This is a genomic window from Desulforhopalus singaporensis (assembly GCF_900104445.1).
GTDB lineage: Bacteria > Desulfobacterota > Desulfobulbia > Desulfobulbales > Desulfocapsaceae > Desulforhopalus_A > Desulforhopalus_A singaporensis.
This window is the reverse complement of the sequence record NZ_FNJI01000009.1, coordinates 57,672-115,342: the sequence shown is the minus strand read 5'-3', so window position 1 is coordinate 115,342 and position 57,671 is coordinate 57,672. Positions and strand designations below refer to the sequence as shown.

The following is a 57,671-nucleotide window of genomic DNA, read 5'->3' as shown; positions in this document are numbered from 1 at the left end:
AATCCTTCCTCGTAGATCCTGCTGATAATTTTCCCGGCATTACCGTCGGCAAGCGCGTTGGGTTTGATGATTGCAAATGTTCTTTCCATACGTCTTCTCCCTGTAACTGTTTATTAATAAGGTTATAGCCTGCAGTATCAATATTTTGCAAAACAGTCATCCCCACTGTCCGAAGGCAAGTCCGCATCCGATTATTATCATGACAAATATTGCGGAGCCACCGACAACAAGCCGGTTGGCGGTTTTGATATCCTCCGGGGTCAAGGTCCTGGTTTTTTCGCCGATAAACGGTTTCTCTACGATTTTATCGAAATATACGTTGGCTCCCCCGAGCCGTACGCCGAGGGCGCCGGCGACAGCTGCTTCAGGGTGTGCGGCGTTGGGGCTTGCGTGATTGAGCCTGTCGCGGAAAAAGATCCTGGCCGAATCGCGATAGTTGAGACGCAGCATAAAAGAAGCTGCTATGAGGCATAATCCGCTGAGTCTAGCCGGTATGAAATTGACGATATCATCGATTTTTGCAGCATATCTGCCGAACTCGAGGTACCGTTCGTTTTTATACCCAATCATCGAATCCATGGTGTTGATACTCTTGTAGAAATAAGCGCCAACTGCCCCGCAGGCGATGGGAGAAAGGGACAGTACAGGGGAGAAAAAAGAAAAAACCACGGCGAAGAAAAGAGGTGCGGTTATACCATCCACCATATTTTCGGCAACGGTTTCCACGCACGCACGCGCCACATCTTCTTCAGACAGCGCGCTTGTATCTCTTCCCACTATCTTGGCTACTTCTTTTCTTGCTTGTTCAAGGGAATTTTCCCGTATTACCCGATAGACCGAGAGACTGTGGCGGATAAGGTCGCGACAGGCGATTGCCGTGTAGACAATAAAAATTGCTGCAATCGCCTCGACAACCGGGCCCACCAGTGAAGCAATCGACAGCACCCCCAAAATAACAGCCAGGGTGAGCGCTACGACAAAAAAAACGGTACACCCGCCGCCAACACGTCCGGTAAGTCCTAAGAAACGGCAGATTGTTTCAAGTCGCCCGATCAGCCACCCTACCCCTCTTACCGGGTGAGGATACCAGCTGGGATCACCGATGAGCAGATCGAGAGAAATAGCGATTGCCAGAAAATAAACAAAAGTCATGACGTTACAGTTTTAACAGGCGGTAAACAGCGTTCATGTCAATATTGGCACGAACGGTATCGGCAAGACGTTCAAAAGCCGCCTCCAGGTTATAGGGCGCTACGATTTTACCGAGCGGTGCCAGGTTCTTGCGTGTTCTCAATTCATCGATAAACCAGCGTCTGAATTCATCGCTGTCAAAGACACCGTGAAGATAGCTGCCCCATACTCCCCCATCTTCAGTACCACTGCCGCAGCTGGAGCCGTCGTCAAAACTCAACAGCGGCACCCGGTTTTTCGACGATATGCCATGGTGGATCTCATAGCCGAAGACAATCTTGCCGGACTCGTTGTGAACCCCGGCCTTGCGCACAAGATTTTTTTCCTTCTCGATAACGGTTTCCATGTTGATCAGGCCAAGCCCCGATATCTGTCCCAGGCCGGATTCGATCTGGTACGGATCAGCAATGGAGTTTCCCAGCATCTGGTATCCGCCGCATATGCCGACAAGCTTGGTCCCGGAGCTCTGACATCGTCTGAGGACATCAACCAGTCCGCTAGATTGCAGAAAACTCAGGTCGTTGATGACGTTCTTGGTGCCCGGCAGGATGATCGCGTCGGGATTTCCCACATCTTCTTTTTTGTCGACAACACGAAGGGTTACATCCGGTTCGTCGAGAAATGGTTCGACATCGGTAAAGTTGGAGATGTGCGGAAGATTGATCACCACAAGTTCCACCGCATCATTTTCGCGAATGGTATTGAAGATCCCTTTCTTGAATGATACCGAGTCTTCTTCCGGCAGACCGAGATTTTTCAGGTGGGGAATCACCCCCATCACCGGTTTTTTGGTATGACCAAAGACATACCCATGGGCACTATCAAGAAGCGAAGCCTGTCCGCGAAATTTGTTGACCAAAAATCCCGCCACCAGGTTCCTTTCCCACTCCGCCAACACTTCCATAATGCCGACAAAAGAAGCGTACACTCCACCGCGGTCGATATCGCCAACCAGAATTACCGGCGACTCGGCGTAGTCGGCCATCTTCATGTTGACGATATCGTCTCTTTTTAGGTTCACCTCCCCGGGTGACCCGGCACCCTCGAGGACCATGACATCATGTTCGCCTGCAAGTGAGTCATAGCTCCTGCAGACTGCGTCCCAGATAGTCGGTTTATAGAGGTTGTATTGGTTAACCGACATATTACCCACCGGCTTGCCGTTGAGGATGACTTGACTCCCGGTATCAGAGTTCGGCTTCAACAGGATCGGGTTCATCCTGCAGTCGGGATCCAGGCGAGCAGCCTGGGCCTGTACCACCTGGGCACGCCCCATCTCGTCGCCGTTTAAGGTCACGAATGAGTTCAGGGACATATTCTGCGCCTTAAACGGCGCAACCTTCAATCCGTCCTGAAGCAGAATCCGGCACATTGCCGCGGTGAGAATGGATTTACCCGCATCCGAACATGTTCCCTGAAACATGATCGCCGGTTTTTTATCTCTTTTTCTCGCCTTTTTTGACGGATGGAAATAGTCGGTAAAGGTGTCGACCAGCTGCCCGTTCTCCTTTTCCGTACGCACCGCCACCCTGAAGAACAGCTGGCTCTGTTCAAGTCCCCGATAATTGTCGCATCTCCTGATAAGAATTCCGCGCTTTCTGCAGAAATCGGCAAGTTCACCGCTTGTCCCACGGTCAAGTCTGCCAAAGAGGTAGTTGGCGGTACCAGGATAGATGCAGATACCGTCTATCCGGCCCAGAGCTGCCGTCAATTGCTCGCGAAGCTTCTGGCAATAACTCCTTGATTCCTGGTGGTATTGTTGATCTTCAAGAGCCTTTACCGCAAACCTTTCGGCAAATGTGTTAACACTCCACGGGGGCAGGTTTTCCCGTATCGACCCGGCAAGGGATGGGGTCATGGTGGCATATCCGACACGCAACCCAGGAACCCCAAAAAATTTGGTCATGGAGTTGAGTGTTACAATATTATCCCTTGTTCCGGCAAGAGATAGCGCCGGATCGATAAAATCGATAAACGCCTCGTCGATTAAAAACAGGGTCTTCGGGTGCTGCTCGGCAAGAAAGAGCAGATCCTCACGTTTCACCATCCTGCCGGTAGGATTGTTCGGGGTGGCGATTACCGCGAGGTCGCCCGCTTTCAGTTCCTGAGACAGCCTGTTAAGATCGAGATCGAAATCGTCCTGCTCTCCCATGAAGAAGGTCTCAACATTTTTCCCGCCGATTTCTGCCGCTCTCACGTAATCCACGTAGGAGGGAACCGGAATAACAACCCGGCTGCAATCGACAACCCTCATGAACGTATAGAGAATTTCGGTGGTTCCGTTACCGGTTACCACCATCTCTTTTTCCACCCCGTTATATTCAGATACCGCCTGCAAGAACTCGGTGTTTTCCGGATCCGGATAATGGATGAGGTTTTCGATCTCACTCGACAGCAGCGACCTGGTCCATTCAGGAGGTCCCAAAGGGTTTATATTGGCACTGAAATCAATAATCTGAAAATGTTCACTGCCAGTTTCCCGCAACGCCTTGTGTATGTTTCCACCGTGCTCAAAAGTTTTCATAGATCAAACCAAAATACCACAAATAGAGTAATTAAAAGTAAAAGCAGCTGACCGATACCGCCATCATCAGTTCACCAATTTCACAATTTGCCCCAAGCGTGTCGCCAGTTGCTCCACCCAGTTTGGCCTTGCAGGCGCCGTTGAAAATCACACAGCAGCCTATAACCAGAACTGTTGCCGGAATTGCTTTTGCCGGAAGGACAGTGAGGATGACGAGGTAGAACAACAACAGCGCGATCAATGCTGTTTTTCTGCTCGAATCAGAATAAAAAAGTTTACCAAGCCCCCCTTCGGCCCGGCCATAGGGCAGAAACGCCATGGTGAAAAGAATAACGGTTCTGCCGGCCAGGGGCATAAGGAGAAGGGCTGTAGGCAGCAGCTCGGCTGAAATACTTGACAGCGCTGCATATTTACCGAGTAGCACAACGCCCACAGCGATAACCCCCATGGCTCCCACCCGGCTGTCTTTCATGATTTCAAGACTTGCTTCCCTGGGTCTTGCGCTGAAAAGTCCGTCAGCACTGTCGGCCAGTCCGTCAAGGTGCAGGCATCCCGAAATGAACGCCAGAAAAACAATGGATAAAAGAGCGACTACCGAAATGGGAAAAAGCTGGAGCAGCAGAGTGGAGATTGCGGCGGCAACGCCGCCGATGAGCAGGCCGACAACCGGAAAAAACACGAGGCTTTTGGTGAAATTTTCAGGATCTTCCCGAACCTTGTAGGAAAGAGGCACCAGGGTGAGAAACCTCAGCGCAGTGCAGAATCTTGCTGCTGTTTTCATAAAAGAAAATCTCGTCTTCTCCATACCTTTCCCCAGTCTCTCGAACCCGCTCTGTCATTTCATTGCTGTTACTTGTCGGCTTCCGCCACCGCAGCCTCTTCAAACGTCGCCACTTCCGTCAGGATAGCCACCGCGCCTTCTACCAGGTTCATGGCCACGGCGGCGCCAGTTCCTTCGCCGAGCCTGAAGTTGAGGTCAAGAAGCGGCTTTTCACACCCGAGTTTCAACTGCATCGCCTTGTGGCCCGGCTCAACCGACTTGTGCGAGAAGATAAGATAATCCCTGACAAACGGTTCTATGGTGTAGGCGATAAGAGCAGCCGCAGTGGAGATGAACCCGTCAACCACAATCGGTTTGCGGTTTGCCGCAGCCCCCAGGATCAACCCGGCGAGTCCGCCGATTTCAAAACCGCCGACCTTGGCCAGGATATCGACCCCGTCTTTAGGATCGGGCTTGTTGATCTCAAGTGCCTGCTTAATGACATTTGTCTTGTGGACCAGTTGGTCATCGTTTAATCCGGTTCCTCTGCCGGTAAGGGCTTCAAGCGGCTCGCCGGTGCAAACCGCTGCAATGGCAGTGGACGGGGTTGTGTTGCCGATCCCCATGTCGCCGGTTCCGAAAATATCATATTCAGCGGAAAGCTCGTTGGCAATATCAATACCGGACTCAAGGGCCCTTACCGCCATGGTCCTGCTCATTGCCGGCCCTTTTGCTATATTTCCGGTACCGAGCCCGACTTTCTTGTTGATGATTTTTCCAGCATCGGCAAGATCCTTGAGATCAGCGGCAACCCCCATGTCGACCACGAATATATTGGCCCCGGCTTGCTTGGAAAGAGCATTTATCCCGGCACCGCCGGCGACGAAGTTATACACCATCTGGGGTGTTACTTCGCTGGGGTACTTCGATACATTTTCGGCAACCACCCCATGGTCTCCGGCCATGGTGAGGATCGCCTTTTTTTTCACGGACGGTTTCACCGTACCGGTCATTCCTGCAATATCAAGGGCCAAATCCATCAAATCGCCCAGTGCCCAGTGGGGTATTGCCAGATTGTCCAGTCTGGTCTTTGCCTTTTCTCTTGAAGAAGCATCCTGGGGATATATTTCTTTTACGGTTTTCTCTAGTAAGCTCATCGGATTATTTTATTATAGCAACTGAGGGTTATGACAGGGCTGGCCTGTCTTTTATGTGAACAGGAATACCGCAACTGACAAGAGTCACCTGGTCTGCGGCCCTGCCAATGACCTGATTGACCGTTCCCACCAGATCCCGATATCTACGCCCGAGGGCGTTGTCGGGGACAATACCGAGACCAACTTCGTTGGTTACGCATATCACGGTGCCAAGGGTGTCGGGAACAGCCTTGATCCAGTTCTGGCAGCATTCTCTGACGGCACCATCGGTTAGAATTTCACCCCGCTGTTCACTGACATAGAGAAGATTATTGACCCACAGGGTAATGCAGTCGAGCAGGACCACGTCATAGCCGCCAACCGCGGTACGAAAAGCTTGTTCAAGCTCGGTTTCGCACTCAAGAGTCTGCCATCCCCTGCCTTGGCGTTCCTGTTTATGTCGCATCACCCGATCTTCCATTTCCGGGTCCAACTTTGGGCACGTGGCAATAAACAGTCGCTGCTCAGACAGTGACTCGGCAAGCTCCAGGGCATAACTGCTTTTACCGCTGCGTGCGCCCCCGGTAATCAGTACAAGTCTGGTCATATCCTTTCCTAAAAATTCAACCCGGTCAAGACACCACCTTGATCGTGGAGCCGTATGGCGGTAACCTGTCCCGGCTGTACGTCAAAAAGAAGATAATTTTTTTCCGGTATCCCAAGAAACATGCACAGCAGGTGCCGTATTACTCCGCCATGGGTAATAACCAGCACATTTTCGGCATCGATACCTTTTATTTCGGTATAAAAATCATGGATTCTGCGGGTAAACAGGTGGTAAGATTCGCCTTCCGGGAAGACAAAGTTCTCTGGTTCCATGACCCAGCTGTCCACCAGTTCCGCATCATCTTTTACAATTTCGGCAAAACTTTTCTTTTCCCACCTGCCAAAATCTATCTCCGTCAACAGTGTCGAAAAAGCGACATTTTCCTTTCTGTCCAACAGTTCAAGGGTCTGCCTGCACCTGAGCATCGGGCTACAGAAGATAGCGTCGAACGCAATAGAGCGCAATCTCTGCTTTGTTGCGAGCACAACACTTCTGCCGTCTTTTGTAATCGGCACATCGGAGGTTCCGATATATCTTCCCGAGAATCCGGTATTGCCGTGACGGACAAAATAAATTTGTTTTACATCCATAAGCAGCTCCCGTTCAAACAGACACCGAATTCAGTTTCCCCGGCTCAGACGTAACAGAGATGAATACCCTAATTTTGATTCAGATTCAAAACAAATATTGTAATTAATTCTTCTGTAAATCTTGTAAAAAGAAGCCAGAACGGTCAGCCGGAAAACAGAGCACCGCAACTCTGTTTTCATCCAAGAGTTGCGGTGCCAGCAGGAGACAAGCTATTTTTTGACGATTTTCGCAAGCAGATTGGTTGCAAAATCAAGACTCGGATCGAGGGTGAGGGCTACTGTCAGATATTCTGTTGCTGCCTCGTTGTTGCCGATCCTGTGGTAATTCACCCCAAGATTTGCATAATCAATTCCCGAGGCAGGATTAAGCTCCACGGCTCTTTGAAAATGGACTATCGCCTTATGGAAATTTTCAAGCTTAAAAAAGCATACCCCGAGACTGTTGTGCAGGTCGGGTCGCTGTTCGTCTTCACTCAGCCCTTTAGTGAGCACCTCTATCGCCTCTTCAAACCGCCCGAGATCCTTCAGACTGCTTCCCATATAGGAGTAGATATACGGTAAATCCTCTGCTTGCGGATTGAGTTCGAGAGCCTTGCGGAAGTGGTCCAGGCCGTTTTCATAAAGCCCCATGTTGACGAAGTTGCGGCCCCGGTAAAACTCGAGGTAATAGGCGGATGGCAGCAACTGTTCCATCTGGTGCAGCTTGGCCTCGAGCAGGTCGGGGTCGTCAACCAGCTCAACCAGGAGCTTGGCCGCAAAGAGACCGACATCCTTGATCATCGACCTCTCACGGAAATGGGCTCCGGGGATGATGGTATAAAGAGCGGGTATTCCCAACTGTTCGTGGGTAACGTCTATCATGAGGACATCCATGCGATTGGCACGGATGGCCTCCACGCAGCGCTCAATTTCTATGCGGATATTGTTGTCGGCAAGATTTGCCATCCGGTCGACTGCCACGCTGGTTGTGGCTGAGGTTAAATACTCGACCTCTTCCATCGTTGCAGGTTTGGGCAGTCCGGAGGCTACATAGTTGGAGCCGGAGTTGAAATCTCCGGCCAGCTGGGCGATTTCGGTGACCGCCCGGATAAGTGCCTTCTGGGGATCGGGGGTGGTCCCGGCAGTATAGACGATTTCGCTGGTTTCAGGAAATGTCGATCTGTCCACGGCCAGGGCTCCGACGGAGCAGATTCCGGTATCAAGGCTGAAATCGTTGAGGTAGAGTTCGATGTTGTTTGCCGCAAATTTTTCCAGCAGCTCTGTTGCCACCGGGTCAGTTACCGTTTGCGGATCAATTTTCGGGGTAACTATTTTCTGGTTGTTGATCAGCGAACAAACGTGGCGCTCAACTATTTCGCAGATTCCCTGGAGAGCCGCTTCCTCTCTGGTGTTGCCGGCTGAAGGTCCGTTAAATTCATTGATCGCGAAAAACCAGGAAAAAGGAATAAGGACGTTTTTGCCTGTGGTTATGTTTGTTCCCCATGCCCACTGCATCGGGATATTTTCCAGAAGCCGGCCAAAGACTTCGCTCTCTGTAGTGTCGTCGTGTACGGATTGCAGCAGGTAGTCGAGTTCGAGGACCGGATATCCCTCATCTCTCATTTGCTGGTAATCCCCGGTGACGAAATTGTTGGGATCGTTTTTATAAGAGAAAAAAGAAAACCTTTCGGCAAGCTCCATACAGGCTGAAGCTTCTGCCTGTATCGGCGAAGCTCCTTTTCCCATCTGTTTCTTGGTCCCGGTCATGGCTCGGGCGTCGTCACCGCAGACGCTGAAATAAACCGGAATATCCAGTCTCCCGTTGTCTATTCTCTTTACCTCGCTGAGAATTTCTAGATTGAGTGATTTAACCTTCGTGTAGAAATTCTCAAGAGTCTCCTCCGGCGTTATCGCCTTGTCCTGATCGACGGTGAACGTTTTGAGGCAGTCTTTAAATTGAATTGTTTTTTTCTTCATGCAAGGTGGATTAAAATCTCTGGTGTTGATTTTTTCGTGATAAGGTTGCCGAATATCTCTATAGTTACGGGTGGGTCAGCCCAGATTACTGCCGGTGTAAATTTTAGAATTTTTCCGGGGCAAATTGAGAAAACTCACATAATCAGATATCAGTGGTCATGGTAACGAAATTTTCCCGTATTGCCAGGATAAACTTATTGTCCGGGTCGCCTGCGGCGCCACGCACTGTTCGCGAAAGGTCCTCTTCAAGGGTGAGTTCGAGGATGAGCCTGTTTTCTGGCAGGAGTTCCGCAGCTCTTGCCGACCATTCTATCACCGTCAGTCCCTGGCCGTAGATATATTCCAAAAAACCCAGATCTTCTACTTCAAGGCTGTCTTCGAGGCGATAAAAATCCATATGATACATCACCATTTTCCCCGGATATTCATGGAGAATGGCAAATGAAGGGCTGGTAACGTAACAGGATTTGTCGACCCCGACCCCTCTGGCTATCGCCTGGGTCAAGGCGGTCTTGCCCGCTCCCAGGTCCCCGTCAAGGCATATGACATCCCCGGGAACTGCCAGCCTGCCAAGCAGATTACCTAGTTTTTCGGTATCATCCAGCCGTTTTAATACAAATTCTATCTTTTGCAAGACCTTAACTCCCACAATGTAGCACCGCAAGGGGTATTATTAAAAGAACTACGGTAAATGCTCAACGCAAATTTTTCCACAAAAAACAAAACCCCGTTTCAGGCAGTCACTTTTGCCCGAAACAGGGTTGGTAAAGAAGGTGCTTTACCTCATTTTACCTTGCACACATTTTCCGCCTGCAGCCCCTTGTCGGTCTCAGCGATTGAGAACTCGACCATTTCACCTTCCTCCAGACTCCTGAATCCCTCTCCTTCAATCGCGCTGTAATGAACAAAAACGTCAGATTCTCCGTCAGGTCTTTCTAAAAAACCATACCCTTTACTCGCGTTGAACCATTTAACTTTTCCTTGCACACGATCAGACATCCCAAAAGCCTCCCGTAATAGACAGGTCGGACCAGGCATGACCGGAATGAATAGTCCTCCCTGCATTAATAATTATGCCCTGAATTATATAGGGCATACTCGATTGGTAGCAAAAAGGAGCGGTGAAAGTCAAGCAAAAACAAGGCGTACGCTTGCAGCGTTAAACGATGCAGCCCAAATGATGGAGGGCTATTTTTCCCACCAAGTCATGAGCAGTTGAAAGGGAGAATAGTAGAGGGGCAGTTTCTCAGGTTGCGAAAAACTGTTGGCATAACTCAGCCTGTGCACCGGCAGATACCAGTTAGGCACCAGATAGTATCCGTACCACAACACGCGGTCAAGCGCCCTGCAGGCAGCGATGAGATGTTTCTGGTCGTCGGCGTAGATGATCTTTTCAACGAGCAAATCTACCACCTCTGATTTTATTCCTGCATAGTTCCGCGATCCGATCTTGTCAGCGGAACTGGAATGCCAATAGGAACGCTGCTCGTTTCCCGGAGACTGGGATTGCCCGTATGTGGCTACAATCATGTCGAAATCAAATTTTTTCACACGATCGACATAGAGCGTGGCGTCAATGGTTCGATAGCTCGCCTGTATGCCAAGCTTTGCCAGATTCCTGACATAAGACGCCATTACCCTCTCAAACGTCGGGGAAACCAGCAGTATTTCAAAGGTGAAGGGGTGTCCGGCATGGTCGACAAGAATGCCGTTTTGCACTTTCCAGCCAGCCTCCTCCAGTAATTTTTTGGCTTCCAGCAGGTTTTTCCGCAACCCGAGCTTACCGACAACCTGGGGGGCTGCAAGAGGTGTGGTGAACACCTCTTGGGGGAGAGTGCTGCGAAACCGGTCAAGGTACGTCAATTCGATTTTGTCCGGCAATCCCCGTGCCGCAAGGTAGGAATTGCTGAAAAAAGAGTCGTTTCTTCGGTATTGATTGTGAAACAGCGACTCGTTGGCCCATTCAAAATCAAAAGCGAGTCCCATTGCCTTTCGTACCAGGATGTCGCTGAAGATTTTTTTCCTGGTATTCATTACAAAACCCTGGATTCCAGCATTGTTTGCGTGGAGGAAAGTCTTTTTTATCAGTTTTTTCGACGCAAATTTGGGACCGACAAGATCTCTTGCCCACTGTTTGGCAATGTTTACCGCCATGAAATCGAACTCTCCGGCCTTAAATGCTTCTAAGGCAACGATCTGATCCTTGAAATATTTCACCTCTATCTCGTCGAAATTAAACATATATCGGCGAGTTGGGTGATTGACTCCCCAATAGTCGGGATTTCTCTTGTATAATATGGTCTTGCCAAGATCCATCCGGGCGACGACATATGGGCCTGAACCGATGGGCACGCTCAACAGATCGTCACTCGTCCCATTTCCCCAGAAACCTGTCTTGTCAATACTTCTGGGGAAAATCCTCATCTGGGCGGTAATCAGGTGAAGCTCACGGTTGGGTTTTTTGAAAAAAATTCGGATCCTGCGGGAGTCGACAATCTCGTAGCCGGCGATGTCTTCGTAATAGTAGTTATAGGCTGGATGAGCCTTGTCGCTTTTCAGGATATCGACCGTGTAGCCAACGTCCTCTGGCGTCACCGGACTTCCGTCGGAAAAACGGGCGTCACCGGAGAGGGTGAAAAGAACTGATTTTTTATCGTCGGCAAGCTCGATGTCTTCAGCCAGCAAACCGTAGAGGGAGAACGGCTCGTCGAGGCTGGAGACCGCCAACGGCTCGAAAACCAGCTGCTCTATGCCAAGCGGTGCTTCCCCTTTAAGACTGAAAGGATTCGTTTTATCAAAACTTCCGATATCGTGCAGGGTGAGCCGGCCGCCTTTTTGGGCCTTGGACGACACATATTCAAAGGAGGTGAACCCTTCGGGATATTTCAATTCTCCGTCGATCGACACTCCGTGGGCCCCATTTACGTCAGATGGCCGGCACAACAGCATAAAGAAAACGAGCAATAGCCTCCATATGTTCGCTTCGCCACAGCCGGTCACCGCACTCATCACAACCCGCACATTTGCAGTTGTTCAATAACTTTTTTTTGCTCCTCACTCAGGTTTTTCGGCACTTTTACGCCTATTCTCACATAAAGGTCGCCACGCTCGCCCATGGGGCCGGAGGGCAGCCCGTATCCCTTGATCCTGAGTTTTGCGTCGTGGGTGGTACCGGGCGCGACTTTCACCATGAATTTCTTGCCCTCAAGAGACTCCACTTCGACCTTGGCACCAAGACACGCCTCGCTGTAGCTGATCAGTCTGTTGACAATCAGGTCATCCCCGTCCCTTGAGAACTTGCCGTCTGAGACGATATCTATCTTCAGGTAAAGATCGCCTGGCGGCCCGCCGTTTCGTGAAGCGCCGCCTTTACCTTGAAGCCGAAGCTTTTTGCCGGCCTCTATTCCCTTGGGAATTTTCACCGAAACGTTCTGCGGCGTACCGTTTTTGCGAAAGGAGATGGTTCGCTCAGCGCCATTGAGCACTTCCTCCAGCGTGACCTTGATCTGATAAGTCATATCCTGCCCTTTTTCCGGTGCGCTCTGGCACCCCCCTCCTCCGCAGCCGGTGGGCCCGCTCTGCCGGAAAAAGGAACCGAAGGGATTAGATCCGTAGCTGCCGCCCATGCCGGACTGGAATCCGGAGGCCGCCTGAGCCCGCTGGCCGAAACCGAACTGTCTCAAGATATCGTTGAGATCGAAACCGCGGAATATGTCTTCCTGTGAGTAGCGCTGATGAAAGTTCGCTGATCCGTAAGTGTCGTATTGCCGTCTTTTTTCCACATCGGAAAGAACAGCATAGGCCTCACTGACCTCCTTGAACTTCTTCTCCAGTTCCTTGTCGCCTTTGGTCTTGTCAGGATGATACTTCAAAGCCAGCTTTCTGTAGGCTTTTTTGATCTCCCTCTCCGAGGCATCTTTGGTTATTCCAAGCGTCTTATAATAATCCATATCTGTTGTTTTTATTGAACAAGATTAACAACAAAGCTTTCTTCTTTCGTGACTGAACAATATGAACTGTTGGCGGCCCAGTCAACTTCTTTTACGACTGAAAATAGAGCTATCTATTATTACCTGTCGCTTTAAAAAGATAATTTTAAAGCACTGGAGCCACGACATTCGCCCGCCATATTGCCTGTCCGACCGATAGAGTTATGCCGCTATCTCCGAGCACCGCTGTGAAAAGTGGTTTTTATAGCAGTTTTCATTGTTGCATACAAACTATTTCACATGCAAAGCCATCGCACCGATACGTCATTACTTCCGGCAAGTTGTGTCATGCCAACGAAAAAGAGGCAATATCAATCACAATGATATTGCCTCAACTCTGCCTCCAGGGGGGGGGGCGATAGCCGGTGGGGACAGCCGCTCAGAAAGGAACGTCTTCCCCGGTACCCCCGTCACCAAATCCACCTGAACCTGTAAAAGAAGATTCGGGAGGCAGCGGCGGTTGATCGTATCCTCCAGATCCGTCACCTCCGCGGGGACTCAGGTTCTGGACGGTATTGGCTATAATTTCCGTTGTGTAACGATCATTGCCGTTTTGATCCTGCCATTTGCGGGTCTGCAATCTTCCCTCAACGTATATTTTGGATCCTCGGGAAAGATAATTGCCGCAATACTCAGCACTCTGTGCCCAGACCACCACACGATGCCATTCTGTTTCATCTTGAGTGTTGCCGTCCCTGTCCTTCCAGCGACGGTTGGTTGCCAGGCTCAGTGTTGCAACCGCTGTTCCGCTTGGCGTGTAACGGATTTCAGGATCAGCCCCCAGATTGCCAATGAGAATAACCTTGTTTACCATATTGTAATCCTTTACTTTTTATGATTGAACTTGAATTTTTTATTATTGCACACCTACTATACGACACTGACTGCAAAGAACAAGCGCAAATTTGCTTTGGCGGCACGCAGCAAAACAAAGGTCGGGATTCCCAAAATTTATTGAGCCCCTTTTACCGCATCATTGAGCATTTGTGGCAGCCCGCCTTTTTCTTCCGTCCTGAACCCGGTAACTTCCTTCCATATTTCGTCGCTTTCCATACAGAAATAGATGCATGTGTTTGATGCGGCCTTTTTTTTCAATGTCTCATACAGGAGCGAATACATCTGCACCCTGCGCGGGCGGAAATATCTCTGCTTGTTGTCAAGCCCGACAACGAACTCGTTAAAATAGATCCTGGAAGCGGGAAACCGCTTAACTCCCGTTTCTTTGAGGCTGGGCAGATAACGCAGACACCCCAGGGATATCCACACGATACTCTCCGGCGGTACCGAGTCGTAAAGTTGGGTTATGGTGTCGACATATCCTTTTTGCCACCCGGGATAATCAATTATCGGATCAAAGTGAAATGCAAGTTTATACCCCCACCCCGCGCATAGAGCCGCCGCCTCAAGCCGTTGGCTCAGCGTCGCCGATCGCAGTTCATGACTGCGCATGATTTCCGGGCTGTTCAGGGACCAGGCGATGATGGTCTTGCCGTTATGGTCAAGGTCCTTGAGATTCTCGATGACAGCGCTCTTGGTCTTGAGCTCCAAAACGGCATTATCGTACCCCGCAATCCTCTCAACCAGTAACCTGCTGAGACCGGTCAGCCGGTCTATTGCCAGGGAATCGGTAAATTCGCCGGTGCCGATCCGGTGCATGATCTGCTGGTTGGTCCCAAGGGCTGTGTCCAGTTCGTTAAACAAAACGTCGAGGTTGACGTAATGGGTCAGCCACGGTGTATTCAGGTACGCCTGAAGTATGCAGTATACGCAATCGATCGGACAGTTTGAACCGGTGTTGAGGATCTGGTAGTCGCAGCACCGATATTCTTTGGTACCGGGACATGGCTTGAAAAACTGGCCCCTGTTCTTGGTAAGAAAAAGCTGTCTCTTGCCACGGGTAAGATTTGCAGCGAAATCGAGGGCGAGATCGTTCGGCTGCTCTCTTTCAGGCACAACCGTAAAAGGCAGTTTTGTCCTATCGAGAATTTCCCTGGTATAGGCAAAATCCATACAGGATTCATCAACATAAACCTTATTGATATAAGAGGAGGGATCCTTCCAGTTTGTCTCTTTCACTTGACCTGCCTGTATTGCTGTTATTGTAATCCGGCTTTGCGGATATATTGATTTTTTATCTCCATATACAATCTGCCTTTTGTTTCCAGTCCATGCTTTATACACCCCCCGGCAAATATGTCTATTTTTCTTTCCAGCTCATCACAGGCGGCAGCATAATAGTCAGGGGACAATACATTGCTGTCAAGAATTTTCCTGATGCTTTTAATGCGCCACTCGTCCATGCCGATTCTGTACTGGAATGAAACCTGATCCTGCCTCCCTCCCTCTTTGACGGTAAGCGGCGAGTCGATCAACAGAAACGGGTATCGCGCACTCGCCCTCAGCCACAGGTCGTAATCCTCGCAGCACCTCATTGTTTCGTCAAACATCCCGATCCTGGCAAAAATCTCCTTTGTAGCCATCACGGTTGACATCCCGACTCCACACAACATCAGGCAGTGGTCAAAGATATGCCCATGCCGTGGAATATGCTTTTTTTTCTGATTCAGGTGTTCTCCCCGACGCAGCCACTTCTCCCTGGTATGGCTTATCAGGTATTTACCGCTGTCTTTAAAAACCGGATATTGACGCTCAAGCTTTTTTCTGTGCCAGTGGTCGTCTGAATCGAGAAAAGCGACGATATCGTTGGTCGCCGCTTCTATCCCACGATTTCTCGCAGCCGCGGGCCCACGGTTGGAGGTGGTGATGATTCGCATGGGAATCCCAGAATGTTTCTGGAGCTTGACCAGAAGTTCGGGGGAACCATCTGTTGAACCATCGTCGACGACGATGAGTTCGTTGCAGGGCAGCGTCTGGCGAAAGACCGAATCGATCGCCCGGCCAACCATGGTTACACGGTTAAAGGTCGGAATAATAACGGATATTGGACATCCACTCATGTTCGATACACCGGTTTTATGAAATTAAAAAAAATATTAAATATGGCAATTTAATGTTGCTATAATGTATACTACAAAATTCATAAAAAAATACACTTTCCCTCCGGAAAGTTTACATTTTGTACTATATACGGTTTTTTAGGATGACCACTGAAATATTAATTAACGCAACAAGCTATGAGGTGCGACTTGCGCTTGTAGAAGATGGAAATCTCAGTGAATATCACATGCAGAGGCCCACTGAGAAGGGGCTCATGGGCAACATATACAAGGGACGGGTCGTACGTGTTCTGCCCGGCATGCAGGCGGCTTTCGTCGACATAGGTCTTGAACGGACAGGTTTTTTGTATGTCGACGATGTCTGTGTTCCATCCAACTCGCCCAACTTCGATCCCTGTATAACTGATTGTGCCAATACCCATGTACGTTCCCAGGGACTGCATATTGAGGATCTTATAAGCGAAGGCCAGGAACTCCTGGTCCAGGTCAGCAAGGACCCTATCGGCACCAAGGGAGCCCGCCTGACCTGCCACATCACCCTGCCTTGCAGGAATCTGGTATTCATTCCGCAGACCGATCACATCGGGATTTCCCGCAAAATTGAAGATGAAGAGCTGCGCAACAACCTCAAGCAGGTCATTGAAGAGATTCGACCGAAAAACTCGGGGTTTATAGTCCGCACGGTGGCCAAGGATTCCTCCATCGAGGAGCTTGAGGCTGATATGGAGTTTCTCATGCTGCTTTGGGAAAGCATCATCGACAAAGCGGAAAACATGGAGACCCCATCTCTTATCCACGAGGATCTCGATATTACCCTGAGGTCCATACGTGATTTTTTCACCACGGATGTCGACAGCCTGGTGATTGACGACCCGGTGGCGCACCGGAAACTGCTCGACCACGTAAAAACATTTGCTCCGCAACTACTCGATAAGATAACACTTTACCAGGATTCCACCCCCCTCTTTGACGCCCACAATATAGAAGTTGAAATATCAAGGGCTATTGAAAAGAAAGTCTGGCTCCGCTCCGGGGGATATATCATCATCGAATCCACCGAAGCACTGTCGGTAATAGACGTGAACACCGGAAGGTACGTTGGAAAAAATGATCTTGGTGCCACAATTTTCAAGACCAACATGGAAGCAGCCGTAGAGATCGCATACCAGCTGCGACTGCGAAATATCGGCGGCATTATAATTATCGATTTCATCGATATGGAGGACGACACTCACCGTGAACAGCTTTTCGAGACGTTCAGAGAAGCGGTGAAGAAAGACAAGAGCCGGATAAACATCCTCAAACTTTCCGAGTTCGGCCTGGTGCAGATGACCCGGAAGAGAAACAGCGAGAACCTGCATCAGCTGATGTGTGAGCCCTGCCACTACTGCTCCGGAGAGGGAATGATCAAATCAAGAAGAACCATCTGCTATGAAATCTTCAGGATGATCAGCCGAAATAGCCAAAAACACCGGGGCCACACTATCACTCTCAGGGTCCATCCGAGAATCGCCGATCTCCTGCAAAACGAGGAGGAAAAAACCATGGCGACCATTGAAAAAGGTGTCAACAAGCGTATCGTGGTCGCGCCTTCACGAGATCTGCATATTGAGAAATATGAAATTATCTGGCAGAGTTAAATACATACAACCCGTTATTATAATAGAGAATTGATTCATGGTATTTGGCAAAAGACGAAGAAGGTTACAGGGCAATAGCAAAAATAAGATCTGGTTCATCCTGGTGGTACTCGTTGGTATTGCGGCGGGAATTGCAGGCGTTCTGTTTTTCGAAGGTGAAAAGCCCACCGCATCCCTTGAAGGCACCGGACATTTCCTTGGCAAGGACGGAGCTGTAACGTACACTGTTTCAGATGACAAAAGCGGAATAAGAGGAATTTATTTATGGGCGACCCAGGGAACTACCAAAAAATTGCTTGATTCCAAGGTCTTTCCGCAAAGCTCCTATAAAAACCCGGTCGGCCCGCTCAGCGAATCCGGAACTGTCAGCTTTGCCCCGCTAGCCGAGGGTTTTAAGGACGGAGCGGTTACCATTACCCTTGAAGTATACGATTTTTCCATGAGAGGCTGGTTCAAGGGCAACAAGAAAGTGGTAACTCAGGAAGCAACCATCGACACCAATCCTCCCCGCATCCAGATACTGCACGGTGAAAAATATATATCGCCAGGCGGTACCGGGATTGCCATCTACCGGGTATCCGATGCGGATTCCGTCAGCGGAGTCTTGATTAATGGCAGGTTTTACCGGGGCTATCTTGTGGGTGACGGAAGAGATGATACCTACATCTGCTATTTTGCCCTGCCCTACGATGCGGCCAAGATTGAAGAGCTGTCGATACGCGCAACCGACAACGCCGGCAACAGTACGCTTGCCCCATTTGCCACCGTCTACAAGAAAGCTGACCAGAAGAATGACAACATCACCATAAGCGATGGTTTTCTCAACCTCAAGATACCGGAGTTTCAGCTGCATTACCCGGAGATGACGGGTGAGCTTATCGATCAGTACGTCTATATCAATAACAAAGTCCGGCAACAAAACAATGCTCAGATCCAAACCATATGCAATTTGTCTGAACCTGATCGCATGTGGCGCAACAGGTTTGAACGCATGGCCGGAAGCTCAAGAGCCGGTTTTGCCGACCACAGGGATTATCTCTACAACGGCCGGTCAATAGACCGGCAGGTGCACCTCGGCATGGATATCGCCTCTATCAGGAGGGCTGAGGTCAAGGCTGCAAACAGAGGGAAGATAATTTTCGGCGACTATCTCGGGATCTACGGCAACATGGTCATCATGGATCACGGCCAGGGAGTTTTCAGTCTCTACTCGCACCTGAGCCAGATCAACGTATCCCCTGGCGACACGGTGGACCAGGGAACGGTAATCGGCCTTACCGGCACCACAGGAATGGCAGGTGGGGATCACCTTCACTTCTCCATGCTCGTCCAGGGAACGTTTGTAACCCCTAAAGAGTGGTGGGATCAAAACTGGATCGAGGCAACCATTGAAGAACCGCTGACCGATTCAAGATTTTAATTCCTTTAAATTACCGAGAATCGAACCCGCCCGGTACAGATTTTACGCCGAAAGACCTGGTAACGGCTCACTTAGCCGATTCAACGCAGCGCCATGAAAAAAGTTTCCAAAATGCCGCTTTTGCTCTACAGCTACCTTGCAACGGAAATGCTGGAGCCTTTTTTTGCGAGCTTTCTGATCATGAACTGCGTTTTTTTTCTCGTCAGACTTATCCCCTTCCTCAATTTCGTCCTCGACCTCAACATCGGGCTGGCCGATTTTACACGGCTCATCTCGTATATGTTTCCGAACATATTTCTCTACACCATACCCATGGCGGCCATGATGGGGGTCACAATCGGCTTCGCCAGGTTATCGAGTGATTCGGAAATTCTGGCGTTTAAGGCGAGCGGGATCAGTATGTACAAGATAATTCCTCCGGTGGTGATCGTCACCGCCCTCATAGCGCTGTTTACCAGCTATTGTTCAACAAGGCTTATCCCGCTCAGTGAAGCCGCCATGAAGCAGCTCACCTATCAACTGCTCAAGGAAAAAATCAACAATGGTATTAAGCCCCATGTCTTCACTGAAGCTCTGGGCGACGTGGTGGTCTATGTAGAAGACGTGGATAAAAAAACCGGGAGATGGTCTAAGGTTTGGGTATCCGATATGAGGGACGGGGCAAACCCGACCATCACCATGGCCAGTACCGGCAAAATGATAAGCTCGGTAAATAACATGAACGTATCGATAATTCTCGACAACGGCAGCCTGCACCGTCCCGACATCGCGAACGCCCAGGTGGTCGAATTCGACCGCTACCAGATCAACATTCCCCTTCAGCCGCCCGATTCGAAGGCTACCAGAGTCAAGCAGAAAAACGTCCTTTCCCAGAAAGAGCTTTTACTGGAGGCGCAAAGTATAGAAGGAGATACCACCCACAAGAGAAAACTTCTCATTGAATTCCACAAACGGCTGGTTCTGCCGGCGGGCTGTCTGCTGATGAGTCTTCTCGGGTTGCCCCTCGGCCTGCAGGCAAGGCCCGGCAAAAAGGCGATCGGCATCCAGGCGGGTCTTGGCATCTTTATCTTCTATTATATCCTTTTCACCTTCGGCAAGCAGATGGCGGAGGACGGTGTTCTTCCGGTAATGGTGGCGATGTGGATTCCCAACCTGCTGTTCTTTTTACTGGCTGTTTTCTGGGTATACCGAATAGCCAACGAACAGCCCCTGCTGCCAGCCACGGTCTCAGAGAAAGGAAAATATTATTTCACCCTGCTGCAAAATGGAATAAAAGAAGGTTTCCAGCTTTTTCGTACCAAGACCGAGGAGCAGCAGCAGTGGGTACCGGACGACCGCCAGCCCAAGGGGCTTCTCATCAGCGGAAACCCTAAAAAGCGCCAATTTCATCTGCCAGGGTGTAAAGACTACAGGTGTAAAAGTTGCACCCTGGTGTTCAAAGACGTCAAAATCGCCTTGGACTCCGGGTTTTCACCATGTCCGCAATGTCAACAGAGGTTAACCAGAACCGCAACAACCCAGCACAGCCAGGAGTAAGGCACATGAAACTTCCATCCGCCAGCCAAATGCAGCAACTGGACCGGAGAGCCAGCGAGCAGTATGGCATCCCGACTATCGTTCTCATGGAAAATGCCGGGGTGGGAACCGTGCGGATGGCCCTTGACGAACTCGGTCCGTGCAACAACACTTTCGCGCCCATCTTTGTCGGTCCCGGTAACAACGGCGGTGACGGACTGGTCATAGGCAGGCACCTGCACCAGCGTGGTTGCGAGGTTATGTTCTTCTTCCTCGTCAATCCCGAAAAACTCTCCGGAGACCCGGCCACTAATTTCAAAATTGTAAAACAGCTCAAACTCCCCTATCACGTTGTCGACACCGTTGAGCGAATTGGAATGATTCCTATGCTTATTGCACAAAAGGAATCAAAGGGTCTTTGCTGTTACGCTGTTTTCGATGCAATCTTCGGCATCGGTTTGTGCCGCGAACTCTCCGGTCATTTCAAAAAAGCAGTCGAACTCATCAACTCAGCAGCTTTCAAGACCAAGGGTCCGGTGATAGCTATCGACATCCCCTCGGGCCTTGACTCAGACAGCGGTAAAACCCTGGGATGTTGCGTTACGGCCGACTATACCGCTACTTACGGCTGCGCCAAACCGGCTCACTTTTTACACGGATCCGGTTCCCCCGCCGGCAAGGTCGCCGTTATCGATATCGGCATTCCTCCCGCGGTTGTTAACAGCGGCGGAATCGATACAACCCTGGCCACCGACGCGCTGGTAAAACAAAGGAGTACTTCTCTGCACCGTGCTATCACCTCCCACAAGGGGGATAATGGCCACCTGTTTATCCTGGCCGGTTCCGCCGGGAAAAGCGGTGCGGCGATTCTTGCGGCAAAAGGCGCACTGCGCGCGGGAGCAGGACTGGTCACCCTCGGCTGCCCGATCCAGTTGAAGGATATATTCGGTTCTGCCCTGCCCGAAGCGATGACCTTTTTGCTCTCTGGCAGCGACACCTGTTTTTCCATCGACGACCTGGCGGTCATAGAAAGGGAGCTTGCAACAAAAGATGTACTCGTGGTAGGCCCGGGGATTGGTCAGGACCAAAGGACCGCCGAGCTGATTCTGACGCTGTACGAAAGAGCCAAATGCCCCATGGTGATCGATGCCGACGGGCTTAATATCCTCGCCTTGGCAGCTGAGTCGCTCCCACAGCCCGGCGGCCCCAGAATATACACCCCCCATCCGGGCGAATTGAGTCGCCTGATCGACATGGACAGTGGTGCCATCAATCAGGATCGCCTCGAAGCGGTAAAACTGGCCGTCACTAAATTTGCAGGCAGCAAGGATTCTGTTGTCGTGCTCAAGGGAGCGGGTACCCTTGTCGCTGACGGCAGCGGGCAACGATATATCAACACCACCGGTAATCCGGGGATGGCGGCTGCAGGGATGGGGGATGTGTTGAGTGGGATCATAGGGGCGCTGCTTTGCCAGGGGTTGGCGCCGACCGATGCGGCCCTGTGCGGAGTGTACCTGCACGGCAGTGCCGCAGATATGCTTTTTGCTGCACAGGGTCCCGGTTTTTTTGCCGGCGACGTGGCCGACAGGATCCCCTGTGCGCGCAGAAAACTCCTCGTCGTATAGCTTACCAGGATATCGGCTGCATACCGTGAGCTTTTAAATATTCGTTGCACTTCACGAAAACATCAGAGCCGAGAAAACCGCGGTGCGCGGACAGCGGCGACGGATGGCTTGTTGTCAGGATGAGATGTTTATTACCATCAATCAACGGTGCTTTCTTCTGGGCAAAGGCTCCCCACAACATAAATACCACGTTTTTCTTGACCTGGTTTACGGTCTCGATGATGTTGTCGGTAAGCACATGCCACCCAAGCTTCACATGCGAATTCGGTCGTTTCTTCTCCACCGTGAGGCTTGCATTGAGCAACAAAACCCCCTGAAGTGCCCACCTGGTAAGGTCGGTATCGACGCTGACCTGTTTTCCGCCATATATACTGTTGTTCACCTCCAGCAGGATATTTCTCAGTGAAGGCGGGACAGGGCACCCTGTCCTGACGGAAAAACAGAGACCGTGGGCTTCGGGGCCGACACCCGGATGTTCGTTGAAATAAGGATCCTGGCCGAGGATGACAACCTTGGTGCTGCTGATGCTTGTCTGGCGCATGGAGGCAAAGACGTTTTGTCGTTCCGGGAATACCTTGCCCCCCCCGTGGACGGTATCATAGGCTTTTCTTACCAGTTCCCTGTGGAAACCTTCTTTCATGAGAGGCACGATTTCCTCCCAGAGCGGTCCTTCTTTACCGTTGTTTACTGCACGTTCAGCCATTTTTTTCACGTTGCGGTATATACAGCCCTTTTTTCCTGATATATGCCATCACTTCAGGGTCGAGTTCAGAGGTTATTGTCAAGGATTTCGAAGCAGCCCTTATTTCCGACGAACTGAAGCCTTTTGGAATTTTTTTCAATATCCGTACCGTCTTGAACCTGGCTCCTTGCCATACCTCCCGGTGCCTTGTATACCCGAGACTGGTCAGCAGCTTTTTCAGCATAAGCTCGCTGACCCCCACCCTTTTTGACAGCAGGATATGAACATACGACAGAATTTCCCTGTAGCTTTTCCAGGATTGAATTTCAAGAAACGCGTCGGCGCCGATGACAAAGTAATAGCTGTGGCCCAGACGATCATCGCCGATCATCTCCTTCAAGGTGTCTATAGTGTAAGAAGGTTTTGCAAGCCGCTCTTCTATGGTACAGCATGAGAATTCGTTGCGACTGCTGCAGGCTATTTCCAACATCCTTACCCGATGGGCAAATCCCGCGATGTCTCCGCTTTTGTGCGGCGGATCGGCAGACGGAATAAACAGTACCCGGTCCAGGCCGGCTTCGGCAAGTGCTGTTTCGGCCACCTCCATGTGGCCCCGATGAACGGGGTTGAAGGTACCGCCAAAAAGACCGATTTTCAGCCCCGGAGCTCCCATCATTTCCTGGTCTGTCCCTCACCGTACACCACAAATTTCCTGGTAGTCAACTCCGTAAGCCCCATCGGTCCATAGGCGTGCAGCTTGGTGGTACTGATACCGATTTCAGCGCCCAGGCCCAGCTGGCCTCCGTCGTTGAACCTCGTGGATGCATTGACCATCACCGCCGAGGCATCCGTCTGGGCGATAAAGCGCCGAGCCGTTGTATAGTTTTCGGTGACTATCGATTCGGTATGCTGAGACCCGTATTTCCTTATGTACTCCGCCGCCTCTTCAAAGCCAGAGACGACCTTGATGCAAACCCTCAGGTCGAGGAATTCGGTTCCCCAGTCGCTCTCGTCGGCCACCTTGATTCTGCCGTCTATTGCCACACTTTTGGGACATCCCCTGAACTCTACGCCAAGTTCCTGCATAGCCGAGACGACTTCAGGAATGAACCGGTCGGAGACATCGCGGTGAATGAGTATGCCTTCCATGGCGTTGCAAACTCCGGGCCGATGGGTTTTGGCATTTATCAGGATCGGAACCGCTTTAGTAAGATCCGCGTCCTTGTCGACGTATACGTGGCATACTCCCTTGTAGTGTTTCAACACCGGAATTTTTGACTTGCTCACCACCAGCCGTATCAATCCTTCCCCGCCTCTTGGTATGACCAGGTCTATGGTATCCTCAAGCTCCAGCAGGTAACTTACCGCCTCCCTGTCCGCTACGGGAACCACCTGCACCGCGTCGGGGCTGATCCCGTGTTCTTCCAGTGCTTTTTTCAGCACCGCCCCCAGTGCCAGGTTGGAATGGATGGCCTCGGAGCCTCCCCTGAGAATAATACCGTTACCCGCCTTCAGACACAGAGCCGCACCGTCAATGGTCACGTTGGGTCTTGATTCGTATATCATGGCGATGACCCCGAGAGGGACGCGCATTCTTCCCACCTGTAACCCGTTTGGTCTGGTGGTAAAATCCTCGATTGTTCCAACCGGATCTGGCAGTGCGATGAGCTCCCCGAGTCCCTGCACCATCGAGTCGATTACCGCATCGGTAAGGGCAAGCCGGTCCAGCATCGCCTCGCTCAACCCTTTTTCTTTTCCGTTGCTCAGGTCTTTGGCGTTTTGTTGCTGGATATACTCCTTTTCCCTGATAAGAAGATCGGCTACGGTCTTCAGTACCGCGTTCTTTTTTTCGGTAGATAGAATTGACAATGTTGCCGATGCGGCTTTTGTTCTTGCCGCCATCTCTGTAATGGTCTGCTGAAGTGTCATATTATCCTCACGGTTGGCACGGCTGTTCAAGGAGCAGGTTTTCTTGACGGTTTTTATTTTTAATCATTGGCCGTCCTGCATTTTCTCCAAAGTATCTACAATAAGCTGTTTGAGTTCTGAGAGGCCATCACCGGTCTGTCCGGAAACCGGCAGCACCTTGTCACAGAATTTTGCAAAGACAGTGTACAGCTCTTTGAGACGATTTTCATCAATCAGATCGATCTTGTTGAGCACCAGAATCTGAATACGGCCAGCCAGCTCCTCTTTGTAGCGAAGCAGTTCGTCGGAAATTATCCGGTAGTTGTTCTCCACCTCCTCTTCCGCTGCGTCGACAACGTGTACCAGGATACTGGTACGCTCTACATGTCTGAGGAAATTGTGTCCCAGACCGACACCCTGGTGCGCGCCCTCAACGAGACCGGGGATATCCGCGATAATACACGGTTCAAAATAACTATACTGCAATACCCCCAGCTGAGGCTCAAGAGTGGTGAAAGGATAAGCACCAATTTTGGGGTTTGCCGCGGACAGTCTGGACAGCAACGTTGACTTTCCGGCGTTTGGCAGTCCCACAAGACCCACATCGGCAATGAGTTTGAGCTCAATAACGAGCCAGAATTCCTCCCCACCCTTACCCTTGGTGGCGATGCGGGGGGTCCTGTTGGTGCCACTGGCAAAGTGGGTATTGCCCAGGCCGCCATCTCCACCTTTGGCAACGATGAACACATCCCCGTCCATGGTCAGGTCGGCCAGGCATTCGCCTGTCTCGGCGTCTTTGATAACAGACCCGACAGGAACATCTACGGTGCACGATTTCCCGCCGCGACCGTGCATATCCTTGCCCTTGCCGTGTTCGCCTCTTTCCGCCTTGAAGTGGGATCGATACTTGAAATCGATCAGCGAGGTCAAAGCGGAAGAAGCCCTGATAATGACATCTCCACCCCTGCCCCCGTCTCCACCGTTTGGTCCGCCCTTGGGGACGTACTTTTCACGACGAAAACTGACACATCCATTGCCGCCGTCACCGGCCTTCACATAAAACTTAGCATAATCGACGAAAGCCATGTATTTCCCCCGCCCTTGTTTTTAAAGCAAAAAAAAGCTCGACCTTCAATCAGAATTGAGGTCGAGCTCCATCATCTCCTGCCAAGCTGCCTGGTTGCAACTTCAGGAACAGTATAATACTACGTAATTAATCAAGCAGCAGGATATACACTGACACGCTTTTTGTTTTTGCCGAAATCTTCGTACTTGACGACACCGTCAACCTTGGCGAAAAGCGTGTAATCACGACCACAACCTACATTTGTTCCGGGATGGATTTTGGTTCCCAGCTGCCGAACGAGGATGTTACCGGCCTTAACCACCTGGCCTCCGAATCTCTTAACTCCCCGACGCTGACCCGCACTGTCACGTCCGTTCCTCGAACTACCACCTGCTTTCTTATGAGCCATCTTCTACTCCTTTTGTCAGCCGTTCACCAGGCTGGATTCAACTCTATGTTAATATCTGTAACGCATTTACGCTGATATTTCTTCTATCTTCAAAGCGGTATAAGCCTGTCTGTGGCCTCTTTTCAAGCGATATCCCTTACGGCGCTTCTTCTTGAAGACGATTACCTTTTTGCCTTTACCCTGCTCTGCGATCTTGGCAGTGACCTTTGCATTATCGAGCACAGGCTGTCCTATTTTCACCTCGTCTCCGTCGACGACCATCAATACATCATCCAGATCTACACTGTCGCCAACATTTCCTTCGAGTTTTTCCACCCGAACCTGGTCTCCGCAGGCAACCTGATATTGTTTGCCGCCCGTACGTATAATCGCATACATATATATACCTCTCTGAAAAGTACTACTCAGTTTTTAGTAAAAAACTACGTTATGAAATATTGCAAGAACCCCGTATTTAACAGTTTCTCCAGGCCACTGTCAACATAATTCAACACTTAACAGCTTTTTAATCCTTCTTTCAGAAAAACAAAAAACCCCTTTAGCGTCATAGTCTGTCCGCTATAGGGGTTTGAAACGCCCTCTTGTCTCCGAAGGAATCTATCCGCCGTAAGACAGCCGTGCTTTTTCCTTCTCCGCTCGAATGGCACAGGCTCTTGCAAATGCGGCTTTTTTGCCGTGCTTGGCAATAGACACGGAGGTCTTGCCCTGTTTCCCTTGGTGGGTGACCCAGCTCACTTCGTAGCGATTGAGTTTCTCATTGAGTCTCACCCCTACCACTCCGGTTCCGGAGTTGGAGACGGTGACCATGTGTTTGTTGGTCCGCACCTTTCCCAGCTTTTTTTCGGTCTTATCTCGCCAGCTGATTGCGGAAAGAAGGCTGGAATATCTCCCGCCGCACTTCCTGTCGGAAAAGAACTTCGAGTGGGTTTTACCAAGAAAGCGAACCCGGACATACCAGCCGTGCGTTCTCTTCGACTCCTGGTCGATCCTAGCTATATCCTTGTGTTTTTCCAAAAGTATTTTCTGTTTCTTGTCTTCTTCCATCATAACCCTCGACAATGCTTGGTTAATTTGTCGACATTCAAGTCGCCGAAACACTCTCGGCGCCAGCCGATATTTTATCCTGGATTTATGTATAAAGTGCCATGTAATTGACACCGAGCTGTAATGCTGTACTGTAGGGGAGGGGGTACACCAAAGCCTGACAACAGCTTCTACTACAAGAAATATCTGCAACGGAGCGCCTTGTCAACCTTTTTTACTACAACGTGGCAAAAAAAACGTGTTATAAATTCGATGCCTTTACAAAAAACAACCCTCGTCAGTAAACTCAACCCACCTAACAATTTATACTAGAAATGACCCAAACAAACCAAAACTTACAATCTCTTCTCGAAACTATCAGGATCCTCAGAGGTGAACACGGATGTCCGTGGGACAAAAAACAGACAGCCCTCTCAATGGTGAAATATCTCAAGTCGGAGTGCCAGGAACTGACCGAAGCACTCGAGCAGAACCAGCGCGTCGGGATACGCGAGGAGCTTGGTGACCTGCTCTATATAATCCTGATGTTGTCAGAGATTCACGCTGGTGAAAATTTATTTACTCTTGACGAGGTAATCAATGATATAAATGAAAAATTAATCCGTCGTCACCCCCACGTGTTTGCAGGCACTACCTACAGCGACGAAGCCGAACTGACCGCCCAGTGGAATGCAATCAAGGCAGAGGAAAAGAAAAAAAAATACATTTGACACAATTATTTGCTCCCGGTATTATATCCAGTTTTTACTGTCAGGGCTGAACTTTTACAATGAACAGTCCGCTAAGTATACACAACGACAGGGGTTGTTGTGTCCCTTCTCGCTCTCTGCCATAAGCAAAGCGCGAGGGCCGAAAACTATGGAAAGAATCTTTCCAGAAAACCATGAGTCCACGAGGAGGAAATCATGAGAAGGTACGAAACGATCTTTATTCTAAGACCCAATGTCGGGGAAGAAGAGATCAACAGAATTATCGGTTATACAACTGACATCATCACCGATGAGAAAGGTTCCATTATTGAAATCAACAAGTGGGGCCTCAAAAAACTTGCGTATCTCATTAAAAAAGAGAGTCTCGGATTTTACGTCTACTGCGATTACGCCGGCACCCCGGCTGCTGTTGCGGAGATAGAACGTAAATTCAGGATCGACGATTCCGTCATGAAATACATGACTGTCAAGACTGCGGAAACGATAGATGCTGAAGAAATCGAGCAGGCTCTCGCAGCCTTGTCGGAGAAACAGGCTCTCGCCGCAGAGGCTGCAGCTGATGAGGAAGGTGAAGAGGTTGAGACGGCGGATGAGTCCGAGTTGGAATGATAACCAGATAATTTTTTGATCATATATAACCCAAGAGGAGGGTAAACCATGGCAGCAAGACCTCAGAAAAAACTTTTTTCCCGTAGAAAAACCTGCAGATTCTGCTCTGACAAAGAGCTGGTCATCGATTATAAAGATGTTAAGACACTACGGAATTTTGTCAGCGAACGCGGCAAAATCATTCCCCGCCGCATAGTTGGAACCTGTGCAACCCACCAGCGGCAGCTTTGTGAGGCGATTAAGCGGGCCCGGCAAATTGCATTTTTGCCGTACTCCGGTTCGTCCCAGGGGTAACCTGAAACAATTGCCAGGAACATATTGTGGTGAACCAGGAACAGACCGGACCGGAACTGACCCAAATCCTTCAGACGCTAGCGATATCGTGTCTGGTCATTATTCTGCCGGGTATATATTGGTCAATGTTCGGGTGGACGCATATGCTGCTGCCCCTGCTTTCGTTCTATATCCTCAGCAGGTTCGGAGAACATACCGGCAAGAGGTTCCTTGTCACCGCTGGTATTCTTTCAGGGGTAGTCCTTCTGTTGCTGAACCATTTCGACCTGATTATTTTTTCAGCAATACTTATGCTTGGCGGAGGCGTTCTTTTCAGCGCTGCAAAAAAAAAGAACTCTCCGGCACTCAGCGGTCTGAAGGCCTGCGCGACCCTCGGTCTGAGCTGGATTGTTGTTATCGCGGCCTACTCCATCATATCAGGAGGGTCACCCTACGCCGACCTGCTGGCCAGTATTGACAGCACTATAAACGAGACCATTCAGTATTACCGGCAAAGCGATGAAGTTTCAGCAGAAAGCCTGGTGATGGTTGAGCAGTTACTGCTCCAGGTACAGGCTGTTGTTCCGCTTGTGATGCCCTCTATTCTCGGCGGGGTGATCATTACCCTCACCTGGTTTACCATGGTGGTCGGCAACAACCTGCTGCTGAGGCATCACGACAAGGCTCCGTGGTTGCCCTATGCCATGTGGCAACTGCCTGAACGGCTCATCTGGATGGGGATTATTTTTGGTGCATGTGTAATAATCCCCATCCATCTGCCAAGGGCAGTCGGTATAAACGGACTTTTCCTGCTAAGTATCGTATATTGCTTTCAGGGTCTGGCCGTAGTGGTGTTCTACCTGAACAAATGGAAGGTTCCCGTTCTTTTGAAAGCATTCTTTTATGTGATGCTGGTGCTGCAATCGTTTGGCACCGTGATTCTGCTCTTTTTGGGAGTAACCGACATATGGTTTGACTACAGAAGAATAAAGCGCAACAAGGCGATCACCCCCTAACATACAACTAAAAAATATAAGCTGCTGAAAATACGCTTATCGATTCATATAGCCAAAGGAGTTTAAAAAAATGGAACTCATCTTAAAAGAAACAATCAGTTCTCTCGGATTTGAAGGAGACGTGGTAACTGTTAAAGACGGTTACGGCAGGAACTATCTTCTTCCTCAGGGCAAGGCGGTAGCCGCCACAGCGGAAAATCTTAAAATACTTGAAGAAAACAAGGCTGCCATCGAGGCGCGGCGCGCAGCGGACCAGAAAAATGCCGAGGCCATCGCCAAGAAGATATCCGGCATCGAGGTTGTGATCGAACAGCTGGCCGGCGATGACGAAAGACTGTTCGGTTCGGTCTCCAACACCGACATCTGTGCCAAGCTTGCCGAACTTGACGTCAAACTGGACAAGCGCCAGATCCTTCTGGCCGATCCGATCAAAACTCTTGGGGATACCAGTGTCACTGTCAAAGTCGGCTTTAACGTTTCCGCAGAGATTTCAGTAAAGGTTGTCCCACTGAAAGCCAAATAACAGCAGTCAGTGTAACCTGACTAAAAAAAATCTGTCACGCTTGGAGTTTTATCAAAGAAGCGACAGAGGCTTGCTGAAAACACACCAAGAGGGTTGACCTTCCTGGTGTGTTTTTGTTTAATGACCCCTTGGTATAAACCCCACAACACAACTTATATATATTGGCCCCAAAGAGCCAGCCCATGACCAGAGACGCCATCACCACCGGATCGACACCGTCTGCTATGCCTGCAAAACTGCCTCCGCAAAACGTTGAGGCCGAACAGGCCGTGCTGGGATCCATCCTGCTCAAGGACAATCTACTCGGCACCGTACTTGAAATAATCAAGCCGGAAGACTTCTATAAAGATGGCCATAAACTCATTTATGAAGCGATAGTTGATCTTTTCGAGAAAAATGAACCGCAGGACCTGCTTACCGTTTCCAACCTGTTGAGCAACACCAACAGACTGGAAAAAGCCGGCGGCGCAGCCTATCTGGCAATGCTCACTTCAATGGTGCCGGTCACTTCGAATATCCTCAGCTATGCCAAGATCATAAGGGAAAAATCGATCCTCAGAAGATTAATTCTGGTCAACAGCGATATCGCCCAGAGGTGTTATGAGGAGCAGAACGATATCGGTCTGCTGGTCGATGAAGCGGAGCAGGCTATCTTCGATATAGCTGGCAGCAAGGGAGAGCAGCACTTCACCCATATCAAATCTATTGTCCCCAAAGCTTTTGCCACGGTGGAACAGCTGTACAAACGCAAGGAACTGATCACCGGAGTACCTACCGGGTATTTTGAAATCGACAAAATGACCGCCGGACTCCAGCCTTCCGACCTGATCATTCTCGCAGCCCGACCTTCAATGGGGAAGACCTCATTTGCCATGAATATAGCGCAGCATGCAGCGCTCATCGAGAAGACAGGGGTTGCAGTCTTCAGCCTTGAAATGTCCAAGGAACAGCTGGTAATGAGGCTTCTCAGCTCCGTCGGTCGTATCGATTCGCAGCGCATACGTACCGGTAAGCTCCGCAGCGAGGATTGGCCAAAGCTCACCCGTGCCGTGGGCATGCTGAGCGAAGCCCCGGTATTTATCGACGACACCCCGGCCATAACCGTTCTCGAGATGCGCGCCAAGGTGAGACGACTCGCATCCCAGAACGATATCGGCCTTATCATCGTCGACTACCTGCAGCTCATGCGGGGACGCACCACCGAAAACAGGACCCAGGAGATCAGTGAAATTTCCAGATCCCTCAAGGCCCTCGCCAAGGAACACAATGTACCGGTGATAGCCCTTTCCCAGCTCAACAGGGGTCTTGAGAGCAGAACCGACAAAAGGCCCATGATGTCTGATCTTCGCGAGTCCGGTGCCATTGAGCAAGATGCCGATGTGATCTGCTTTATCTACCGCGACGAAGTGTATAACAAGGCAGAAGACAACCCGGAAAGAGGAACGGCGGAGATAATTATCGGTAAACAGAGAAACGGGCCGACCGGTGTCTCCAGGCTTGCGTTCATCAAGGAGTACACCATGTTTGAAAATATGAGTACCTTTGACGAACCTGGAGATTACGAACAGTAAAATGGTTGCAGCAACACCGAAACAGCATCAATAACAGAGTACACAATACAGCATAAAGTTACGACAGAGGCGAAAAACCATGACCAGAGAGAGCGATGCTCCCAGTAAGTACGATTTTAAATCCATTGAGCAGAAGTGGCAGAATCAGTGGGAACGAGAAGAAACCTACAAGGTGTTTGAGGACGACGACAAGGAAAAATACTATGTCCTGGAAATGTTCCCCTATCCTTCCGGCAGAATCCATATGGGGCACGTTCGCAATTATTCAATCGGCGATGTAGTGGCACGCTACAAGAGAATGCGCGGCTACAATGTGCTTCATCCCATGGGCTGGGACGCTTTCGGCCTTCCTGCCGAGAATGCGGCGCAGAAAAACAACAGTCACCCTGCGGACTGGACCTACTCCAACATCGACTACATGCGCAACCAGCTCAAACAGCTGGGGCTTTCCTACGACTGGTCCAGGGAAATTGCCACCTGTAACCCCAAGTACTATGAGTGGGAACAGCGGCTGTTTATCGAGATGTATCAAAAAGGACTGGTTTACCAAAAGGTGACCACCGTCAACTGGTGCGAATCATGCCAGACTGTGCTGGCCAACGAACAGGTCATCGACGGGGTATGCTGGCGGTGCGACGAGCCGGTTACACCGCGAAAAATGAACGGCTGGTTCTTCAAGATCACCGACTATGCCGAAGAACTGTTACAGGATCTGGACACCCTCACCGGCTGGCCGGAAAAAGTTGTGACCATGCAGCGCAACTGGATCGGGAAATCGACCGGTCTCAATTGCGAATTCAAGGTTGATCAGTCCGACACCAAAATTGCCATCTTCACTACCAGGCCCGACACCATATTCGGCGTCACCTTCATGTCGATTGCCCCGGAACACCCCCTTGTGGAAGAATTGATCAAGGAAGTACCGAACAGGAAGGAAATCAGCTCGTTTATAACCGACATCATCACCGAGAAGCAGCGGCAGAGAATAGACGAAGAACCAGAAAAGAAAGGGATTTTTACCGGACGTTACTGTATCAACCCCTTCAGCGGCAAAAAAGTGCCGATTTATATCGCAAATTTCGTGCTGATGGAGTACGGCACCGGGGCGGTCATGGCCGTGCCCGCCCATGACCAGAGAGACTTCGAATTTGCCAGGAAATACGGGCTCGATATCGAACCGGTGGTTGTCCCGGAAGGAACTGTCCTTGACCCGCACAGCATGGAGGAAGCGTCTACCGTCCCCGGGCTGCTGACCAACTCCGGCACGTTTGACGGCATGGATTCGCTCAAGGCGCAGCAGGCAATAATCGATTTTGCCACGGAAAACAGCTTCGGCTCCGCCCATGTAACGTACCGGTTGCGCGACTGGGGAATCTCCAGGCAGCGGTACTGGGGGGCGCCGATCCCAATGATCCACTGCGACAAATGCGGAGTTCAGCCGGTGGCAGATGATGAATTGCCGGTCCTGCTTCCCGAAGACCGCGACACCAACACCACCTGTGTTCCCCTGCATCAGCGGCCGTCCTTTATCGCCGCCAAGTGCCCCGCATGCGGCGGGGATGCCAGACGGGAGACCGACACCATGGACACCTTTATGGAGTCTTCGTGGTATTTCGCCCGGTTTGCCTCTCCCCGGGACACCAACAGTCTTGTGGATAAGGACAAGGCATCCTACTGGCTCCCCGTCGATCAATACATCGGCGGCGTGGAGCACGCCATTTTGCACCTGCTCTACTCACGTTTTTTCGTGAAAGTTCTCAGAGACCTGGGATATCTTGACTTTGACGAACCGTTCTCTAACTTGCTGACCCAGGGAATGGTTATCAAAGACGGTTCCAAGATGTCGAAATCAAAAGGCAATGTGGTTGATCCAAATGACCTTATCATGGAGTACGGGGCCGATACGGTACGGCTTTTCAGTCTGTTCGCCGCCCCGCCGGAAAGGGACCTGGAATGGAGCTCCCAGGGGGTTGAAGGCGCGTCCCGATTTCTTAACCGGGTACACCGGTTCATCCTTGCAAATGTCGATCTTGTCGACAACCAATTCACCGAGATTCCTGAGAATTTAAGCGAAGCCGGCAAAGCTCTGCACCGCAAGACCCATCAGACGATAAAGAGAGTGACCGACTCCATTGAGCAGAATTTTCATTTCAATACCGCCATTAGCGCGATGATGGAGCTGTTCAACACCTTGAGTTCGAGTGTCGGCGACAACAACCGGGACAACCTCGAGCCGGAGGTAGCAGCGGAAGCGGTTTCGGTACTGCTGCTGCTCATGTCGCCCATGGTTCCACACTTTGCCTCGGAAATGTGGCAAAAGAGCGGCAAGACCAGCTCAATCGAGGATCATATCTGGCCCCAGTTCGACCAAGTGGCCGCCAAGGAGGATCTTTTGACTATCGTCGTTCAGGTAAACGGCAAGGTCAGATCCCGGTTGGAAGTAGAAGCCGATATCAGCGACGAAGCCCTCAAGGAACTCGCGCTGGCCGATGCAAAAACAATTAAATTCATTGACGAAAAACCGATTAAAAAGGTGATTGCAGTCAAGAAGAAACTTGTTAATATTGTCGTTTGATACTACTATTGGTTGCCGGTAACGCATTATAACCGGCAACCGTTTTCTTATTTTTCATCCCCATGAGTAGAGGAGATCAAACGTGAAATTTATTCTGCGAATGCTTCCGCTTGTGCTGGTGCTCCTTTTGGTCAGCCAGTGCGGTTACAAGAACCCCAATATATACAACGGCCCTCACAAGACAATCTACGTCGCCCAGTGGAAAAACCGGACCAGCGAACTGGAACTGGACCAGAAAATATACCGCTCACTTACCGAATGGTTTGAAAAATCGGGATCGATCTCAACTGTGAGACAGAAAGGAGGCTCCGACCTGATCCTTGCAGGAGAAGTCATATCGATTGAACTGCCGAGCCTTTCATACTACAACAGCAGCAATGCATCGGAAGTTAAGGTCAGGCTGAGGGTACGGTATATCCTGAAGGAAATTGCAACTAACAGAATTCTTGTCGAGGTCCCTGACGAAACGTGGACCGAGGAATATTTTGTGTCTTCCAGCTCAAGCACCAATATGGACAACGAAGAAGACGCGCTGGATATCATTGTTGAAGATCTTTCTAAAAAAATCTATCAACGAACGGTCTCCCTGCTCCCCACCCTGTAACCTTACCCAGGGATTATCCCAGTACCCGGCCTTTTAACGAGCGGCGACCGTTGCTGCCGCCAAAAGGGTCGGGGCCTGCGCACAACAGTTGCCAAAGATGTTTTCGATAGCTCATCACCGTTTTGAATCGCCCTTTATACTCGCCCCCCTTGCCGGATACACCGATCTCCCCTTCCGCCTGCTGTGCCGCCGGTACGGGGCGTCGTTTTGTGTTTCTGAGATGATCAGCTGCCACGGGCTGGTGTACAACCAGTCCAACACCTTGCGGATGCTGGAGTCGGTGCCCCAGGAAAAACCGGTTTCCTTTCAACTTTTTGGTGCTGAACCTGAAGCTATGGGGGAAGCGGCGGCTATCCTTTCCGACAGGAAACCGGAAATGATAGATATCAACATGGGCTGTCCGGTCAGAAAGGTAACCAGAAAGGGTGGCGGTGCCGCGCTTATGACCACTCCGCAAATCGCGCGCCGAATCATTCTGGAAGTGGTGAAAAACGCGTCGGTTCCGGTGACGGTAAAAATGAGGTCCGGCAAAGATCAAGCAACGATAAACTGCGTCGAATTTGCCAGGATGGCAGAGGAGTGCGGCGCATCGGCGGTCACCATTCACGCAAGAACCTGGTCCCAGGGTTTTTCCGGAACCATTAATCCCGACCATATCCTCATGGTCAAGTCGGCACTGTCGATTCCTGTCATCGGAAACGGTGATATCGGCTCGAGACGGGAAGGGCTTGAGATGATGAAACGCACAGGGTGTGATGCGGTGATGATCGGCAGGGGTGCCCTTGGCAACCCGTGGATTTTCAGTGATCAAGGACGACCGGCAACCCTTGCGGCAATATCGGCGGGGGCAAGGGAGCATCTTTCGCTGATAGAGGCCTACCTGCCTGCTGAAAGGATTCTTGGGTACGTCAAAAACCAGATATGTCGCTACTTCCGGTCTCTGCCGGACTGTTCCGCGCTGAGAAAAAACATCTTTGGTGCCGGAGACCTCCCCGCGCTGAAAAAACTCCTTGAAATACCACCAGATCCTGGGCAACAGTAATTCTATTCCTGCAGCTTCCTGATTCTGGCAAGAAGAATCTCCGCCTGTTTTTTCATGTTCTCCGGCAGACTTTTGTCCTGCAGCGCATTTTTCAGACTGAAGGTTGCAAGGTCAAACTTGCCCTCGAGCATATGGAATTTCCCAAGGTAGTAGTTGGCCGTCCCGGCTTTTTTCTGGGTCGAAGCAAGTTGTCCCAGCTCATAGTACACACTTGCGTACTCGGGCAGTTCATAGGACACTGTTTTAAACAGCTGGCCGGCCTCATCAAGCCTGTTGCTTACGGCCAGAAGCTTGGCCAGGGTGTAGACGGCGTACATCAACTCGCCGTCTTTTGCGATGACTTGCCGCAAAAGCTGCTCGGCACCGGCGAGATCCCCGGACTCAAAAAGCATTACCGCCTTATCGCAGTAAAGGATGTTTTCTTCTGGAAACTGTTCGATAACCGTGTCGATAAGCTCAAGGCTTCGCCCATAATCCTTTTCACCGGCGTAAAGTTGCGCAAGGCCGTATATGGCCATTGTTTTTTCCGTTGCGCTCGAGTTTTTTGCCGTTTTTATACTGGCATAGTACCCTTTTAAGGTCTGGCTGTTTTCCGTTCGTAAAAGAATTCTGTATTTGAACCGCAAAAATTCGAACTGATTGCTCGGATTTACATGGGTCTCGTCCCGAACATTTTCAGAATCCATCAACGACTCTATGGCATCAAGCCTCGCCTCGGGGTTAGGGTGGGTCAACAGGTACTGGGGCAGCTTGTCGCTCCGGTACCTTGCTATGCGCCTCATTGTCTCCAGCATCTGTACCTGTCCGCCGGTATCCATGTGCAGCTTTTTCATCCAGTCGTAGGCAAGCAGGTCCGCTTCGGCCTCATGTTCCCTGCTGAAATGAAGATTCATGCTCTGGCCCGTTGCCAGGGCTCCTGAGAACAGTACCGGGGTGACGGCTCCACCAAACGCGACAGCCGCCAGCGCAAGGCCGAGAGATGTCATCGAACTGTAGGTGCCTTTTTCCATCCTTGAAGCGAGGTGCCTTTTTACTATATGTCCGATTTCATGGGCTAAGACAGAGACGAGCTCTTCCTCGCTCTGCATCGCTTTTATCAGTCCGGAATGGAAAAAGATCAGTCCGGAAGGAGCAGCAAATGCATTAAACTCCTTGTTTTCGATAACAAAAAAGTGGTAGTCGAAATACTGGATCCCGGCCACATCTAGAACATCCTTGCCGAGCTTGGTTATATACTGGGTAATATCCGGGTCATCAATGAGATCAAAGCTGGACCGAACGGAGTAGAGAAGGCGTTCTCCCACCTCACGCTCTTCCGCTATGTTGAATCCATAGCCGGGAGAGACGGCTGTGGACAGGATAAAAAACAGGGTCATTGCCCATGTAACTGTCTTTCTGTATAAAGATTTCATCGCTTCATCAACCAGTTGACTGTTGTTTGCAACCCCTGCTCGGTACTGACCGCGGGGGTATATCCCAGCAGTCGTTGCGCGTTGCCTATGGAAAAGTAGTGAGACCTGGCAAGCTGCTCGGCAAGGAACCGGGTCATGCGCGGTTCCGAGTCAGATCCCATCAGTAAGTACAGCTTCTCCATTATCCAGCCAATACTATAGGCAGTCTTGTAGGAAACCGCTTGTTCCACCTTTGGTATGTCAAGCCGTGAAAACAGATCGTTTATCCAATCCCAGAGATTCACCGGTTCCCCCTGACTGATAAAAAAAGCCTGTCCGCTGGCACTGCCTGAATCTGCAAGATTTTGTGCTGCGAGAATGTGCGCTTCGGCCACATTGTCGATATAGGAAATATCGACTAAATTGTCACCGCTACCCACCCGTTTCAGTTTTTTCTCTGTTCCTGCGGCAATAAGTCTTGGCAGCAGGTGAGGGTCGCCGGGCCCCCAGATCAGGTGCGGCCTGAGCGCGCAGCATCTCAGGTTGTCACCGGCCGATGCCAGGACCTCTTTTTCGGCCATGATCTTGCTTTTGGCGTAATGACATAAATGGGTGGATCCGTACGGTAACGACTCGTCATCGCCTTCTATACTTTCACAGTTAAAGACCACCGACGGCGACGAGGTGTGTACCAGTATCGGCACGTTGTTTTTCCGGCAACCGTCTATGACGGTGCTGGTACCGACAACGTTGGTTGTGTAATAGTCGGACCATTTTCCCCATATACCGGCGAGAGCTGCGGTATGAAAAACCATATCGACATCTTTTGCAGCCGTTGCTACCACGTCCGGGTCCGCCACACTGCCCCTGATGCATTCAACCCCCAGAGCTTCAAGCGCCGGGTAACGGTTGCGACCGACAACCCTGGTGTTGACCCCTTTTGCCAGCAGTCGATTGACGATGGCCCTGCCGACAAACCCGCCGCCACCGGTCACCAGCGCTTTTTTACCTTCGATATCTACAACTTCTTCTGTGCCCATATCGCTAATTTTTCCCGAAAAATTTTTGCATTATGCCGGATGTCCACCGGAAAGGAAGGGTGTACAAAAAAATGTTCGACTCTTTCGGTAAGCGTGTTTTGCTTGGCAAGCGCCTCCACCTCCCGGAGAAGAGTGGTGTTGTCGATCGCTTTGTCTTTAACCGGTTCAACAATCAGAGCGGGGAAAGTATCGCCGCCCGGAGAAGTCAATCCGACCAGTGCCGAACGATAAACCTCGGGATGTTCGTTTATCAACGCCTCACAACATACAGAATAGTAGATTCCATCTCCGGTTTCAACCCGGTGGGCTTTACGTCCGCAGAACCACAATCGTTGGCTGCCGTCGAGATAGCCGACATCACCCATCCTGTGCCAGAAACCATCGACATCGGCTATCTTGGCAAGCCTTGTCTCCTCATCGTTGTTCATGTACGCCCTGGTAACGACTTTTCCCTTCACGACAATCTCACCGATCTCAAAAGCACCAAGTTCCTTGGCATCATCAATCCGACCGATCTCCCCCGGGCATGGTTCGATTATCTTTAGCCGGATTCCAGGAAGGGGGCGGCCGACGCAGGTGCCCTTTCCTTTCCTGCTGGCCAGGGCGGTCTCAGTTATTATCTCCCTGCTTTCAATCGACACTGTGGGCAAACTCTCGGTAGCGCCATAGGGGGTGTACACCTGGGCATGGTCCGGCAGAATACTCAGTACCCGCTGCAACAGTTCGTATGGAACCGGAGCGCCAGCCATCAGCACCTTGGTGACGTTTTCAAGGACAATCCTGCGAGCGATGCAGTAGTTTGAAACTACGTTCCATATTGCCGGCGAACCAAATGAATAGGTTACCGAGTGTTGCAATATCGAGGCGACGAATTTTTCCGGATCGACCTGCGCCGGCCTGGTCGGATCCATGTCGGGAATCACCGACCTTGCCCCGAGTGCAGCAGAGAAAAGGGCGAAAAGAGGAAAACCGGGCTGATCGGTATCCTGATCGCCGAGTTTATAATATTGTCGTATCAACTCCAGCTGGGCGCTGAAGATTTTGTGTTCGTACCGTACGCCTTTTGGCGGACCGGTGGAACCGGTGGTGAAAATTATGGCGGCCAGGTCATCGGGCCCGGGATGATACACCGGATAGGGAGCGGCCGTTCCATCTATCTTGGCGGTGATGTCCGGTCCCAGTAAGCCAAATGAATTTCCGACACAAAATTTTTTCTTTACCGACTTGAAAGAACTACCAAACAGTCTAGCAAAAAGCAGAGCTTTCGGTACGCCGATCAGATAGTCGGGAGAAACTTTTTCGATACATCTTAATAGGTTTCTGTATCCCATGCCGGGATCAATCATAACGATCGGCGTACCCAGTTTGAAAAGAGCCAGGGTTATCGATATGAAGTCAATCGACGGCAGGACCATCAGCATTACAATTTTTCCTGGAACCAGCCCGTTGTTGCTCAGGTATGCCGCAAAACCGTCTGCTCTTGCATTTAACTCGGCAAAAGTGACCGACCGATTGGTGGAGGCTTCTGTGACGGCGGTTTTCCCTGCGTTTCTCAGTGAAGTTTCAACAAAGGTTTCAGCGATATTGACAGTCATTGTTTCAGGGACTCACCCTCTGCGTAAAAAATGATAAAACCAGCGGCTCCACCTCGTCTTTTTTATCCTCCAGAACATAATGGCCGCCGTCTTGAAAATAGTGGTGTTGTGCACTGGGAAAACGCTGTTTCCATTCCTGGTAAAAATAATCGTTAAAGCAAAAATCCCTGCCGCCCCAGACGATCATCATCTCTGTTTGAGCCTGCTCAAGACTTTTAAGTCCAAGCTCGATTTCAGTAAGCGTCTTATAGCTGGGATGGTCCGGTGCAAGAGGTATGTCGGCCACGAAACGGTGTATGGCAATCCTGTTGGCCCAGTTGTCATACGGAGAAATATATGCTTTTGCCACCGCTGGTAACATTTTTTTATTCACCGCCATGAAGGTGGCAGGCCACGCAAAACCATTGAATAACCTGACGAGAATTTCACCAATGACGGGAAGTTTGCACACCCTTATCCGCAGCGGTATTCTTGTTGAGCGAAATGCGGCAGTGTTGAGCACTACTATCTTGTCAATATCCGCCACCCTGCCAACGGCGACCCCCATGCCGATGGCCCCTCCCCAGTCATGGACCATCAGGGAAAATTTCTCGATTCCCAGATGGTCAAGCAGACAATTGAGGTTTTTTATATGCTGGGACAGGGTGTAATTATAATCCTGCGGCTTATCGGACAATCCGCAGCCGATGTGATCAGGAACTATGACCCGATGGGTAGCTTTCAGGGCCTGTACAAGATGCCGATAGTAGAAAGACCAGGTCGGATTGCCGTGTACCATGACCACCACAGGCCCCGATCCTTCATCGAGATAATGCATTCTGTGGCCGTCAAGGGTTATATGGTTCGACGAAAATAAATAATCGGGGTACAAAAGACCATCCCTTAAAAAGAAATTAACAGTGATGGGTGTCAACACCGCGGACAAGACCGGAAACCACTTTTATGGCCTGGTTTTCGGTACTGCGACCCTGCCCTCCGGTTGCCGGCGAAAAAACATAACACGTAGATACAGCAATAAAATATCAAATGTGCACGGATTTCGATCTTAAACTCCACGGGAAGCTGCTGTCAACTATTAAAGGGTTTTCCGGGGACGAACCGTCTACTGTCATTTTGTCGAGTGACGCCAAAGTACCACATTGTGGTTACCGAAAGCCCGTTATCAGAATTTTTTTTTGTTTTCTGCACGATCTAACAATTAAAAGTATAAACATCTTGCTTTTATCAAAGCGATATGCTAAACGAACCATGTTGTGTAATATAACAGCTTAATTAACAAGTGATTTTAATATGCACAGCGAATTCAGCCGGTGCATTTAAGAGACATTATGCAACACAACGGATGTCTGGCCAGTGAGTGGCCGGAACTTTATTAACGGTTCCGCAGAGAACCGAGTACAAAAGGAGTAGTTCAATGGCAGAAGGTACAGTGAAGTGGTTTAATGACGCAAAAGGTTTTGGATTTATCGAACAAGATGGTGGGCAAGATGTTTTTGTACATTATTCCGCTATCCAATCTGAGGGATTCAAGTCCCTGGAAGAAGGTTCACGGGTCACATTTGAGATCGTTGATGGCCCCAAAGGCCCTGCCGCTGACAAAGTACAAAAGCTGTAATCAGGTAGTGTAGTATAAACATTGCAAAAGCCCCGATGAACGGTCTTCGTTCATCGGGGCTTTTTTTATTGGTAAAATTCTCCTATCACCCGCGGTCACAATCACATCGGAACCAGCGACAGGTATTCCGGTTTCCAGCGGATCTTATCAATGAGTCTGGCCATTCTGGCCTGGTCGTCACCGGGTTGAAAATCTGAATAGACACAAGGTCTGTTAATACCTTTTTCCACTGCACACATAGCCACGGCAAGCGCAATTTTCTTGGCCACGGCCCGGATGTCTCGCAGTGGCGGCATCAGGTTTCCTTCCTCCAGCTGTTCCGGTGAAAGCAGCGCCGATGCCTGCTCCGCAGCAACGGTAAAGAACTCTGGCAGCACCTCGTTTGCCCCGGAGGCCAGAATCCCCAGTACGACTCCGGGGAAGATGAGCGCGTTGTTGCATTGGCTTATGCCGTAAGCGCTCTCGAGCATCTCGCTTGTGGAACAGGGATTTCCCGTGGCGATAAGTATCCCTTTCTCACTCCACTTGCCTATATTCTGGCAGAACAGTTCAGGCGCCAGGACATGATGAAACAGAGGCAGGATGACCGGCCGATCGGTATTCTTTTTGATTTCGGCCACGGTATCGTCGTTGAAGAAATAATCCTGCCCGGTGGTGCCGATGAGAACGGTTATTCCCGCTTCTCTGATGATTCCGGGAATATCCACCGGATCAAGGTCCGCGATCCACGGATGGAGTCCCTTGTCCTTGGCAAATTTTTTCTTGTGAAAATCATTTTCTTTGTGGCGGGTTATAAGACCGCCAGAATCGACTATGAAAATCCGCTGACAAGCTTCTTCTTCGCTCAGGCCGCGGTCTTTGAGGTTTCTGGTGAGCTGTTCTGCTATGCCTATTCCGCCGCAACCGGCGCCATGGATGAGGAAACGTTGATCGATAAGTGATTCCTCCTTGATTTTCATGGCCGAGAGAAGGGCAGCAGCAGCAACAGCTCCGGTTCCCTGGATATCGTCGTTAAAGGAGATCAGTTCGTCACAGAACGCATCGTTTATGGAGAACGCGATCTTCGGTGAGAAATCTTCCCACTGGCACAGCGCATTGGGAAAAACGTTGCGGAACGCCCGGACAAAGCGACCGATAAAGGAGAGATATTCCTCGCCTTTAAGACGCCGCTGAGGCCACCCGAGATATTGCTTGTCCGCGAGCAGCTTTTCATTATCCGTTCCGACGTCAAGGGAAATAGGCAGACAGTGCCACGGGGCAATGCCCGCACCCTGGGTGTAGAGCATAAGTTTCCCAAGACAGGCAGCGATTCCTCCCGCCCCTTGGTCACCCAGCCCCAGGATCCCGTGATTGTCGGTTACCACGGCGACCCTGATATCACGATGAGCAAACCTTCTGAGGATATCTTCGGCACGGTCTATGTTGCCGGGATAGAAATGCAGACCGTTCGCCTGTCTGAACATCGACGAATAGCGCTGCACGGCATAGCCCACGGTTGGCGTATATATAATCTTCGCGTATGTATCGATGTCGCTTTTTATAAGAGCGTGAGCGAGAGTGGCGTTACGATTAAAAAGAGCTCTGATGAAGATATATTTTTCAATGTCGCCGACTTTTTCCTGAACCTTGACACGGGTAGTCTCCAGCTGATCATCAAGGTTTCTCACGCCCGGCGGCAACATCGCGTCCAGGTTTAGGCTCGATCTCTCTTCCAGGCTGAACGCGGTTCCTTTGTTTATATAACTGCACGACCGCGCAGGCGCACCGCTTGCGTAAACAATTATCTCTTTTGTGTTTCCGTATTCATCGTATTTAAACCGGTACAGATTTGCAGACATGTTCAGGCCCCTTTTTCTTATATATAAAAAAGTATAATTGACAAGCAATGTCCTTTCCCCCATAATGGGGCGCTATGGAAAACTGGCAAGAAATCTTACAGCAGAGCATAACGACACCCGAAGGATTGGCGGAACGGCTGGGTTGTGATATTAACGCATTACCCGAGGTAATTGCAAACTTTCCGATGCGCATCAATCCTTATTTTTTGAATTTAGTCACAGCTGCCGACGACCCCCTGGGCAAACAGGTGATTCCGGACAAAGCCGAACTCGATGATCGGGTGTGTATCCCGGATCCGCTCGGTGAAGAAGAGCTGAGTCCCGTCCCCAATCTGGTCCATAAATATCCAGACCGGGTACTGTTTCTTGTCAACAACAGTTGTGCCGTCTACTGCCGGTTCTGTACCCGAAAGAGAATGGTCGGCACTCCCAGGATGCGTACTTCAAAAGAGACCCTTGAACAGGGTTATGAATACCTCAAGAGCCATCCTGAAGTGCGTGAGGTGCTGGTGTCAGGTGGAGACCCGCTGCTGCTGTCCGACACCATGCTCGATGAAATTCTCGGCAATCTGCGAAAGATTCCCTCGATCGAAATTATCAGAATCGGCACCAGGGTGCCGTCGGTACTGCCGATGAGAGTAACTGAAGACCTCGTCGCCGTCTTAAAAAAATATCATCCGCTCTATATCAACACCCACTTCAACCACCCAAGGGAAATTACGGAGCAGTCGAGCCTGGCCTGCACCATGCTCGCCGACGCCGGCATACCTCTTGGATGCCAGACCGTGCTGTTAAAAGGGGTCAATGACAACATCGACACCATTAAAGAGCTTATGCGGGGGCTTTTGCGCATAAGGGTGAAGCCCTACTACCTTTTTCAGGCCGATCTCACCAGGGGCGTAGATCATTTCCGGACAAACACCAGGGTTGGGATCGATATCATGAAGCAGCTCTACAGTCACCTGTCAGGAATGGCTGTACCGACTTTCGTTCTCGATGCACCTGGAGGAAAAGGCAAAATACCGCTTACACCAGACTATATTGTCAGCAGCAGCGACAAGGAATTGGTATTTGAAAATTATCAGGGAAAACTCTGTGTTTACCCCGAAGCCGGCTGTTCCTTGTAACTTTACATCATCGATTCCGGATCGACGTCGATTACCAGGTTGCACTGGCTATTAACAAGTTGCCTGCTGCTCTCCCGCAGCCGCTGACAAAGCTGGTGAAGGTGGTGCGGACTGGGGCTCTTTAGCAGTATCTGCCACCTGAAATTATCCCTGACCCTGTCAAGGGGGGCCGGTGCCGGACCGAGAATTTCCATGCGGTTTTTCGAGTCCGCTGCAAATTTTCGGCAAAACCGTGCAACGTCCAGACAGGTGGTTCTCACCGAGCTTTCGACTCTTCCCTGTATGCGCAAAAGGACAAGTCTTACAAACGGCGGGAAAAACGGGTTTTTCCGAAGCTCGATCTCGTGGTTGTAAAATTTTTCATAGTCATGGCTCTTGGCATACTCTATGGCATAATGATCGGGACGCATCGTCTGGATCAACACCCTGCCGGGAGCCTCTTCCCGCCCCGCACGGCCGGTGACCTGGGTGATAAGCTGGAAAGTCCGCTCCGCTGCCTTGTAGTCCGGCATGCTCATGCCTCCGTCCGCCCACAGCACACCGACCAGGGTTACTTTGGGAAAATGATGGCCTTTGGCAATCATCTGGGTGCCGATGAGGATATCGATATCTCCATTATGCATTTGTGACAGGATGGTAATAAACTTTTTTCTGTCGGCGGCGATATCCGAATCGATCCTTTTGATCCGCGCATCGGGCAGCAGTTCGGCTAACTCGTTTTCCACCCTTTCCGTTCCGAATCCTACCGGCTGCAGATCCATTGACCGGCACTGACCGCAGACCAGACTGGCGCTCTGGGTAAACCCGCAGTAGTGACACATCATGCTCTCCCTCTGCTTATGATAGGTCAGGGAGATATTGCAATGATTACAGGAGACCGGGGTACCGCAATCCCTGCACACCAGCGCCGTTGCAAACCCTCTCCTGTTCAACAGCAAGATGACCTGTTTTTCATCGGCCATGGTGTCTTGCATCATCTGCAGCAGCTCCTGCGAGATGATCGTTTTTTTCCTGATCCGGTTTTTACTATTGAGATTTAATAGCGCCGTCCGCGGCAAGGAACTGCTCCCTACCCTCTTGCTCATTTCCAGAAGGCGATACTTACCGATCCTTGTGTTGTAATAGCTGGTCACAGACGGCGTGGCAGAACCAAGAATGACGGTACAGTCGCTGTGTTTAGCCCGCAGCACGGCAAGATCTCTTGCGTGATAGCAGAAACCGTCGTCCTGTTTGTAGCTCGAGTCATGCTCTTCATCTACGATTATCAGGCCCGGCTTAGTGAGCGGTGCAAAAATTGCGGACCTCGCCCCGATCACGATTTTTGCCCTGCCGTTAAGAGCCATAAAGAACTGATCGTACTTCTCCGCTGAACTCATACCCGAATGCAACAGGGCGACGTTGTCACCAAATCTTGAAACGAAATGCGCCTCAAGTTGTGTGGCAAGCGCTATTTCAGGAACGAGAACGATCACGTCCCTGCCCAGCTCAAGTGTTCGTTCTGCACTTCTCAGATACACCTCGGTCTTGCCGCTGCCGGTAACCCCGTGCAAAAGAAATGGAGCAAATTTTGTCGTGCCAATGGCCGCTGCAATCTCTGTTACTACTGCTTCCTGCTGGCTGGTCAGCTCCTCGGGCCTGGGATAATAACGCAGCTGCTCTCCGAGGGGACTTCTATATATCCGGTGCTGGGACTCATATATGAGCTGCTTGTCGATGAGTTCTACAATTCTTGTCCGCGCATTAGGGTAGAGATCCAGAACCTCTTTGTGACTGATGCGGAGGGTCTGTTTTTCATTTGCCAGCCCACCAATGACCAGAAGTGTTTTAGCCTCTGATTTCTTTAATACCATCCCGCAGGTAAGCTCTGTTGTCTTTATGCACAGCGCTATCTGTTCAGCACAAACGGCAAAATTTTCAAAGCGGTCAAGAACATTGGTGCCAAGCGGGGCTAATTCGTAGCATTTCTCTTTTTTGGCGCTGACCCGGTCCTTTGCAACTGAATTAGCTATTTCCACCACGCCCGAATCGGCAAGCTCAGCGATTGTTTTTTTCCAACGGCTGGTGGTAAGGATTTTTCTCGATTCGCGGGCAGAAAGTGTTTTTTTTGCGACCAGCTGGTCAGCCCACGGTGGCACCTTGTCACCGAACCTTTCCAGGAACTCCACAGAGCTGGCTTTAAGAACTATCCGTGTCACACTTTGCTGGGTCATACCTCCCGGCAGCGCCGCCTTTATCACCAGCCCCAGGGGGTACTGATAGTAGTCGGCCGCCCATCGGAAAAAACGAACCATCGACTCATCGAAAACAGCCCGGTCGTCAAGAAACCTGTTAATCGGCTTTATCCTAAAGGGTAACTCCCCTTCTGTTTCCACCATATCGTCAACCACATAGCCAGTAACCTGCCTGCCCCCAAGCGGTACCAGCACCCGTCTGCCGACAAGAGAGAATACTTCCCCGGCTACCGGCACCACTGCAAGATCGTCTGGGCAACTGTAGGTTAGAACCGTGTCCAGGGGGACCGCCAGCGCCACTTCAAGGTAAGTCATCGGGTTTCATCACTGGGTTGTGGGTGAAAAAGCATGGTTAAACTCATATCTCTTTAAAAAATATTGGGGAATTTCGATCCATTTTCCGGTGGCAGCTGACAACATGCCCGGTTATGGTGTATATGTCATGACAAACGACAATCTGAAACCATTAAACCCTGTGCTGCTGCCAGGTCGCCCCGCGGGGCAACCTCATCGGCTGACAGCAAGATGTAACATACTTCCAGCATCACATCTATTTTTTTCATGATTTTTAAATACCCCGCCCATCTGCCTATTTCACCGGAACGAAAACGCATCATAACCACTCTAAGAAACAATCAGGTCGTCATCGTCGCTGGTGATACTGGTTCTGGAAAAACAACCCAGCTCCCGAAAATGTGTATTGAAGCATTTCCCGACTCCAATCTCGTCATTGGATGCACCCAGCCAAGACGGATTGCCGCTACTTCCGTCGCCGGTCGGGTCGCGGAGGAGTTGCAGGCAGGACCGGCAACAGTCGGTTACAAAATCCGTTTTCACGATCATACGTCTAAAGAGACGAAGATCAAATTCATGACCGACGGGGTGCTGCTCGCCGAGACCCGAAGCGATCGGCTGCTGTCACAATACGGTGTCATCATCATCGACGAAGCCCATGAGAGAAGTCTAAATATCGACTTTTTACTGGGCTACCTCAAAAAACTGCTTAAATATCGTCGTGACCTGAAGGTCGTAATCAGCTCGGCGACAATAGACACTTCGGCTTTTGCCAAACATTTTGACGACGCCCCGGTTATCTCAGTTTCCGGACGCACCTATCCCGTCACGGTAAAATACCGCCCCCCTGAGGATGGTGACAACGACGAATCCGAGAGTCTTGTCGAACACTGTGTTGCGGTGGTTAAAGAGCTCTTTGATCAGAGGGTTGAAGGCGATCTTCTCATTTTTCTTGCAACCGAAAGAGAAATCAGGCAGTGCTGCAAGCTGCTTCAAAGCCATTTTCCCCACTGCGTGGTACTGCCACTGTTTGGCAGGCTACCCTCCGGCGATCAGCGCAAGATCTTTCAACCCCAGAAAAAAATAAAGATCATCGTTGCCACCAACGTTGCCGAGACATCGCTTACGGTTCCCGGAATACGGTATGTGATCGACAGCGGTCTGGCAAGGATCTCCTATTATAATGTCAGGGCCAAAACCACAAGTCTGCCGGTTACCAAGATTTCACAGGCAAGCTGCGACCAGAGAAAAGGCAGATGCGGGCGGGTGGGGCCGGGAGTCTGTATTCGCCTCTACTCAGAGGAAGATTACCTGGACCGCCAGCAGTTTACCCTGCCCGAACTCAAACGTTCGAACCTTGCCGAAGTCATCCTGCAGATGATCTCACTCAAGCTTGGAGATCCTGCCGATTTTCCATTTCTTGAACCGCCGTTTAACACGGCAATCAGGGAAGGCTACCGGTTGCTGAAAGAACTCGGTGCGATAACCGGAAGCAGGAAGCTGACCGGATACGGAAAGATCATGGCGGACCTGCCCATCGACCCCTGTATATCCAGGGTTATACTTGAGGCCAGACAGAATAACTGTCTTCGTGAAATCAAAATCATCGCCTCGGTTCTCGCCATTGCCGACCCCAGGGTACGGCCCGCCGACAGCGAGCAGGATGCCGACAACGCGCATAAGACATTTGCCCATCCCCATTCCGATTTCATGTCGTTTTTGAACCTGTGGAATCTCTATCACGATCAGGCCGGCTCCCACAAGTCATGGTCAAAGCTTAAAAAATTCTGTAAAGCTTCCTTTCTCTCTTTTCAGCGAATGCGAGAATGGTTCGATCTGCACGACCAGCTCACCCGAATGCTGTCAAAGCGCCAGGGGTTTTCCGATAACAGCGGTGATGGCGACTACCTGCAGATCCATAAGGCGCTGATCACCGGCTTTGCCAGAAACCTGGCAATGAAAAAAAACGGCCGTATCTACCAGGGTTCGCAAAACAAGGAACTCATGATCTTTCCCGGCTCTGGTCAATTTGCCAAAAGTCCTGGCTGGATACTCGGTGCCTCTTTTCTTGAGACCAATAATCTTTATGCGCTCACCGTGGCATCAATCGACCCGGACTGGATCAAGCAGTGCGTTCCGCACCTCTGTAAATATTCATGGAGCAACCCGAGGTGGCAGAAAAAAACCGGTCAGGTGGTCGCCGACGAGACAGCGTCCCTTTTCGGCCTGGTCATAAGCAGCGGCACCAAAGTCGATTTTGTAAAGCGGCACCGGAAAAACAGCAAGAGTGCCCGGGAGATTTTTATCCAGGCCCTCATTGAAGGTGAATTAAAAGGTTCCTATTCGTTTCTTACACACAATCTCTCGCTGATTAAAAAATGGCAGAATTCAGAAGACAGAATGCGGGTACGTAACCTGGTGGCAGATGACTTGATCCTGTCGGAGTTCTATGACAGCCGACTCCCTGATTCTGTATGCGACCAGCGCAGCCTCAACAAATTTTTAAAACAACACTCCGACCCCGAGCTGCTGGTTATGAAGGATAGAGATATCCTTATAAGACAGATCGATGACAGGGAACTTGTCGATTTTCCTACCAGAACAACCATCGGCTCAACGGAGATCCGTCTTGAATACCAATTTGCGCCGGGCACTGAAAGAGACGGGGTGACCTTTCGTATCCCCCTTCAGATGGCAAAAACCATGTCGCCTGAAAGATTCGACTGGCTGGTGCCCGGATTTATTGATGAAAAAGTCACCTACCTGTTCAAATCACTTCCCAAAAGCTTAAGAAAAAAGCTGGTTCCGGTCAACGAAAGCGTAGCCCGGGTGCTCGATGATATAGAGTTCGGCAAGGGTTCTTTGCTGACAGCTCTTGAACAATCGATTCTCAAGCAGTTTCGATTTCTTGTCGCCCGCGATCAGTGGACCAGGGAACTTCCACCACATCTGACCCCGATTTTTTTGCTGTTCGATGAACATGGGGATGAAATATGCAGTGGACGCAACCTGGCAGAACTGATTCACCAAAACAGCCGCGCCATGGAGCCGGACCCATCTCTGGTATTAAGAGGCAATGCTGAAAAAATCGTCGGAAAATGGCAGCACACTGAATATGTCACCTGGGATTTTGCAGGTCTTCCTTCCAGGGTCCCGATTTTCACCAAAACCGGTGAAACAGCAGGCTATCTCTATGGTGCTCTGCAGGCCGACCAGCAGAAACAAACGATCCAGGTAGTATTTGAGAATGATCCGGAAAAAGCCAGTCGGATCAATCGTGAAGGCACCCTTTTTCTGTTGCGCATCCCCTTTAAAGACCAGTACAAGGCGCTGAAAAAACTCTGCAGCACCAGTTTTTCAGGCCCTTCAACGTTAATATTTGCAAAACTTGGCCTTGATAGAAACGAATTGGTCAGGCTGGTGCTCGACTTTATCGTCGCATCGCTGTTTGCCCCTCTTGACGAAGGGATTATCGAGGAATCGGCCTACCTGTGCAAAATCGAACATCTCCGCAAGACCGGTTTTTTCAAAGAGGGCAGAAATATTCTCGAGCAGATTCTTGCATCCCTGCGACAACGCCGTGAAGTGGAATCGCAGCTAACCGCCCTGTTTGAAAAATCACGAAGCAAAAAACATTTCCTCCCGCCCCTGGAACAGGAATTCATGGCAGAGATCGACATGATTCTGCCCCACGACTTTCTGCTGTCAGACTTCGCTCTCGATTTCAATCAGGTCGAGCGGCAACTGCGGGGAATCTCGCTGCGGGCGCAACGGTTCTATGCAAATCCGGATAAAGACGCAAAAAAGAAGAGGCAACTTGAACCGCATCTGTCGAGGCTCATCGAGGGGCAAAAGAAGAAAAAGCTTCTCTCAGCCGATGCGCTGCGGGAATTTGTACTCTACCAGTCAATGTTCAACGAGTTCAAACTGCAGCTTTTTGCTCCGGAGCTGACTGGCAAGAACTCGATTTCCAGCAAAAAACTCGATCACCAGTGGAAGACGTTCTGCAGTACAAGCTAGCGGTGACCGCCACCCTACGCGATGTGGGGTAATCCTTTTTGCCATTCATGTACTGCCTGCACAATCTGCGTCATGTCCAGAGGTTTGGCGAACACTCGCCAGGCACCGAGGATCTCCGCCATCTGCAGGTACGATTCCGAACCGATCTGGCCGCCCCCGGAAATAGCTATAATTCCTACCTGGGGATAATTTTCCCTGAACAGGGAAATTGTCTCTATTCCCTCCTGAACCGGCATTATCAGGTCGCAGATGAGCATGTCAGCCCGATGTTTTTGCTGCGCTTTCATCCCCTCCAATCCATTGGCCGCTTCAAGAACTTCAAAATTCTCCTTTTCCAGCCAGATTTTGAAAAGATCGCGAGTTCTGTGGTCGTCGTCTATTATCAATATCTTCATCTTGTTTTCGCTGTTTCAGTCGATCTTACGGTTTGAGGTCACCGTAAAACACAACTTCTCGGAAAAAATCGACCATTTTTCGTCGACGGTCAGCCATGCGGACCTGCTCGGGTATCAGGTCCGACTTTCTAATTTTCATGACGGACATCTTGTACTCGATATGCGAAGCGAGCTGGTTGTCAACATACCAGGCATACATGAGCCCCATCAGCAATCCGGGCGGGGTGAACCCCTCCCCTCTGTTTACCAGTCGTGTATAGTGATTATGATCCCCTGTATCACACATCCTTGACAGCGACAAAAAGGTCTTTATCTGGTGTGTGTCAAAATAACAACGCCTTTGGGGCTCCGCAGCCAGGTACAGATGGTATACGCGGCCAAGCCCGATTCCGTCTATCACCACGTCCTCCATTATCTTTTCCGCTGCATAATTTCCCAGCAGGGACTCACCAAGCGCCACCATAAAGGCCACTTCGAGATTGCGGCGATCTCTGAACTGATCTGCTCGTATCTTTATGCATCCGTCAGCGGGATCAAAAAAGGAGAAAACGTTGTCCCACTGTTGGTCGCGTTTCCATAGCTCGGAGGAAACGCAGAATATATCCCTAAAAAATCCCAGATGGGCGATCGGTATCACCGGATGATCGCACAGGATATCGACGATCATGCTCTTAATATGAGATAGGTCTGGTTTTTTGTCAAGTCCGATGCAGCAAATTTTAAGCGAATCTATCTTCTCACTTATTTTGCGATATTTAATATACGGTTTGATCGTCTGTCTCAGCTTCTCGGGACACTTCTCTGTCGACCGATTTTGGGGTTGCAGATTTTTATCAGCGCTCCCTCCGGTTCCGCCCTCCCGGGAGGCAACAATTCCTTTTTCCCAGCATTTACGGCCGTTATAGAGAGCTTTAATGGCAAGGGCCAACCGCTCCTGATCATGCTGGATAACCCCTCTATCGTTCAAGGCAGCTGTGGAAAATATATCGCACTCGACCGGAAAAAAGTTTGAGCCGACCAGCTTTTCCTTGTCCAGGTAAATAGGCACCTTGCCTTCGACACCATATCTTTGCAAGACCGATCCCGGGATATCTTTTAACGACACGCACAAGACTTCATTGAACAGGTCCCTGGTACCTCCGGGGATGTTTTCTTCATAGGCCCGGATCATGTCGGAGACATGAAATTTGCGTTCGGGGTTCACCAGTGAAAGATCCGTCTCGCCCGCCTGGACCCAGAGATTTGAAATCAATATTTTCATGGCCCTGGTGTTTGACCTGACCGCCTCGGCAAGCCCGGGTACCTTGAATACCGGGATTATAGAGGAATAGAGACTGCCTGGGGCGAACACCACTATATCAGCCCGTTCGATGTCTTCTATGATCTCATCATAAGTTCTGGCCTCACCACAGTAATCGACATGCACGGAATCCACCGGAACTCCACGGGTGGCCGTGCTCAATTTATGTTCACCGGTAATTTCCACACCGTTGGTGTAGAGCACCCGCAGCTGCGCAGGCGTAGAAGTGCAAGGCATTACCGCCCTTGGTGCAGCCCCGATTATCCTGCCCAGACGATCCAGGCCGTCCCTGATTGCGCAATGGGCGGCGATATCGGAATCATCAACCCCGCTGGCGCCATAGTTGTCCTGTTCGCGGAAAACGGCGGCGGCGATGAGCAGATTTCCCATGCAGTGGGATCTTTTGAGGCTCTTGCCAAGTTTTTTACTGACAAACAGGTAATCCATCAGAGTGCGGAGGTAGCTGGCCATATCCTGGGGCAAACTCTCCACCTCCTTTTTTATCTCTTGAAAATGAGGATGTTGCCGCGTAAGGGGGCCGGTAAACCGCCAGTTAAACAGTCGCCACAGCACACCGGCAACCCGGTGGGCTTCGGTCTTGCCTAAATTGTACAACTCCCAGAGTCGGTTAAGCTGAACCGAAGACAGCAGCACGTGACGAATATCTCCCACAGCTATCAGGTCAATGTCCTTGAGCAATTCTCCCGTTGATCCGCCATCGTCGGTTACACAGACCACGGAACGGGTTCTGGGGAAGAGTTCCTTGAGGCCGTTGTAAGGACGAGCGCACCAGCCGTAAAGTCTCGAATCTCCGCCGATGATGTTGGAAAGTCCGGTTCCGCCGCCGAAAACCACGACCCTGACATTTTCAACTCCGGTTTGCAGCAGTTCTTCTCTTATGGTTTTAAGATACCCGCTGAGGTGTGCGGGAAGCTGTGCAGGGACTCCCTGCAGAACAAGATCGACCAGTTTTTCGCGGATATCCTGGCCTGGCTGGAGCTCCAGGGGAGAAAACGTAAGATTTTTTATGGAAGAAAAATGTTCTTTAATCACGGCTTATAGCAGAATAATAGAGCATTACTGGCACAGATGATGCTCCCTGTTTATCAGGCGGGTTTTTATATTTATTTCCGGCTCAAAGAGGTTTCGACCCTTTTAAGGTCCTCAGGGGTATCTACTTCGATTGAGTCGTGACCGGTGAGGACAACCTTGATCTTATAGCCGTACTCCAGCGCTCTCAACTGCTCAAGTTTTTCAAATTTTTCCCAGTTTCCTTCCGGTAGAGCGACAAAAGTAAGCAGGAAGCCCTTCCTGTAGGCATAAAAGCCGAGATGTTTATAATAGATCGGGGTTTCCTGTTCATCCGGGTTTCGCTGAAACGGGATGGGTGCCCGCGAAAAGTAGAGAGCGTAATTATCCCTGTCGAACACGGTTTTCACATGATTCGGATCGTTTATTTCCTCTTCACGGATTATCCGGTATATAAGCGTTGCCATCGGCAACGCCGGATCTTCCACCAGCGGTCTCGCCACCTGTTCTACAACCTCAGGGGCAAACAGCGGCTGATCGCCCTGGATATTCACCACTATATCGTGCTCCGAGATCTTTAATATCTCGGCAGCTTCCGCCAGCCTGTCGGATCCGGATACGTGGTCCTTGCGGGTCATGACGTACTCTCCGCCAAAACCGGCGACACACGCTGCAATCCGCTCATCGTCGGTGGCCACCACAACCCGTGAAAGTATGTCGACGCTCCGGGCCCGCTCGACCACATGCTGTATCATTGGCTTGCCGTCTATCAGCGCCAGAGGTTTCCCCGGGAACCTGTTTGAATCAAAACGTGCAGGAATAATTGCAACTACCGAAGAATTTATATTTGTCATGAATATTTTCCCGATTATAGTATGGACCCAGTTCGATAACCTCAGACTGACCTTCTCTTTACTATGGACTACACCCCGACCCCGGCAGCACCGACATCTCTGTGCGTCACGGTTGACGACCCTGCGCTCCAGCAAAAAGGAGAAAGTCTGGCCGACCGGTTGAATCTTAATTTTGCAGGCCAGACGGACTGCTGCACCACCGATCTGGTACTGTTTTATACCCGTGAAGGACTCAAGCTCGGCCACTTTGTCAAGGATAAACTCAAACCCCTTGTTTTCATAGACTTTATAACAGGCAAAAAAGGGTTTCGTCACGTCAAAAACTACACCATCAGCCAACCCCTGGCCAGGGCCGTCGGCGTAAAACCGGGATACAGGCCCAGAATCCTGGATGCCACGGCAGGTCTTGGCGCAGATGGTTTCGCCCTTGCCGTCCTTGGATGCAGCGTCACCCTTTTTGAGCGAAATCCCGTCCTTTACGAGCTGCTCAAGGATGGTCTTGAGCGCGCTGGCAAGCAGCCGGAGTCAGCCGCTATCATAGCAGAAAAAGTGCAATTGATCCAGACTGATATCATCACCTCCCACGAAAGTCTCAATGGCCTCTTTGACACCGTCTACCTCGACCCGATGTATCCCCACAGAAACTCGTCGGCACTCAACAAACAGGTGATGCGGATACTCAGGCTGCTGGTGGGCGATGACGAGGACAGCCACCGGTTGTTTTATGCGGCAAGAACACTCGCTCCAGCGAGGATTGCGGTAAAAAGACCAAAAGGAGCGCCCTGCATCGCCGATCTTCGCCCTGACCACCAGGTGAAAATGAAGAGCGGTCGTTTTGATATCTATTTCAAAAAATGACAGGTGCGAAAAAATCTGCAAGCTTACTTGTGATACTTCTCCCCAGCCTTGATGGTGTAGGCCCGATAGAGCTGTTCAACCAGGAGCAGACGTATCATATCGTGGGTGAAAGTCATTTTAGAGAACGAAAGCAACATGTCTGCCTGGTCGATCACCTTTTGCGCATGTCCTTCGGGACCGCCAATCAGATAGCAGATATGTTTCACCCCATTCATTTCCCAGCGGGTTATCTGGTCAGCAAATTTCTCTGAACTGAGCTGTTTGCCCCTGCTGTCAAGCACTATTTTCATGGCTCCTGCCTGAACGGCACCGAGAAGGACATCGCCTTGCGCATCGACAGGATTTGATGACTTTCCCGGATTTTTCTCCTTGAGGGTGGAGATGGTAAAGTTGGTATAATGGCCGAGCCGACCGGTGAATTCATCGATTCCTTTGCGCAGGTAATTATCCTTTGTCTTGCCCAGCAGCAGGATCTCGTGTTTCATGAAAGTATCAGTAAAAAAAAGTGTTCGTTTTGCTCTGATCACCCCAACCACTGTCGCAGAATCAGCACACTATTCTGCCGCTTTTCACCAGCTGGAGTAAAATCTCACAAAATTTCTCATACCCTATCTCCCTGTTGATGCCAGGGCAGGATTCGGCGATGGTGGTGAAGTTGTTTCTGTCGCTGACAATCGATGGATGCAGGGGCCACTGCGCACAACGCCAGGGTCTTCCCTCGTGAACGGTGCATCCTTCATCGTAAAAGATACAGTGGCCATCAACCGTTTTCATCTGGACTACCGATCCGGTTACCCGCCAGTATCTTGTTTTGACCTGATCCCGGCTAAGCCTGAGCGTCCGGATCATGTTTTCCTGATCTTCTTGGTCAAGGGAGACGGTGGTGTTGCCCTGGCAACAGTAACCGCATCTTTTACAGGTAAATATATCGGAAATTTTAACCATTTATTATCTCCGGCGTCTTTCACAAAGACCCATGTTACAGTATAGTGCGATGTACATAACCGCTGGAAAAAAAGACAGACCCGGGCAGGACAACAGGGTGACAGCTTCACCAATCATGCGGGGTGACGACTTTTATGCGTAGCCGATTTCATCTTCAAACGTGGTAATATCGATTCCGTACTGCATAGCCGCTGCCTTCCACTTCTGCTCATCGGCCATATTGAATATAATTTCATTGTTTGCCGGAAGGGTCAGCCACCCCTGTTCGACCAGTTCCCGTTCGAGTTGCCCAGGTCCCCAGCCGGTATAGCCAAGGAGGAAAAGATAGGTTGCAGGCCCCTTTCCCAACGAGATATCTTCAAGAACCTTTGTTTCCCTGGTAAGGGAAACCGAGCTTGTCACCTCAAGCTGATGTTCGGTCTTGTAATCAGACAGGTAGAGGATAAAAGCTGACTCCAGCTCGACAGGGCCGCCGATATGTATCTGTGGAAGAGTGTTTTGCGGCACCGGAAGATCTGCTCCCTTGAGGATCTCGGCCATGGTTATGGAACTGTTCGGTCTGTTAATCGCCAGCCCCATCGCTCCATCGGCATTGTGCGCGCATATATAGATGACATGTTCTGCAAAACGTGGATCGGGCATCTGGGGGGTGGAAACCAGGAAATGTCCCACGAGGGAATTGAATTCTTCAGTCACAGATTATTCCTGTAAAATAGCATTTTTCTTGTTTCCGTACCAACACTGTCTCAACTCTTTCCGGCATTGCCATGCCGTGTCTGTGCCACTTTATACTGAAATCGTTTTTTTTTCTTTAATTAAATTCTATCAAACTATTTTTATCGGCGTCAAGACGGCAGGGCCAGGCTACGTACCGCCTGTTTATATTGACGCGACCACAATTTGGGTGGTGACAAACCAGTTGTGATAACATACTATGAGCGTAACACGTTATCTACATACCGAAACCGTTGCATTATGGATGACATAGAAAAGGTAATAGCTGCTTGCCATCATGACCCCGCTGCGGTGCTGGGTGCCCATTTCGGAACCCCCGACAGCGACCAGGTGACCGTGCGCACTTATCAGCCGGACGCGCTGCGCGTCGAGTTTGTTCATAACGGACAATCCCGCGATATGCAACGAATCGGCACCAGCGGCATGTTCAGCATAATAGTGCCGCAGGCGGTTTTGTCCGAC

52 protein-coding genes (2 of these 52 cut by a window edge) are annotated in these 57,671 nt (G+C 50.4%); 18 read left to right on the top strand and 34 right to left on the bottom strand.

Translation table 11 applies throughout. The features are described 5' to 3' along the window. The 15 genes from ndk to BLQ17_RS08225 form a co-directional block, all read right to left on the bottom strand. Positions 1–89, bottom strand: partial view of a nucleoside-diphosphate kinase gene (ndk, locus tag BLQ17_RS08295; protein WP_092221740.1) — the start only. 325 nt of this gene lie to the left of the window's left edge; 89 of the gene's 414 nt are visible here — the first part of the coding sequence; its start codon is at positions 87–89; its stop codon lies off the left edge, out of view. A 67-nt stretch (positions 90–156) separates the two neighbouring features. Continuing rightward, on the bottom strand, positions 157–1,152 hold the full coding sequence (gene cbiB, locus BLQ17_RS08290) for an adenosylcobinamide-phosphate synthase CbiB (protein WP_092221738.1): 996 nt from the start codon (positions 1,150–1,152) through the stop codon (positions 157–159). Positions 1,153–1,156: 4 nt separating this feature from the next. Further along, entirely contained in the window at positions 1,157–3,715 is a 2,559-nt protein-coding gene (locus BLQ17_RS08285; RefSeq protein ID WP_092221736.1) for a cobyric acid synthase, read from the bottom strand. A 31-nt stretch (positions 3,716–3,746) separates the two neighbouring features. Then, complete coding sequence (cobS, locus tag BLQ17_RS08280; RefSeq protein ID WP_092221734.1) at positions 3,747–4,520, bottom strand: adenosylcobinamide-GDP ribazoletransferase; 774 nt, start codon at positions 4,518–4,520, stop codon at positions 3,747–3,749. Positions 4,521–4,564: 44 nt separating this feature from the next. Beyond that, on the bottom strand, positions 4,565–5,632 hold the full coding sequence (gene cobT, locus BLQ17_RS08275) for a nicotinate-nucleotide--dimethylbenzimidazole phosphoribosyltransferase (RefSeq protein ID WP_092221732.1): 1,068 nt from the start codon (positions 5,630–5,632) through the stop codon (positions 4,565–4,567). Between the two features lie 28 nt (positions 5,633–5,660). Beyond that, positions 5,661–6,218, bottom strand: coding sequence for a bifunctional adenosylcobinamide kinase/adenosylcobinamide-phosphate guanylyltransferase (cobU, locus tag BLQ17_RS08270; RefSeq protein WP_092221730.1), 558 nt, complete (start codon positions 6,216–6,218; stop codon positions 5,661–5,663). A gap of 8 nt (positions 6,219–6,226) precedes the next feature. After that, complete coding sequence (locus BLQ17_RS08265) at positions 6,227–6,808, bottom strand: histidine phosphatase family protein (protein ID WP_092221729.1); 582 nt, start codon at positions 6,806–6,808, stop codon at positions 6,227–6,229. A gap of 210 nt (positions 6,809–7,018) precedes the next feature. Next, positions 7,019–8,764: a YcaO-like family protein gene (locus BLQ17_RS08260; RefSeq protein WP_092221727.1), complete on the bottom strand. Its 1,746-nt coding sequence runs from the start codon at positions 8,762–8,764 to the stop codon at positions 7,019–7,021. Positions 8,765–8,906: 142 nt separating this feature from the next. Then, positions 8,907–9,398 (bottom strand): tRNA (adenosine(37)-N6)-threonylcarbamoyltransferase complex ATPase subunit type 1 TsaE, encoded by a 492-nt coding sequence (tsaE, locus tag BLQ17_RS08255; RefSeq protein WP_245695057.1) that lies wholly within the window; start codon positions 9,396–9,398, stop codon positions 8,907–8,909. 149 nt (positions 9,399–9,547) lie between these two features. Beyond that, positions 9,548–9,763: a cold-shock protein gene (locus BLQ17_RS08250; RefSeq protein WP_092221725.1), complete on the bottom strand. Its 216-nt coding sequence runs from the start codon at positions 9,761–9,763 to the stop codon at positions 9,548–9,550. A 189-nt stretch (positions 9,764–9,952) separates the two neighbouring features. Next, on the bottom strand, positions 9,953–11,773 hold the full coding sequence (locus tag BLQ17_RS08245; protein ID WP_245695055.1) for an extracellular solute-binding protein: 1,821 nt from the start codon (positions 11,771–11,773) through the stop codon (positions 9,953–9,955). Continuing rightward, positions 11,773–12,714, bottom strand: a complete 942-nt coding sequence (locus BLQ17_RS08240; RefSeq protein WP_092221723.1) for a DnaJ C-terminal domain-containing protein — start codon at positions 12,712–12,714, stop codon at positions 11,773–11,775. The genes BLQ17_RS08245 and BLQ17_RS08240 overlap by 1 nt, the downstream gene beginning before the upstream one ends. Positions 12,715–13,132: 418 nt before the next feature. Beyond that, positions 13,133–13,567 (bottom strand): single-stranded DNA-binding protein, encoded by a 435-nt coding sequence (locus BLQ17_RS08235; RefSeq protein WP_092221721.1) that lies wholly within the window; start codon positions 13,565–13,567, stop codon positions 13,133–13,135. A gap of 137 nt (positions 13,568–13,704) precedes the next feature. Then, the gene (locus BLQ17_RS08230) at positions 13,705–14,829 is read right to left on the bottom strand and encodes an SPL family radical SAM protein (protein WP_092221718.1); all 1,125 of its coding nucleotides are present in this window, start codon (positions 14,827–14,829) and stop codon (positions 13,705–13,707) included. Positions 14,830–14,849: 20 nt separating this feature from the next. Beyond that, positions 14,850–15,710 (bottom strand): glycosyltransferase family 2 protein, encoded by an 861-nt coding sequence (locus BLQ17_RS08225; RefSeq protein ID WP_092221716.1) that lies wholly within the window; start codon positions 15,708–15,710, stop codon positions 14,850–14,852. A 143-nt stretch (positions 15,711–15,853) separates the two neighbouring features. On the opposite strand from BLQ17_RS08225, the gene BLQ17_RS08220 reads away from it, so the two are divergent. The 4 genes from BLQ17_RS08220 (at position 15,854) to BLQ17_RS08205 (ending at position 21,910) form a co-directional block, all read left to right on the top strand. Then, positions 15,854–17,350, top strand: a complete 1,497-nt coding sequence (locus tag BLQ17_RS08220) for an Rne/Rng family ribonuclease (protein WP_092221712.1) — start codon at positions 15,854–15,856, stop codon at positions 17,348–17,350. A 37-nt stretch (positions 17,351–17,387) separates the two neighbouring features. Continuing rightward, positions 17,388–18,770, top strand: a complete 1,383-nt coding sequence (locus BLQ17_RS08215) for a M23 family metallopeptidase (RefSeq protein WP_092221710.1) — start codon at positions 17,388–17,390, stop codon at positions 18,768–18,770. 93 nt (positions 18,771–18,863) lie between these two features. Next, complete coding sequence (lptF, locus tag BLQ17_RS08210) at positions 18,864–20,306, top strand: LPS export ABC transporter permease LptF (RefSeq protein ID WP_092221708.1); 1,443 nt, start codon at positions 18,864–18,866, stop codon at positions 20,304–20,306. 5 nt (positions 20,307–20,311) lie between these two features. Beyond that, positions 20,312–21,910: an NAD(P)H-hydrate dehydratase gene (locus tag BLQ17_RS08205; RefSeq protein ID WP_176761140.1), complete on the top strand. Its 1,599-nt coding sequence runs from the start codon at positions 20,312–20,314 to the stop codon at positions 21,908–21,910. A gap of 1 nt (position 21,911) precedes the next feature. Here BLQ17_RS08205 and ung read toward each other — a convergent pair whose 3' ends face one another. The 7 genes from ung to BLQ17_RS08170 form a co-directional block, all read right to left on the bottom strand. Beyond that, positions 21,912–22,613, bottom strand: coding sequence for a uracil-DNA glycosylase (ung, locus tag BLQ17_RS08200; protein WP_092221704.1), 702 nt, complete (start codon positions 22,611–22,613; stop codon positions 21,912–21,914). Then, positions 22,606–23,268, bottom strand: coding sequence for a nicotinate (nicotinamide) nucleotide adenylyltransferase (gene nadD / locus BLQ17_RS08195; RefSeq protein ID WP_092221702.1), 663 nt, complete (start codon positions 23,266–23,268; stop codon positions 22,606–22,608). The genes ung and nadD overlap by 8 nt, the downstream gene beginning before the upstream one ends. Beyond that, on the bottom strand, positions 23,265–24,521 hold the full coding sequence (locus BLQ17_RS08190; RefSeq protein WP_092221700.1) for a glutamate-5-semialdehyde dehydrogenase: 1,257 nt from the start codon (positions 24,519–24,521) through the stop codon (positions 23,265–23,267). Before BLQ17_RS08190 ends, nadD begins: the two co-directional genes overlap by 4 nt. A 63-nt stretch (positions 24,522–24,584) precedes the next feature. Next, positions 24,585–25,586 (bottom strand): GTPase ObgE, encoded by a 1,002-nt coding sequence (gene obgE / locus BLQ17_RS08185; protein WP_092221698.1) that lies wholly within the window; start codon positions 25,584–25,586, stop codon positions 24,585–24,587. Positions 25,587–25,717: 131 nt separating this feature from the next. Next, positions 25,718–25,975, bottom strand: a complete 258-nt coding sequence (gene rpmA, locus BLQ17_RS08180; RefSeq protein WP_092221696.1) for a 50S ribosomal protein L27 — start codon at positions 25,973–25,975, stop codon at positions 25,718–25,720. Between the two features lie 66 nt (positions 25,976–26,041). Continuing rightward, positions 26,042–26,353: a 50S ribosomal protein L21 gene (gene rplU, locus BLQ17_RS08175; RefSeq protein ID WP_092221694.1), complete on the bottom strand. Its 312-nt coding sequence runs from the start codon at positions 26,351–26,353 to the stop codon at positions 26,042–26,044. A 219-nt stretch (positions 26,354–26,572) separates the two neighbouring features. Then, positions 26,573–27,022 (bottom strand): AP2 domain-containing protein, encoded by a 450-nt coding sequence (locus BLQ17_RS08170; protein ID WP_245695054.1) that lies wholly within the window; start codon positions 27,020–27,022, stop codon positions 26,573–26,575. A gap of 311 nt (positions 27,023–27,333) precedes the next feature. Here BLQ17_RS08170 and BLQ17_RS08165 point away from each other — a divergent pair, with 311 nt between their 5' ends. The 9 genes from BLQ17_RS08165 (at position 27,334) to dusB (ending at position 35,942) form a co-directional block, all read left to right on the top strand. Then, on the top strand, positions 27,334–27,729 hold the full coding sequence (locus tag BLQ17_RS08165; RefSeq protein ID WP_092221692.1) for a MazG nucleotide pyrophosphohydrolase domain-containing protein: 396 nt from the start codon (positions 27,334–27,336) through the stop codon (positions 27,727–27,729). Positions 27,730–27,924: 195 nt separating this feature from the next. Continuing rightward, a complete protein-coding gene (gene rpsF, locus BLQ17_RS08160; RefSeq protein ID WP_092221691.1) occupies positions 27,925–28,338 on the top strand; it encodes a 30S ribosomal protein S6 in 414 nt (137 codons plus the stop codon). A 48-nt stretch (positions 28,339–28,386) separates the two neighbouring features. Next, entirely contained in the window at positions 28,387–28,632 is a 246-nt protein-coding gene (rpsR, locus tag BLQ17_RS08155; RefSeq protein WP_092221689.1) for a 30S ribosomal protein S18, read from the top strand. 26 nt (positions 28,633–28,658) lie between these two features. Further along, positions 28,659–29,627 (top strand): DUF2232 domain-containing protein, encoded by a 969-nt coding sequence (locus BLQ17_RS08150; protein ID WP_092221687.1) that lies wholly within the window; start codon positions 28,659–28,661, stop codon positions 29,625–29,627. Between the two features lie 70 nt (positions 29,628–29,697). Continuing rightward, positions 29,698–30,150 carry a 50S ribosomal protein L9 gene (rplI, locus tag BLQ17_RS08145; RefSeq protein WP_092221685.1) on the top strand — a complete coding sequence of 151 codons (453 nt, stop codon included), beginning with the start codon at positions 29,698–29,700 and terminating at the stop codon, positions 30,148–30,150. 182 nt (positions 30,151–30,332) lie between these two features. Then, a complete protein-coding gene (gene dnaB, locus BLQ17_RS08140) occupies positions 30,333–31,721 on the top strand; it encodes a replicative DNA helicase (protein ID WP_092221683.1) in 1,389 nt (462 codons plus the stop codon). 79 nt (positions 31,722–31,800) lie between these two features. Further along, positions 31,801–34,296 (top strand): leucine--tRNA ligase, encoded by a 2,496-nt coding sequence (leuS, locus tag BLQ17_RS08135; protein ID WP_092221681.1) that lies wholly within the window; start codon positions 31,801–31,803, stop codon positions 34,294–34,296. A gap of 82 nt (positions 34,297–34,378) precedes the next feature. Continuing rightward, on the top strand, positions 34,379–34,900 hold the full coding sequence (lptE, locus tag BLQ17_RS08130) for an LPS assembly lipoprotein LptE (RefSeq protein ID WP_092221679.1): 522 nt from the start codon (positions 34,379–34,381) through the stop codon (positions 34,898–34,900). 97 nt (positions 34,901–34,997) lie between these two features. Continuing rightward, positions 34,998–35,942: a tRNA dihydrouridine synthase DusB gene (gene dusB, locus BLQ17_RS08125; RefSeq protein ID WP_092221677.1), complete on the top strand. Its 945-nt coding sequence runs from the start codon at positions 34,998–35,000 to the stop codon at positions 35,940–35,942. 2 nt (positions 35,943–35,944) lie between these two features. Here the strand turns inward: dusB and BLQ17_RS08120 are convergent, their stop codons facing one another. From BLQ17_RS08120 to BLQ17_RS08105, 4 genes are read right to left on the bottom strand one after another with little or no spacing between them, the layout of a single operon-like run. After that, on the bottom strand, positions 35,945–37,354 hold the full coding sequence (locus BLQ17_RS08120; RefSeq protein ID WP_092221675.1) for a beta-barrel assembly-enhancing protease: 1,410 nt from the start codon (positions 37,352–37,354) through the stop codon (positions 35,945–35,947). Further along, positions 37,351–38,373 carry an NAD-dependent epimerase/dehydratase family protein gene (locus tag BLQ17_RS08115; RefSeq protein WP_092221673.1) on the bottom strand — a complete coding sequence of 341 codons (1,023 nt, stop codon included), beginning with the start codon at positions 38,371–38,373 and terminating at the stop codon, positions 37,351–37,353. The genes BLQ17_RS08120 and BLQ17_RS08115 overlap by 4 nt, the downstream gene beginning before the upstream one ends. Further along, a complete protein-coding gene (locus BLQ17_RS08110) occupies positions 38,352–39,968 on the bottom strand; it encodes a fatty acid CoA ligase family protein (protein ID WP_092221671.1) in 1,617 nt (538 codons plus the stop codon). The genes BLQ17_RS08115 and BLQ17_RS08110 overlap by 22 nt, the downstream gene beginning before the upstream one ends. Positions 39,969–39,972: 4 nt before the next feature. After that, positions 39,973–40,839: an alpha/beta fold hydrolase gene (locus tag BLQ17_RS08105; protein ID WP_245695048.1), complete on the bottom strand. Its 867-nt coding sequence runs from the start codon at positions 40,837–40,839 to the stop codon at positions 39,973–39,975. 543 nt (positions 40,840–41,382) lie between these two features. Here BLQ17_RS08105 and BLQ17_RS08100 point away from each other — a divergent pair. Continuing rightward, positions 41,383–41,583 carry a cold-shock protein gene (locus BLQ17_RS08100; protein WP_092221669.1) on the top strand — a complete coding sequence of 67 codons (201 nt, stop codon included), beginning with the start codon at positions 41,383–41,385 and terminating at the stop codon, positions 41,581–41,583. 101 nt (positions 41,584–41,684) lie between these two features. Here BLQ17_RS08100 and maeA read toward each other — a convergent pair whose 3' ends face one another. Then, positions 41,685–43,421, bottom strand: a complete 1,737-nt coding sequence (gene maeA, locus BLQ17_RS08095; protein ID WP_092221667.1) for an oxaloacetate-decarboxylating malate dehydrogenase — start codon at positions 43,419–43,421, stop codon at positions 41,685–41,687. Positions 43,422–43,495: 74 nt separating this feature from the next. On the opposite strand from maeA, the gene BLQ17_RS08090 reads away from it, so the two are divergent. Next, on the top strand, positions 43,496–44,548 hold the full coding sequence (locus BLQ17_RS08090) for a KamA family radical SAM protein (protein ID WP_092221665.1): 1,053 nt from the start codon (positions 43,496–43,498) through the stop codon (positions 44,546–44,548). 2 nt (positions 44,549–44,550) lie between these two features. Here the strand turns inward: BLQ17_RS08090 and priA are convergent, their stop codons facing one another. Further along, complete coding sequence (gene priA, locus BLQ17_RS08085; protein WP_092221663.1) at positions 44,551–47,094, bottom strand: replication restart helicase PriA; 2,544 nt, start codon at positions 47,092–47,094, stop codon at positions 44,551–44,553. A 246-nt stretch (positions 47,095–47,340) separates the two neighbouring features. Here priA and hrpA point away from each other — a divergent pair, with 246 nt between their 5' ends. Then, the gene (gene hrpA / locus BLQ17_RS08080) at positions 47,341–51,093 is read left to right on the top strand and encodes an ATP-dependent RNA helicase HrpA (RefSeq protein ID WP_092221661.1); all 3,753 of its coding nucleotides are present in this window, start codon (positions 47,341–47,343) and stop codon (positions 51,091–51,093) included. 14 nt (positions 51,094–51,107) lie between these two features. Here the strand turns inward: hrpA and BLQ17_RS08075 are convergent, their stop codons facing one another. From BLQ17_RS08075 to kdsB, 3 genes are all read right to left on the bottom strand, one after another. Next, positions 51,108–51,488, bottom strand: coding sequence for a response regulator (locus tag BLQ17_RS08075; protein ID WP_092221659.1), 381 nt, complete (start codon positions 51,486–51,488; stop codon positions 51,108–51,110). 25 nt (positions 51,489–51,513) lie between these two features. Beyond that, positions 51,514–53,841, bottom strand: coding sequence for a gluconeogenesis factor YvcK family protein (locus tag BLQ17_RS08070; protein WP_092221657.1), 2,328 nt, complete (start codon positions 53,839–53,841; stop codon positions 51,514–51,516). A gap of 71 nt (positions 53,842–53,912) precedes the next feature. Continuing rightward, positions 53,913–54,671 carry a 3-deoxy-manno-octulosonate cytidylyltransferase gene (kdsB, locus tag BLQ17_RS08065; protein WP_092221655.1) on the bottom strand — a complete coding sequence of 253 codons (759 nt, stop codon included), beginning with the start codon at positions 54,669–54,671 and terminating at the stop codon, positions 53,913–53,915. A 63-nt stretch (positions 54,672–54,734) separates the two neighbouring features. On the opposite strand from kdsB, the gene BLQ17_RS08060 reads away from it, so the two are divergent. Further along, positions 54,735–55,529, top strand: coding sequence for a class I SAM-dependent methyltransferase (locus BLQ17_RS08060; protein ID WP_092221653.1), 795 nt, complete (start codon positions 54,735–54,737; stop codon positions 55,527–55,529). Positions 55,530–55,552: 23 nt separating this feature from the next. On the opposite strand, the gene BLQ17_RS08055 is transcribed toward BLQ17_RS08060, so the two are convergent. From BLQ17_RS08055 to BLQ17_RS08045, 3 genes are all read right to left on the bottom strand, one after another. Then, positions 55,553–56,014 (bottom strand): 23S rRNA (pseudouridine(1915)-N(3))-methyltransferase RlmH, encoded by a 462-nt coding sequence (locus tag BLQ17_RS08055; RefSeq protein ID WP_143005464.1) that lies wholly within the window; start codon positions 56,012–56,014, stop codon positions 55,553–55,555. Between the two features lie 61 nt (positions 56,015–56,075). Beyond that, on the bottom strand, positions 56,076–56,474 hold the full coding sequence (locus tag BLQ17_RS08050) for a YkgJ family cysteine cluster protein (RefSeq protein ID WP_092221650.1): 399 nt from the start codon (positions 56,472–56,474) through the stop codon (positions 56,076–56,078). A gap of 132 nt (positions 56,475–56,606) precedes the next feature. Continuing rightward, positions 56,607–57,170 (bottom strand): YqgE/AlgH family protein, encoded by a 564-nt coding sequence (locus BLQ17_RS08045; protein WP_245695046.1) that lies wholly within the window; start codon positions 57,168–57,170, stop codon positions 56,607–56,609. A gap of 279 nt (positions 57,171–57,449) precedes the next feature. On the opposite strand from BLQ17_RS08045, the gene glgB reads away from it, so the two are divergent. Next, on the top strand, positions 57,450–57,671 hold the 5' portion of the coding sequence (gene glgB, locus BLQ17_RS08040) for a 1,4-alpha-glucan branching protein GlgB (RefSeq protein ID WP_092221648.1). It continues 2,010 nt past the right edge of the window; the window shows 222 of its 2,232 coding nt (coding positions 1–222); the start codon lies at positions 57,450–57,452; its stop codon lies off the right edge, out of view.

What these genes read in the sequence shown, in the direction of transcription:
- maeA (WP_092221667.1), bottom strand. Translation starts at nt 43,421, where the DNA reads ATGTCTGCAAATCTGTACCGGTTTAAATACGATGAATACGGAAACACA.
- rpsR (WP_092221689.1), top strand. Translation starts at nt 28,387, where the DNA reads ATGGCAGCAAGACCTCAGAAAAAACTTTTTTCCCGTAGAAAAACCTGC.
- BLQ17_RS08050 (WP_092221650.1), bottom strand. Translation starts at nt 56,474, where the DNA reads ATGGTTAAAATTTCCGATATATTTACCTGTAAAAGATGCGGTTACTGT.
- BLQ17_RS08215 (WP_092221710.1), top strand. Translation starts at nt 17,388, where the DNA reads ATGGTATTTGGCAAAAGACGAAGAAGGTTACAGGGCAATAGCAAAAAT.
- BLQ17_RS08190 (WP_092221700.1), bottom strand. Translation starts at nt 24,521, where the DNA reads ATGACACTTCAGCAGACCATTACAGAGATGGCGGCAAGAACAAAAGCC.
- BLQ17_RS08075 (WP_092221659.1), bottom strand. Translation starts at nt 51,488, where the DNA reads ATGAAGATATTGATAATAGACGACGACCACAGAACTCGCGATCTTTTC.
- BLQ17_RS08245 (WP_245695055.1), bottom strand. Translation starts at nt 11,773, where the DNA reads ATGAGTGCGGTGACCGGCTGTGGCGAAGCGAACATATGGAGGCTATTG.
- cobT (WP_092221732.1), bottom strand. Translation starts at nt 5,632, where the DNA reads ATGAGCTTACTAGAGAAAACCGTAAAAGAAATATATCCCCAGGATGCT.
- rpsF (WP_092221691.1), top strand. Translation starts at nt 27,925, where the DNA reads ATGAGAAGGTACGAAACGATCTTTATTCTAAGACCCAATGTCGGGGAA.
- BLQ17_RS08250 (WP_092221725.1), bottom strand. Translation starts at nt 9,763, where the DNA reads ATGTCTGATCGTGTGCAAGGAAAAGTTAAATGGTTCAACGCGAGTAAA.
- ung (WP_092221704.1), bottom strand. Translation starts at nt 22,613, where the DNA reads ATGGCTGAACGTGCAGTAAACAACGGTAAAGAAGGACCGCTCTGGGAG.
- dusB (WP_092221677.1), top strand. Translation starts at nt 34,998, where the DNA reads ATGTTTTCGATAGCTCATCACCGTTTTGAATCGCCCTTTATACTCGCC.
- BLQ17_RS08205 (WP_176761140.1), top strand. Translation starts at nt 20,312, where the DNA reads ATGAAACTTCCATCCGCCAGCCAAATGCAGCAACTGGACCGGAGAGCC.
- BLQ17_RS08240 (WP_092221723.1), bottom strand. Translation starts at nt 12,714, where the DNA reads ATGGATTATTATAAGACGCTTGGAATAACCAAAGATGCCTCGGAGAGG.
- rplI (WP_092221685.1), top strand. Translation starts at nt 29,698, where the DNA reads ATGGAACTCATCTTAAAAGAAACAATCAGTTCTCTCGGATTTGAAGGA.
- BLQ17_RS08100 (WP_092221669.1), top strand. Translation starts at nt 41,383, where the DNA reads ATGGCAGAAGGTACAGTGAAGTGGTTTAATGACGCAAAAGGTTTTGGA.
- BLQ17_RS08055 (WP_143005464.1), bottom strand. Translation starts at nt 56,014, where the DNA reads ATGAAACACGAGATCCTGCTGCTGGGCAAGACAAAGGATAATTACCTG.
- lptF (WP_092221708.1), top strand. Translation starts at nt 18,864, where the DNA reads ATGAAAAAAGTTTCCAAAATGCCGCTTTTGCTCTACAGCTACCTTGCA.
- BLQ17_RS08225 (WP_092221716.1), bottom strand. Translation starts at nt 15,710, where the DNA reads ATGAGTGGATGTCCAATATCCGTTATTATTCCGACCTTTAACCGTGTA.
- rpmA (WP_092221696.1), bottom strand. Translation starts at nt 25,975, where the DNA reads ATGGCTCATAAGAAAGCAGGTGGTAGTTCGAGGAACGGACGTGACAGT.
- BLQ17_RS08165 (WP_092221692.1), top strand. Translation starts at nt 27,334, where the DNA reads ATGACCCAAACAAACCAAAACTTACAATCTCTTCTCGAAACTATCAGG.
- BLQ17_RS08260 (WP_092221727.1), bottom strand. Translation starts at nt 8,764, where the DNA reads ATGAAGAAAAAAACAATTCAATTTAAAGACTGCCTCAAAACGTTCACC.
- BLQ17_RS08285 (WP_092221736.1), bottom strand. Translation starts at nt 3,715, where the DNA reads ATGAAAACTTTTGAGCACGGTGGAAACATACACAAGGCGTTGCGGGAA.
- BLQ17_RS08060 (WP_092221653.1), top strand. Translation starts at nt 54,735, where the DNA reads ATGGACTACACCCCGACCCCGGCAGCACCGACATCTCTGTGCGTCACG.
- dnaB (WP_092221683.1), top strand. Translation starts at nt 30,333, where the DNA reads ATGACCAGAGACGCCATCACCACCGGATCGACACCGTCTGCTATGCCT.
- BLQ17_RS08115 (WP_092221673.1), bottom strand. Translation starts at nt 38,373, where the DNA reads ATGGGCACAGAAGAAGTTGTAGATATCGAAGGTAAAAAAGCGCTGGTG.
- BLQ17_RS08220 (WP_092221712.1), top strand. Translation starts at nt 15,854, where the DNA reads ATGACCACTGAAATATTAATTAACGCAACAAGCTATGAGGTGCGACTT.
- cobU (WP_092221730.1), bottom strand. Translation starts at nt 6,218, where the DNA reads ATGACCAGACTTGTACTGATTACCGGGGGCGCACGCAGCGGTAAAAGC.
- cobS (WP_092221734.1), bottom strand. Translation starts at nt 4,520, where the DNA reads ATGGAGAAGACGAGATTTTCTTTTATGAAAACAGCAGCAAGATTCTGC.
- kdsB (WP_092221655.1), bottom strand. Translation starts at nt 54,671, where the DNA reads ATGACAAATATAAATTCTTCGGTAGTTGCAATTATTCCTGCACGTTTT.
- priA (WP_092221663.1), bottom strand. Translation starts at nt 47,094, where the DNA reads ATGACTTACCTTGAAGTGGCGCTGGCGGTCCCCCTGGACACGGTTCTA.
- cbiB (WP_092221738.1), bottom strand. Translation starts at nt 1,152, where the DNA reads ATGACTTTTGTTTATTTTCTGGCAATCGCTATTTCTCTCGATCTGCTC.
- BLQ17_RS08170 (WP_245695054.1), bottom strand. Translation starts at nt 27,022, where the DNA reads ATGATGGAAGAAGACAAGAAACAGAAAATACTTTTGGAAAAACACAAG.
- BLQ17_RS08265 (WP_092221729.1), bottom strand. Translation starts at nt 6,808, where the DNA reads ATGGATGTAAAACAAATTTATTTTGTCCGTCACGGCAATACCGGATTC.
- leuS (WP_092221681.1), top strand. Translation starts at nt 31,801, where the DNA reads ATGACCAGAGAGAGCGATGCTCCCAGTAAGTACGATTTTAAATCCATT.
- BLQ17_RS08235 (WP_092221721.1), bottom strand. Translation starts at nt 13,567, where the DNA reads ATGGTAAACAAGGTTATTCTCATTGGCAATCTGGGGGCTGATCCTGAA.
- BLQ17_RS08120 (WP_092221675.1), bottom strand. Translation starts at nt 37,354, where the DNA reads ATGAAATCTTTATACAGAAAGACAGTTACATGGGCAATGACCCTGTTT.
- obgE (WP_092221698.1), bottom strand. Translation starts at nt 25,586, where the DNA reads ATGGCTTTCGTCGATTATGCTAAGTTTTATGTGAAGGCCGGTGACGGC.
- rplU (WP_092221694.1), bottom strand. Translation starts at nt 26,353, where the DNA reads ATGTATGCGATTATACGTACGGGCGGCAAACAATATCAGGTTGCCTGC.
- nadD (WP_092221702.1), bottom strand. Translation starts at nt 23,268, where the DNA reads ATGATGGGAGCTCCGGGGCTGAAAATCGGTCTTTTTGGCGGTACCTTC.
- BLQ17_RS08090 (WP_092221665.1), top strand. Translation starts at nt 43,496, where the DNA reads ATGGAAAACTGGCAAGAAATCTTACAGCAGAGCATAACGACACCCGAA.
- BLQ17_RS08110 (WP_092221671.1), bottom strand. Translation starts at nt 39,968, where the DNA reads ATGACTGTCAATATCGCTGAAACCTTTGTTGAAACTTCACTGAGAAAC.
- hrpA (WP_092221661.1), top strand. Translation starts at nt 47,341, where the DNA reads ATGATTTTTAAATACCCCGCCCATCTGCCTATTTCACCGGAACGAAAA.